Annotated in this window: 46 protein-coding genes (1 of these 46 only partly in view); 29 read left to right on the forward strand and 17 right to left on the reverse strand. The window is 61.2% G+C overall.

What is annotated here, in order from left to right:
* The 7 genes from AC3E6W_RS00295 to AC3E6W_RS00325 form a co-directional block, all read left to right on the forward strand.
* Positions 1-802, forward strand: the 3' end of a protein-coding gene (locus tag AC3E6W_RS00295; protein ID WP_490652039.1) for a sensor histidine kinase. The gene continues 860 nt to the left of window position 1, outside the view; 802 of the gene's 1,662 nt are visible here — the last part of the coding sequence; its start codon lies beyond the left edge, outside the window; it ends in the stop codon at positions 800-802.
* A 153-nt stretch (positions 803-955) separates the two neighbouring features.
* Positions 956-1,657: a TetR/AcrR family transcriptional regulator gene (locus AC3E6W_RS00300; protein ID WP_049332284.1), complete on the forward strand. Its 702-nt coding sequence runs from the start codon at positions 956-958 to the stop codon at positions 1,655-1,657.
* A 210-nt stretch (positions 1,658-1,867) separates the two neighbouring features.
* Positions 1,868-4,663: an MMPL family transporter gene (locus AC3E6W_RS00305; protein WP_490652040.1), complete on the forward strand. Its 2,796-nt coding sequence runs from the start codon at positions 1,868-1,870 to the stop codon at positions 4,661-4,663.
* Between the two features lie 94 nt (positions 4,664-4,757).
* Positions 4,758-5,234 (forward strand): fluoride efflux transporter FluC, encoded by a 477-nt coding sequence (locus tag AC3E6W_RS00310; RefSeq protein ID WP_049344539.1) that lies wholly within the window; start codon positions 4,758-4,760, stop codon positions 5,232-5,234.
* The gene (locus AC3E6W_RS00315) at positions 5,234-5,686 is read left to right on the forward strand and encodes a fluoride efflux transporter FluC (RefSeq protein ID WP_049344541.1); all 453 of its coding nucleotides are present in this window, start codon (positions 5,234-5,236) and stop codon (positions 5,684-5,686) included. Before AC3E6W_RS00310 ends, AC3E6W_RS00315 begins: the two co-directional genes overlap by 1 nt.
* A gap of 223 nt (positions 5,687-5,909) precedes the next feature.
* Entirely contained in the window at positions 5,910-6,551 is a 642-nt protein-coding gene (locus tag AC3E6W_RS00320) for a VanZ family protein (RefSeq protein ID WP_049344543.1), read from the forward strand.
* Between the two features lie 32 nt (positions 6,552-6,583).
* Positions 6,584-7,210: an ArsR family transcriptional regulator gene (locus AC3E6W_RS00325; RefSeq protein WP_141761786.1), complete on the forward strand. Its 627-nt coding sequence runs from the start codon at positions 6,584-6,586 to the stop codon at positions 7,208-7,210.
* A 221-nt stretch (positions 7,211-7,431) separates the two neighbouring features.
* Here the strand turns inward: AC3E6W_RS00325 and AC3E6W_RS00330 are convergent, their stop codons facing one another.
* The 3 genes from AC3E6W_RS00330 to AC3E6W_RS00340 all read right to left on the reverse strand — a co-directional run bounded on the left by AC3E6W_RS00330 (position 7,432) and on the right by AC3E6W_RS00340 (position 10,329).
* Positions 7,432-8,037, reverse strand: a complete 606-nt coding sequence (locus AC3E6W_RS00330; RefSeq protein WP_049332290.1) for an aquaporin — start codon at positions 8,035-8,037, stop codon at positions 7,432-7,434.
* 399 nt (positions 8,038-8,436) lie between these two features.
* Complete coding sequence (gene argE / locus AC3E6W_RS00335; protein ID WP_049344547.1) at positions 8,437-9,666, reverse strand: acetylornithine deacetylase; 1,230 nt, start codon at positions 9,664-9,666, stop codon at positions 8,437-8,439.
* Between the two features lie 120 nt (positions 9,667-9,786).
* Positions 9,787-10,329: a flavin reductase family protein gene (locus AC3E6W_RS00340; RefSeq protein ID WP_049332296.1), complete on the reverse strand. Its 543-nt coding sequence runs from the start codon at positions 10,327-10,329 to the stop codon at positions 9,787-9,789.
* Positions 10,330-10,736: 407 nt separating this feature from the next.
* Between AC3E6W_RS00340 and AC3E6W_RS00345 the strand changes: the two genes are divergently transcribed.
* The 5 genes from AC3E6W_RS00345 to AC3E6W_RS00365 all read left to right on the forward strand — a co-directional run bounded on the left by AC3E6W_RS00345 (position 10,737) and on the right by AC3E6W_RS00365 (position 16,522).
* On the forward strand, positions 10,737-12,755 hold the full coding sequence (locus AC3E6W_RS00345; RefSeq protein WP_049344549.1) for a DUF6541 family protein: 2,019 nt from the start codon (positions 10,737-10,739) through the stop codon (positions 12,753-12,755).
* 181 nt (positions 12,756-12,936) lie between these two features.
* The gene (locus AC3E6W_RS00350; RefSeq protein WP_049344553.1) at positions 12,937-13,668 is read left to right on the forward strand and encodes a glycosyltransferase family 2 protein; all 732 of its coding nucleotides are present in this window, start codon (positions 12,937-12,939) and stop codon (positions 13,666-13,668) included.
* 2 nt (positions 13,669-13,670) lie between these two features.
* A complete protein-coding gene (locus tag AC3E6W_RS00355) occupies positions 13,671-14,048 on the forward strand; it encodes a DUF2304 domain-containing protein (protein ID WP_049332306.1) in 378 nt (125 codons plus the stop codon).
* A 50-nt stretch (positions 14,049-14,098) separates the two neighbouring features.
* A complete protein-coding gene (locus AC3E6W_RS00360; protein WP_049332308.1) occupies positions 14,099-14,974 on the forward strand; it encodes a glycosyltransferase family 2 protein in 876 nt (291 codons plus the stop codon).
* A gap of 102 nt (positions 14,975-15,076) precedes the next feature.
* Positions 15,077-16,522 carry a hypothetical protein gene (locus AC3E6W_RS00365; protein WP_490652041.1) on the forward strand — a complete coding sequence of 482 codons (1,446 nt, stop codon included), beginning with the start codon at positions 15,077-15,079 and terminating at the stop codon, positions 16,520-16,522.
* Positions 16,523-16,596: 74 nt separating this feature from the next.
* Here AC3E6W_RS00365 and AC3E6W_RS00370 read toward each other — a convergent pair whose 3' ends face one another.
* From AC3E6W_RS00370 to AC3E6W_RS00380, 3 genes are read right to left on the reverse strand one after another with little or no spacing between them, the layout of a single operon-like run.
* Positions 16,597-17,724 carry an acyltransferase gene (locus tag AC3E6W_RS00370; protein WP_490652042.1) on the reverse strand — a complete coding sequence of 376 codons (1,128 nt, stop codon included), beginning with the start codon at positions 17,722-17,724 and terminating at the stop codon, positions 16,597-16,599.
* A gap of 60 nt (positions 17,725-17,784) precedes the next feature.
* On the reverse strand, positions 17,785-18,780 hold the full coding sequence (locus AC3E6W_RS00375) for a glycosyltransferase family 2 protein (protein ID WP_490652043.1): 996 nt from the start codon (positions 18,778-18,780) through the stop codon (positions 17,785-17,787).
* Between the two features lie 31 nt (positions 18,781-18,811).
* A complete protein-coding gene (locus AC3E6W_RS00380; RefSeq protein ID WP_313968265.1) occupies positions 18,812-19,807 on the reverse strand; it encodes a glycosyltransferase family 2 protein in 996 nt (331 codons plus the stop codon).
* A gap of 225 nt (positions 19,808-20,032) precedes the next feature.
* Between AC3E6W_RS00380 and AC3E6W_RS00385 the strand changes: the two genes are divergently transcribed.
* A complete protein-coding gene (locus AC3E6W_RS00385) occupies positions 20,033-21,325 on the forward strand; it encodes an MFS transporter (RefSeq protein ID WP_490652044.1) in 1,293 nt (430 codons plus the stop codon).
* 90 nt (positions 21,326-21,415) lie between these two features.
* Here AC3E6W_RS00385 and AC3E6W_RS00390 read toward each other — a convergent pair whose 3' ends face one another.
* On the reverse strand, positions 21,416-22,339 hold the full coding sequence (locus tag AC3E6W_RS00390; RefSeq protein WP_490652045.1) for a shikimate dehydrogenase: 924 nt from the start codon (positions 22,337-22,339) through the stop codon (positions 21,416-21,418).
* Between the two features lie 339 nt (positions 22,340-22,678).
* On the opposite strand from AC3E6W_RS00390, the gene AC3E6W_RS00395 reads away from it, so the two are divergent.
* The 5 genes from AC3E6W_RS00395 (at position 22,679) to AC3E6W_RS00415 (ending at position 33,211) form a co-directional block, all read left to right on the forward strand.
* Positions 22,679-27,550 (forward strand): NAD-glutamate dehydrogenase, encoded by a 4,872-nt coding sequence (locus AC3E6W_RS00395; protein ID WP_490652395.1) that lies wholly within the window; start codon positions 22,679-22,681, stop codon positions 27,548-27,550.
* Positions 27,551-28,058: 508 nt separating this feature from the next.
* Positions 28,059-29,414 carry a hypothetical protein gene (locus AC3E6W_RS00400; RefSeq protein WP_371584706.1) on the forward strand — a complete coding sequence of 452 codons (1,356 nt, stop codon included), beginning with the start codon at positions 28,059-28,061 and terminating at the stop codon, positions 29,412-29,414.
* 89 nt (positions 29,415-29,503) lie between these two features.
* Complete coding sequence (gene pelF / locus AC3E6W_RS00405; RefSeq protein ID WP_490652046.1) at positions 29,504-31,222, forward strand: GT4 family glycosyltransferase PelF; 1,719 nt, start codon at positions 29,504-29,506, stop codon at positions 31,220-31,222.
* Positions 31,209-32,402: a putative glycoside hydrolase gene (locus AC3E6W_RS00410; protein WP_490652047.1), complete on the forward strand. Its 1,194-nt coding sequence runs from the start codon at positions 31,209-31,211 to the stop codon at positions 32,400-32,402. Before pelF ends, AC3E6W_RS00410 begins: the two co-directional genes overlap by 14 nt.
* 224 nt (positions 32,403-32,626) lie before the next feature.
* Positions 32,627-33,211, forward strand: a complete 585-nt coding sequence (locus tag AC3E6W_RS00415) for an NAD(P)H-dependent oxidoreductase (protein WP_070680841.1) — start codon at positions 32,627-32,629, stop codon at positions 33,209-33,211.
* 265 nt (positions 33,212-33,476) lie between these two features.
* Here the strand turns inward: AC3E6W_RS00415 and AC3E6W_RS00420 are convergent, their stop codons facing one another.
* Complete coding sequence (locus AC3E6W_RS00420) at positions 33,477-34,913, reverse strand: glyceraldehyde-3-phosphate dehydrogenase (RefSeq protein WP_070680844.1); 1,437 nt, start codon at positions 34,911-34,913, stop codon at positions 33,477-33,479.
* Positions 34,914-35,199: 286 nt separating this feature from the next.
* Between AC3E6W_RS00420 and AC3E6W_RS00425 the strand changes: the two genes are divergently transcribed.
* The 4 genes from AC3E6W_RS00425 to AC3E6W_RS00440 all read left to right on the forward strand — a co-directional run bounded on the left by AC3E6W_RS00425 (position 35,200) and on the right by AC3E6W_RS00440 (position 39,410).
* Positions 35,200-36,135 carry a carbohydrate kinase family protein gene (locus AC3E6W_RS00425; RefSeq protein ID WP_049360133.1) on the forward strand — a complete coding sequence of 312 codons (936 nt, stop codon included), beginning with the start codon at positions 35,200-35,202 and terminating at the stop codon, positions 36,133-36,135.
* A 109-nt stretch (positions 36,136-36,244) separates the two neighbouring features.
* The gene (locus AC3E6W_RS00430) at positions 36,245-36,790 is read left to right on the forward strand and encodes a YbhB/YbcL family Raf kinase inhibitor-like protein (protein ID WP_490652048.1); all 546 of its coding nucleotides are present in this window, start codon (positions 36,245-36,247) and stop codon (positions 36,788-36,790) included.
* A gap of 93 nt (positions 36,791-36,883) precedes the next feature.
* Positions 36,884-37,696 carry an HAD family hydrolase gene (locus AC3E6W_RS00435; protein WP_070615782.1) on the forward strand — a complete coding sequence of 271 codons (813 nt, stop codon included), beginning with the start codon at positions 36,884-36,886 and terminating at the stop codon, positions 37,694-37,696.
* Positions 37,697-37,892: 196 nt separating this feature from the next.
* Positions 37,893-39,410 carry an ATP-binding protein gene (locus tag AC3E6W_RS00440; protein WP_490652050.1) on the forward strand — a complete coding sequence of 506 codons (1,518 nt, stop codon included), beginning with the start codon at positions 37,893-37,895 and terminating at the stop codon, positions 39,408-39,410.
* 112 nt (positions 39,411-39,522) lie between these two features.
* Here the strand turns inward: AC3E6W_RS00440 and AC3E6W_RS00445 are convergent, their stop codons facing one another.
* From AC3E6W_RS00445 to AC3E6W_RS00465, 5 genes are all read right to left on the reverse strand, one after another.
* Positions 39,523-40,857, reverse strand: a complete 1,335-nt coding sequence (locus AC3E6W_RS00445; RefSeq protein WP_490652051.1) for a uracil-xanthine permease family protein — start codon at positions 40,855-40,857, stop codon at positions 39,523-39,525.
* A 235-nt stretch (positions 40,858-41,092) separates the two neighbouring features.
* On the reverse strand, positions 41,093-42,178 hold the full coding sequence (locus AC3E6W_RS00450; RefSeq protein WP_490652052.1) for an acyl-CoA dehydrogenase family protein: 1,086 nt from the start codon (positions 42,176-42,178) through the stop codon (positions 41,093-41,095).
* A gap of 29 nt (positions 42,179-42,207) precedes the next feature.
* A complete protein-coding gene (locus AC3E6W_RS00455; RefSeq protein WP_296702992.1) occupies positions 42,208-42,732 on the reverse strand; it encodes a DUF4242 domain-containing protein in 525 nt (174 codons plus the stop codon).
* Between the two features lie 246 nt (positions 42,733-42,978).
* A complete protein-coding gene (locus AC3E6W_RS00460; protein WP_239665957.1) occupies positions 42,979-44,244 on the reverse strand; it encodes a Fic family protein in 1,266 nt (421 codons plus the stop codon).
* A gap of 267 nt (positions 44,245-44,511) precedes the next feature.
* Positions 44,512-45,972, reverse strand: coding sequence for a peptide MFS transporter (locus AC3E6W_RS00465; protein ID WP_490652053.1), 1,461 nt, complete (start codon positions 45,970-45,972; stop codon positions 44,512-44,514).
* 310 nt (positions 45,973-46,282) lie between these two features.
* Between AC3E6W_RS00465 and AC3E6W_RS00470 the strand changes: the two genes are divergently transcribed.
* From AC3E6W_RS00470 to AC3E6W_RS00490, 5 genes are all read left to right on the forward strand, one after another.
* Positions 46,283-46,615, forward strand: coding sequence for a rhodanese-like domain-containing protein (locus tag AC3E6W_RS00470; RefSeq protein WP_306539416.1), 333 nt, complete (start codon positions 46,283-46,285; stop codon positions 46,613-46,615).
* A gap of 27 nt (positions 46,616-46,642) precedes the next feature.
* Positions 46,643-48,226, forward strand: coding sequence for an anthranilate synthase component I family protein (locus tag AC3E6W_RS00475; RefSeq protein ID WP_490652054.1), 1,584 nt, complete (start codon positions 46,643-46,645; stop codon positions 48,224-48,226).
* A gap of 65 nt (positions 48,227-48,291) precedes the next feature.
* The gene (gene pyrE / locus AC3E6W_RS00480; RefSeq protein WP_005507935.1) at positions 48,292-48,873 is read left to right on the forward strand and encodes an orotate phosphoribosyltransferase; all 582 of its coding nucleotides are present in this window, start codon (positions 48,292-48,294) and stop codon (positions 48,871-48,873) included.
* 123 nt (positions 48,874-48,996) lie between these two features.
* Positions 48,997-49,743 (forward strand): TrmH family RNA methyltransferase, encoded by a 747-nt coding sequence (locus AC3E6W_RS00485; RefSeq protein ID WP_246826157.1) that lies wholly within the window; start codon positions 48,997-48,999, stop codon positions 49,741-49,743.
* A gap of 241 nt (positions 49,744-49,984) precedes the next feature.
* Positions 49,985-50,791 (forward strand): hypothetical protein, encoded by an 807-nt coding sequence (locus AC3E6W_RS00490; RefSeq protein WP_490652055.1) that lies wholly within the window; start codon positions 49,985-49,987, stop codon positions 50,789-50,791.
* 190 nt (positions 50,792-50,981) lie between these two features.
* Here AC3E6W_RS00490 and ocd read toward each other — a convergent pair whose 3' ends face one another.
* The 3 genes from ocd to AC3E6W_RS00505 form a co-directional block, all read right to left on the reverse strand.
* Positions 50,982-52,034, reverse strand: coding sequence for an ornithine cyclodeaminase (ocd, locus tag AC3E6W_RS00495; protein WP_049344604.1), 1,053 nt, complete (start codon positions 52,032-52,034; stop codon positions 50,982-50,984).
* A 174-nt stretch (positions 52,035-52,208) separates the two neighbouring features.
* Entirely contained in the window at positions 52,209-53,828 is a 1,620-nt protein-coding gene (locus tag AC3E6W_RS00500) for an amino acid permease (RefSeq protein WP_490652056.1), read from the reverse strand.
* 306 nt (positions 53,829-54,134) lie between these two features.
* Positions 54,135-54,521: a cobalamin ABC transporter ATPase gene (locus AC3E6W_RS00505; protein ID WP_490652057.1), complete on the reverse strand. Its 387-nt coding sequence runs from the start codon at positions 54,519-54,521 to the stop codon at positions 54,135-54,137.
* Between the two features lie 292 nt (positions 54,522-54,813).
* On the opposite strand from AC3E6W_RS00505, the gene fbaA reads away from it, so the two are divergent.
* Positions 54,814-55,842: a class II fructose-bisphosphate aldolase gene (gene fbaA, locus AC3E6W_RS00510; RefSeq protein WP_049332351.1), complete on the forward strand. Its 1,029-nt coding sequence runs from the start codon at positions 54,814-54,816 to the stop codon at positions 55,840-55,842.
* A gap of 159 nt (positions 55,843-56,001) precedes the next feature.
* On the opposite strand, the gene AC3E6W_RS00515 is transcribed toward fbaA, so the two are convergent.
* The gene (locus AC3E6W_RS00515; protein WP_070680885.1) at positions 56,002-56,583 is read right to left on the reverse strand and encodes an arsenic metallochaperone ArsD family protein; all 582 of its coding nucleotides are present in this window, start codon (positions 56,581-56,583) and stop codon (positions 56,002-56,004) included.
* 335 nt (positions 56,584-56,918) lie between these two features.
* Between AC3E6W_RS00515 and AC3E6W_RS00520 the strand changes: the two genes are divergently transcribed.
* A complete protein-coding gene (locus AC3E6W_RS00520) occupies positions 56,919-57,431 on the forward strand; it encodes a PTS sugar transporter subunit IIA (protein WP_049332355.1) in 513 nt (170 codons plus the stop codon).
* Positions 57,432-57,671: the final 240 nt, after the last annotated feature.

Below are 57,671 nucleotides of genomic sequence, written 5' to 3' on the forward strand. Positions count from 1 at the left end.
CGTGCGCGTGGAGCCCCGCGATTCTGACCCTCGCACCGAGGTTGGCGCGGTGGGCTACGCCCTCAACCAGCTGTTGGATAACGTGAACTCGGCGCTGGAGGTGCGCGAGAGAACCGAACATCAGATTCGCGCCTTCATTGCGGACGCCTCGCACGAGCTCCGCACGCCGCTGGCGGCCATTAAGGGATACTCCGACATGCTGCGCTGGACCGAACCGCTCAGTGACTCCGGGCAGTCCTCGCTCGCCCGCATCGACTCGCAGACCGAGCGCATGTCTCGCCTCGTGGAGGACTTGCTGACCCTCGCGCGCCTGGATGAGGGGCGTGAACCCAAGCTGGAAACCGTGGACCTGACTGAATTGCTCGTCGAATGTACCTCGGATATGCAGGCGGCCGCCCGTACCCACGTGTGGCACCTGGATGTGCCCCACGAGCCCGTCGAGGTGGTTGCGGACCGCTCGCAGATGCAGCGCGTCATCCTGAATCTGCTCTCGAACGCGCGCAAGCACACGGATGAGGGGACGCGTGTGATTGCGGGGCTTTCTGTGGACCACACCCGCCGTGAGGCGGTGATTTTGGTGGTTGATAACGGCCCGGGTATTGCCCCGGACTTCCTGCCGAAAATTTTTGACCGCTTTACGCGTGCGGATAAGGCGCGCTCCGGCTCGGACGGTACGACCGGCCTGGGGCTGGCTATCGTGCAGGCTATCGTGCAGGCGCATGGCGGCTCAATTCAGGTGCAGAGCCAGCCCGGACACACCGTCTTTACGGTGCGATTGCCGCTGGAATCCGCCGAATCGTAGGGTGCGGCGGGGTCGGGGCGGTAAATCCCGAATGAACATTGCCGTGTAAAGTTTCAAGCTACACCTGAGAGTTATTTCATCCAGTGCAGATATGTGGTGAATCTAACCCGCTTATTATTTGCTGGCAGTGCAAATTGCACGTATTGTGAAACTATGGCAAAACTCGTTGAATCCCCCGCAAACATTGCAGATAAGCGCTCTGCCCGCAAGGCGGAGAATCGCATCGCAATTGTCGAAGCTGCAGAATCCCTCATTCTTGAAGGCGGCTACGGCGCGCTGAACGCCGAAGCGCTCGCCGAACGCGCCGGCGTCTCCCGCCGCACCATCTTTAACCATTTCGCGTCCGTCGACGACGTGTTGGTTACCCGCCTGAACCAGTACTTCAACCGCATCTTTGAAGAGAGCGACTTCACCGTCTCCGGACAGAACCCCAGCATGGAGACCGAGATGCTCTCCATCGCCCACAACGTTTTCATGAGCAGCACCCTGGAGGAGTACATCGCTCCCTTCGCCCAGCTGCTCTACGCGCTCGAGATGGACAGCCCCGCAAAGTTCGAGGAGTACTCCCACGTCATCCTTGAGCGCACCTACGACATCTTCCTGGAGAAGTACCTCGAGGCCTACCCCGACCTGCCCTACCTGCGCGTCGCCGTGTTCGCCTCGAACCTCTCCGAAACCATCGGTGAGGGCGTGTACTACTACCTCACCCGCGCTGAAGAAGTGACGGCCAAGGTCGCGGCAGAAGCACCCGAAGGCACCCACCCTGAAACGCTCGCTATCGAAGCGATGCGCCAGTGCGTTCTCGAGGCCCTCGACTACCTGGGTCGCCTGGTCCAGGGCGAATTTGCAGCCTAAAAACGTAAAACACTAGTAGACGGATACTCCCGTTCCGGGGTCTTCCGACAGGTGGCCACACGGCGCCTAACGGGGGCATCTGGAGCGGGAGTACGCGTCTGTTTTGTCTCTACAGCTGACCTTCCTGACGATGCATTCGCAAGACCTGGAAGTCGCACGCCGCGACCCGCTTATTCACCGATCCTTCTACCCCACCTCAAGGAATTTATCATGGCTACATGGCTCTACCGCATCGGTGAAGCTGCCGCCCGCCGAGCGTGGGCCGTTATCCTCACTTGGGCGCTTGTCATCGCGGGTGTAGCCGGCGCCTACACCGCGTTCCACGGCAAGCTCAGTAACACCTTCACCATGCCCGGAACGCAGACCCAGCAGCTCTCCGACGAGCTCGCCCAGCGCTTCCCGAGTGCCAATCGCGGCTCCGGGCAGATCATCCTCACTACGGGCGACGGCACCGCCCTCACCGAGGAACAGAAGCAGGCGTTCTCCACCGCGCTGAACAAGCTCACCGGCGAGGTTTCTTCCGTGGATGCGGTCACCGACCCGTTCACTACCACCTCCAAGCTTGCCGAGGCAAAAACCCAGCTTGACGAGGCGCACGCCAAGATTGACGCCGCCCCCGCCCAAATTGAGGACGGTAAAAAGCAGCTGAGTGCCGCCGCATCCCAGATTGAAGAGGGCACCAAGCAGATTGCCGAGAACGAGAAGAAGCTCGACGACTCGCAGGCGCAGATTACCTCGGGGCAGGAGCAGCTAGCCTCCGCACAGAAGCAGCTGGACGATGCCCAGGCGCAGCTGAAGAACGGCTACGCTCAGGCTGAGGCGGCAGGCTCACCCGCCGAGATGATGGAACAGCTGAACGCTCAGCAGGCGCAGCTGACCGCGCAGCAGAACGCCCTCAACCAGCAGCGTGAAACCCTGACTGAAAGCCAGAAGCAGGTCGATGCGGGTCGCTCGGAAATAGCCTCCAAGAAGGAGGAACTGGCCGAGGGCCAGAAGAAGCTGGACGAACAGCGCACTCAGTTGCAGAAGACCGAGAGCGAGCTGCCCGCCCAGCGTGAGCAGCTGGAGCGCCAGCAGAAGCTCTACGACTTCGCCTCCGGCTACCGTATGGTTTCGGAGGATCAGTCCACGGCGATTGCGGCCGTCTCGTTTAAGAAGAAGATTTACGAGGTGCCTTCCGCTGACCTGCAGAAGGTCATGTCTGATATTGAGTCGGCGAACCTGCACGGGGCGACCGTCCACTTCGACGCGAACCTGAGCGAAACCGCTATCGGCGGCGGCTCGCACACCGGTGAGGTGGCGGGTATGGTCATCGCCTTCATCGTGCTCATGGTCATGCTCGGCACCCTCGTGGCGGCTGGCCTGCCGATTCTCATGTCTCTGGTGGGCGTGGTGGTGGGTGTGCTCGGCACGCTCTCCCTGTCATCCATCGTTCAGATGAGCTCCACCGCCTATACCCTGGGCCTGATGCTCGGCCTGGCGGTCGGCATCGACTATTCCCTGTTCATCCTGAACCGCTACCGCACGAACCTGCTGGAGGGCATGCCGAAGAACCAGGCGATTGCCCTGGCGAACGGAACGAGCGGTAATGCCGTGATTTTTGCGGCGAGCACCGTGATTATTGCGCTGGTGGCGCTGAACGTGACCGGTATTCCCTTCCTGGGCGTGATGGGTAACGCCGCCGCGTTCTGCGTGGTCGTTGCCGCCCTGATTGCGGTTACCCTTACCCCGGCGGTGCTGTCCGTGGCGGGCACCAAGATTATGCCGAAGAAGCTGTGGGCTTCCATCGATACCCCGCAGAAGATTGCGGAGCGCCGCGCGCAGGATGCCGAACGCACCGAGAAGTCCAATGGCTGGTTGCGCCTCGTGCTGGCGCGTCCGCTACTGACCCTGGTGGTCGGTACTGTGGCGCTGCTGGCGGTCGCCGCCCCCATGTCGCAGATGCGTCTGGGCCTGCCGGATGCCTCGAACTACTCCTCCGATAGCGCCGCGTACAAGTCGTACGCGCTGGTCAAGGACAAGTTCGGTGAGGGTATGAACGCCCCGCTGGTTGCGGTCGCGCACACCCCCGCGAACATGAGTGAGGAGCAGGCTCAGCAGGCGCAGATTGATATCGCCTCTGCGGTCAAGGAACGCGGCGGCGCGAACGTGCAGGCTGTGGTTCCCGGCGGTATGACCGATGACCGTACCCTCATGATTTTCCAGGTGATTCCTGCCCACAGTGCAAGCTCCGTGGAGACCGAAGAGCTCGTCCACGAGCTGCGCGCCGTGACCGTGCCGGTGCAGGGCTCCGAGGTGTCTCTCGGTGTTGCGGGCCAGACCAGCGGCAATATCGACGTCTCCGAGGTGCTCGCCCAGAAGCTACCCCTGTACCTGGGTGTGGTGATGGGCCTGTCCTTCCTGGTGCTGATCCTGGTGTTCCGCTCGATTCTGGTTCCGCTGGTTGCCTCGATGGGCTTCCTCTTCTCGGTGCTGGCAAGCTTCGGTGCCGTCGTGTCGATTTACCAGCTGGGCTTCATGAGTTCCCTCTTCGGGGTGGACCACCCGGGCCCGGTGCTGTCCTTCCTACCGACCCTGCTCATCGGTATTCTCTTCGGCCTTGCCATGGATTACCAGATGTTCCTGGTGACCGGCATGCGTGAAGCGTACGTGCACGGTAAGGACGCGGCGACCGCCATTGTGAGTGGCTATAACCACGCGGTGCGCGTGGTGGTGGCTGCCGCGATCATCATGATTTCGGTGTTTGGCGGCTTCATCTTCGCTGAATCGACCATGATTCGCCCGATGGGCTTCGGCCTGGCGTTCGGTGTGCTGGTGGATGCGTTCATTGTGCGCATGACGCTGACCCCGGCGATTATGGCTCTGCTGGGCGATAAGGCGTGGTGGATGCCGAAGTGGCTGGACCGCCTCACCCCGAATATGGACGTTGAGGGCGCCGCACTGAGTGAGAAGATTCAGCACGAGCGAGAGTCTGCCGGTGCAGGCTCGGACAACAAACTCAGGTGACAAGCTCGAGTAGCCGCTAAAGTATTAGTATGCGTTTGCGCACCACGGCGCACACTGAAGACTAATACGACTCGAAAGGGGTAGGTACACGGTGATGAGGAACCGCGCGAGTATCCGGCAGAGGATAGGGGCCGTTCTAAACCGTGTACCTGCCCCTTTTCTTGTCTTTTTGGGCGGCGGCCTGGGTGCACTGTGCCGCGTGCACACCCCAGGTGGCGTACTGGTGGCGAATCTTCTGGGCTCGTTCACCATGGGTTTGCTGACGGTTCTATGGAACGCGTACGCGGCGCGCAATGGTGAGGATCGAATTCACTCCTTCCGCCTGCTCTTTGGTGCCGGAATGATGGGTGGCTACACGACCTATTCGTCTATTGCCGCGGTCATGGCACAGACGATTTTTCTGCCGTATACGGTGCACGGCGGGTACATGGTACTGGCGATTCTGGTGCTGCTGGTGGGTGGCCTGGTGGCCGCGGCCTCCGGCATGCTCGTGGGCCGCATGCTGGCCGCGAGGCTGGTGCACGTCTTACCCAATGAGGAGCCTGGGACCGAAAACGAGGAGGGCCGCTAATGTTTTTCTCCCTGATGATTTTTCTCTGCGGCGGTCTGGGAGCGATGACCCGCTTCTTCCTGGATAAGGCGATGTCTCCTCGCCTGCGCACGGAGTCCTCGATTATTAGCCCGGTGTTCGTCATTAACCTGGTGGGTTCATTCCTGTACGGCCTGCTGATTATGCCGGTGTCGAATCCGCGTGCGCTGGGCGTGCACTACAACGCTACGGATCAGGTGGCGTTCTGGTGCACGGTGATTACGACCGGCATGCTGGGTGGTTTTACGACCTTCTCGACCGCCATGGTAGAGGCGTTGACGGCTCGCTCGGAGGGGAAGACCGTCAAGTTCCTGATGCTGTGGCTGGTGCAGGTTTTGGGTGCCGTGGTGGCCGCGATTGTGGGCGCCTGGCTGTTTAGCCTGATTTTTGGGCGCTATATCGCGCCGGTGTTCCCTCCGGATGTTCTGTACTGATGCGCTGAGTCGTTAGACGGTTTAACAGTGAACGGCTACCGCACAGCTTTTTCACAGTTTTACTAAGGGTGACCCATAGAGCCGTCTTTTACACTAGTGGTGAACGATATGCGACGGGCACGAACAGAAGCCCGCTATATACCACCTAAAATATATGAATGAACAGATATATATGCGGGTGGAGTGCATATATTTCAATCTCACGACGCTAGGAACACACGGCATGCAGGAACTACTGAATAAGCACATGATAGGCACCTTCGCCCTTGAAATTGCGGTGCTCACAATCGCTCTGACCCTCATCGGGTTTGTGGCGATGCGCCTGCGCGCCAAGAAGACCGGTCGAGCGCACAGCATCCGCCAGTACTTGCTGACTGCGTCCTTTGCGCTGTTCCTTGCTTCTATTCTTTCTCTGACGCTCACCCCGATCGGTAGCGCAAATAGCGTCACAAACCCCGAGCTGTACTACCCGCGCTTCTACGTGGGCTGGAGCTGGCAGCAGGCCTGGAACCTGACCGAAGGCATGGGTCTGCGCCGCTTCGCGACGACCGTGTACGCACAGCTCTTCTTCAACATCGCGATGTTCATTCCGCTGGGCTTCTTCACCGCGGGCTGCCTGCGCTGGGGACTACGCGCCACGGCTCTGAGCGGCTTCGCGCTGTCGACCTTCATTGAGCTGAGCCAGCTGACCGGTAACTGGGGCCTGGCAGGCTTCACCTACCGCACCTTCGACGTGGACGATATCGTGAACAACACCACCGGTGCGGTCCTTGGCGCGGTCTGCGTCTGGACGGTGCGCGCAATTCAGAAGCACCGCGCGGCTAAGCACGAGCGGGTACTGGAGATGGCATCCGCCGCGGCGTAGCAGATTCTTGGATTGCCAGATGTTTTCATAACATGATTGATATAATTCATGTTATGAAAACGTCTGCTCCTAGCCTCCTTCCCATCTTGCGTAGTGACCTGCAGGGTGAAGTGATGGCATTGCTGTTCTCTCACCCTGAGCAGCAATACACGGTGTCACAGATTGCTGATGCGACACGTGCATCATTGCCGACTGTTTCCCGAGAAGTGAATCGTCTAAATCAATCTGGTCTGGTGACTGTCCAGAATGTTGGTAGGACCCGTATGGTGCAAGCCAAGGTTGATAATCCGGTGGGCCAGGCGATGCGTCAGTTGATTCTGGTAACTTATGGTCCTGTTCCGGTGCTCCGGGATACTTTGCAGGGTGTTTCCAATATTGAGGGTGCCGCTATTTATGGCTCGTGGGCTAGCCGTCGTTCTGGGGTGGCTGGGCACGTGCCGAACGATATTGATGTGCTGGTTGTGGGCTCCCCTTCACGGCAGAAGCTGTATGAGGCTATCGATGATGCTGAGCAGAAGCTTGGGTATGAAGTAAACGTGAAGCGGCTATCTCCTGAGGCTTGGAACTCGCAGGATGGCTTCGTGCAGACTGTGCGGTCGCGTCCTATGGAGGTTCTCTTTGGGCAGCTGGAGGTGAACGATGTCGACGCTGAAGCCTAAGCTGGGACCTTTCTAGACTGTATTTCTTTTCGGCACCCCTGAATGAACCTCCTTCCGTGAGGTAGACGCAACGAACCCCTCATTTTCATAACCTGACCGATATTGTGCAGGTTATGAAAATGAGGGGTTCGCTGTTTTTAGATGAAACCTCGCCGGATATATCTATTCAGATAAACCCGGCTCGATGAAACCCTAGACAGGGAAGTTCTCGGGCGGGAAGACTACTCGTCCTCGGTCACCCGGTTCACGACGCGGGTGCTACGGTTTGCCTTCACCTCTTCGGGGAGTAGGACCGGCATGGGACCGGTCGGGGTGTAGGTTGCCGCGCGTGCCGCCGCGGTAGCGTGGGTGTCCTCAAACTCGGGGATAACCTCGGCGCTGGGTGCGCGGTACAGGTGGCTATTTGCCCACCATGCGAAGAGCAGAACCACAACCGCCAGGGCGGTGGAAACGAACAGCCACGGGCTGACCTGACCCTCGTAGTAGAGCTTGAAGAATGCGCCACCCATGAAACCGCCGGCAATCGGGCCGCAGATCGGAACCCACGCGTAGAACCAGCGTGAGGTGCCCTTATCGTGGATGGGCAGCAGGGCGTGCATGAGGCGCGGACCGAAGTCACGGGCGGGGTTCAGGTGGCCGCCGGAGTAGGCGTGGGAGGCGTAGACGCCGAAGGTGACGGCGAAGCCCCAGCCGAAGGCGATGGTGAAGAAGTTGTCGCCGTGGCCTTTGGAGCGGCGGAGTTCGACGTTGGCGATGACGCCGCAGCCGATGGTGCACATGATGAGCGTGCCAAGAAATTCAGCAAGGTAGGGGCTAATAGTGTACACAGGGTGTCCTTCAGGTAGTGAACTGCGGGTGGTATACCGGGATTCGGTCGGGTGCGCAGTGCCGAGCGTGAGGGAGGTGTGGTTTTGTGTGGGGTTATACCGCCCGGGCGGTGGGGTTAACCTTTGGCATCTATGGAACCCTGAATGCCCTTACTGGGCAATACTTTAGTGTTATTTCACCCTTATAGATAAGCTATTTTTGGGTTTTTTATTTAAAAATAAATGTGGTGGATGCGGGAAAAATCGGGCGTAGTTCACAGGGGGGACGTGTGGTGTGCAGACTCCCGTGTCGGCCTGCATAAAACACAAAACTGCCCGGGCCCCTCAATTGGGTGCCCGGGCAGTTTTCTGCGGGTTTACACGGCTGATTTAGGCCGGGAGAACAGCACCGCTACGCCGCTACTTTGCGCTCGCCCAGCCGAGGATGGCCTCGAAGAAACGCTCACATTCGCGCAGCTGCTCCAGCTCAATCCACTCGTTGGGGGAGTGAGCCTGCGCAATATCGCCGGGGCCGCAGATGATGCTCTCCACACCGGCGCGCTGGAACTGACCCGCCTCGGTGCCGTAGGTGACCTTCTGCGGCGCATCGTTGGTGCCGAGCCACTCGTGGGCGAGGCGCACGATGGGCGCATCGTCTTCGGTGCCCAGGCCCGGCACGGTGGCTAGCAGTTCGTGCTTCACGCCCACGCGGGAGGTGAGGCTACCGGGCTCCGCGCCGGTCAGCTTCTCGGCGCGTGCGGCGCGCGCCTGCAGGTCGGGCAGAATCACCTCGGAAATCTCGCGGTCGATGCGCTCGACGAAGGACTCGGTGGTCACCCGCGGCAGGGTGCGCACATCGTACTCGAGCACGGCCTGCTCGGCGACGATGTTGTACTGTAGGCCGCCGTTGACCAGGTTGACGCTGCCGGTGGAGTGGGGAATGATGAACGCCTCGTCGAAGGGGCCTTCCTCCTCCCACTCATCGGCCATGTCGGTGAAGAAAGTGATGAACTCGCCGGCGGCGGCGACCGCATTCACGCCGTGGGTGGCGAGGGAACCGTGCTTGGGCACGCCGGTGAAGGTGACGCGGCCGCGGTGGGCGCCCTTGTGCGCGTCGATAATGCGCATGCTGGAGGGCTCACCAACGATGGCATACTCGGGGGCGAGATCGCGCGCTACGAACTCCTCGATGAGGGAGGGGGCACCGACGCAGCCGATCTCCTCGTCGTAGGAGAAGGCAAAGTGCAGGGGCACGCGCAGCTTCGCCTCGGCAACGCGCGGCAGCAGCCAGAGCGCGACAGCGATGAAGCCCTTCATATCGCAGACGCCGCGGCCGTAGGCGCGAGTACCCTCCACGCGCAGGGTGAACGGGTCGCTGGCCCAGTCCTGACCGGCGACGGGCACGACGTCGGTGTGGCCAGAGAGGACGAGCCCGCCGCGGGTGGTGCCGTCCGCTGCGGGGACGGTGATGAAGAGGTTAGCGCGGGTGCGGTCCTCGTTGTAGGTGCGCACGCCGCTGTAGCCGTAGCGGCCGAATTCGGCTTCGAGAAGCTCGATGAGTTCCAGGTTGGAGCTGCCGGAGACGGTGGGGATAGCGACAAGCTTTTCGAGCCAGGGGAGGGACGCCGGCTGAGTGGTCTGTGCGGTCATGAGGAACCTTTCTGCTGTGCGTTTGTGCCCGGGGTGGCTACGTTCAGGGTACGCCGCGGGGCGGTATTCGTCGCGTGGTCGCCGCCGAATACCGCCCCGTGAATGGCCTGAGCGGCCGGACTAGATGACGTAGTTGTTGACGTTGGAGTGATCGCCGAGCGCGTGGAAGTTGCGCGAGTGGTAGACGAGCGGGGTGCCCTCGCAATCGTTGCGGATAAACTCCTCAACCTGGGCGGTGAAGACGAGCGCGGGGCCCGCCTCAACGCGGCTGAGGGGGGTTGCGCGCAGCACGCGGCGCACGCCGTGGACGAGGGGCTCACCGGTGTGGACGAATTCCCACGCGGCCGGGTCGGCGAAGCGGGGGTAGTCGTGGGTCGCGAAGTTCTTAGCGAGGGTGACATTCTCAGCGTCGAGCATGTGTACGAGGAAGGAGGAAGCCGCAGCAATCTTTGCCGCGGAGCCGCTATTGGCCTTGAGGGAGAAGGCGATGATGGGCGGTTCGGCGGCGACGGAGGTCAGGGAGGAGGCGGTGAAGCCTGCGGGTTCGCCGTTTTCGTCGGTTGCGGTGATGATGGCGACGCCGGCGGGCTGGTGGCCGAAGGCGAGCTTGAACTGCTCGGTGGTATCGGCGAGGGTCGCCTGTGCTGCAATGGTTTCGGTCATGATCGACCCTTTCTTCTGCGGCTGCGTGGGTTCGGCCCGGGTTGTGTGTGCGGGCGGTTCCCGTGAGTAGGGGAGATATGTTCAGGGTAAAGCTTTGGTGTAGCGAATACCTTATTTATTGCCCTATGTTTCTTAGGCCTACCTTTCATGACGAGAGGGGCGAAATATTACGTCATATTCGAGGGTGTGCAGGGGATGCGGAGGCACCCGGCGGGGTTTGCGCGGGAGAGCCCCCTGCTTCACCTCGAGGGTCGCCTCCGCGGGGCCTTAGACGGGTTTTGCGGGGGTCTTCTGGGGGTTTCTCGGGGGTGTAGAGGCCTCTAAGGTATCCTTGCTTGGTACACGAAAGCGCACCGGGCCCCCGCACGAGGGGTTTCAGGGCGTTCACTGTGGTGAGATGAGGGTTTATGAGCTGGTTGGCAACTATTCCGCTGCTGCTTTTCGCGGTCGTGGTGGCATTCGTTCCCGGATACGCGATGGGCTGGGCGTTACGCATCCCCACGCGTCTGCGCATCTTCCTCTCCCCGCTCCTGACTTTTGCCCTGGTGGCTGTCTCGGCGATTGTGCTGGGTAAGACCGGCATCGCGTGGAGCCTGATTTCCTTCGTCGTGGTCGCGGCCGTGCTAGTGGCTGCGGCGGCGGGCCTGATGTGGCTGGTGGGCCGCCGCTGGCCCTCGGCCGTAGCGGGTTCCGACGAATCCTCGGTGAGCTGGCCGGGTAACACGGTGCCGCTTTCCTGGCCCGTGGTGGGCGCCCTGCTGGGCGGTTTCTTGACCCTGCACACGACCCAGCATATGGTCTTCGGCCCGGAGGCCTTCTCTCAGACCCTGGACAATTCCTTCCACCTGAACGCGATTCGCTGGATCCAGGAGCACGGCGACGCCTCGAGCCTGACCATGGGCGCGGTTTCCGGAACGAACCAGGAACCGTACTTCTACCCCGCCGGTTGGCATGATTTCGTGTACCTGATCTACAACACGACCGGCACGAGCATCGCGACCGCAACCATCGTCATGGTGCTACTGGTGGCGGGCGTCATCTGGCCCTGCTCCCTGGTTGCGATGTGCCTGAGCATCCCGCATCTACGTCGCCTGCAGGCGCTCGCTATTCCGGCGTTGACCTGCGGTTTCTTTGCTTTCCCCGGTCTGCTGCTGTTCTGGGGTGTGCTCTTCCCGAACCTTTTGGGCTATGCCCTGCTCCCCGCCTTTGTGGCGCTGCTATCGCACATGATTCAGGTCATGGTGCATCGCGAGTACTCCGTCGTTCTCTCCCTGTCCCTGACGATTCTGGTGGGCCTGGGCGGCCTGGCCCTGGTGCACCCGAACGCGGTGGTTTCTGCGGCGGTATTCGCCGTGTCCATGCTCCTCGGCGGTGTGGTTCAGATGTGGCGCGTCCACGACGCCTCCGTGCGTGAGCGTCTGGTGGGTACCGGCGTTCTGGTTGCGCTGATTGCCGGATGCGTGACTGCCTGGTCCGTGCTGCGCCCGAGCGAGGACGCCAGCGACCTGTGGACCGCCGTCATGAGCGAGGGCGAGGCGGTCTACCAGTTCCTGTTCCTGGGCCTGGAGAACGCGAACCCGCTGGGCGGTAATTTCGCTCCCGCCTACCTGATGGGTTTCCTGGCCCTGTGGGGCGTGGGGTACCTGCTGTACAAGCGCCGCAACCTGTGGCTGATTGGCAGCTGGATGCTCGTTGGCTACATGTGGATTATCGCGGCTTCGGTGCCGCGCGGTGACTTCCGCCTGCTGATGGTGGGCCCCTGGTACACCGACCACTTCCGCCTGGCGGCGCTGGTGGTGTTCCCCTCCGTACTGCTTGCAGGTATTGGCCTGGGTGGCGCCCTGGAGGGTGCGCTCTCCTGGGTGGTTCGTCGCGTTCCGCGCACGGCACGCCTGAACGTGGCGACGGCCGGCATGGGTGTCACCGCGGTGCTGGTGCTGGTGGTCGCCGGCCTGTCCTCGCGAACCCCCGCGATGCACGACGCGACCCTGGTGGTCGCTCAGCGGTACCAGGTGACCCCGACCTCCGAGGTCTTGAACCAGGACGAGATGAACGTCATTAACGAGATCCCGAAGATTGTGCCCAAGGGCGACACCATCGTGAACAACCCCTGGGACGGTAGCGCCTACATTTACGCGTTGGCCGACCGCCACCTGACCAGCTACCACTTCGAGTTCAAGATTTCTCCGAAGTATGCGGCAATCATCAACGATTTGAAGGATGCCCGCACGAACCCGGAGGTCTGCCGCGAGGTGAACGAGTACAAGGCCCACTGGTACGTGCACCTGGAAAACCAGGGCAACTTCGGCCCCAGCGAGCAGAAGAACTACGACGGCTTGGTGGCCGCTATCGATACGGATGTTCTGACCCCGGTGTACTCCTCCGGCCCGATGACTCTGTACCGTATTAGCGCCTGCGACAACTAGACGCAGACAGCAACTCCACCCGGGATGTATGCGCCCGGGGAGGGGCCGCATCGCGGTCTTGATTCTGTGACGAATCCTAATGCCGCTGAAGCACTGATATGATGAAAGCCGGTATGTCCACTGGACATGCCGGCTTTCGCACGCACGGTATGACACATTCGTTAGGAGGGGTAGCAGCCCTATGGGATCTCCCACATCGCCTCATACCCCTCGCACGCTGGTGATTATGCCCGCCTGGAACGAGGAAGAAGCACTGCCCGGCACCATCGCCGAGCTACAGGAGACGGTGCCCTACGTGGACCTGGTGGTGGTCAATGACGGCTCCACCGACAACACCTCCGCTGTGGCTCGTGAGGCGGGCGCCTTTGTGATTGACCTGCCCTACAACATGGGAGTGGGCGCCGCCATGCGCACCGGCTACAAGTACGCGCAGCGCACGGGCTACGACTACGCCATGCAGGTGGACTCGGACGGCCAGCACCATCCCGAGAGCATCCCCTCGCTGATTGATGCGGTGCAGGATTACGATATTGTGATTGGGTCCCGCTTCGGTGAGGGCTCTGATGACTACGAGGTGTCCGGCCCGCGCAAGTGGGCGATGAGCCTGCTGTCTTTCCTGTTCACCCGCTCGGCGGGTACCCCGTTCACGGACGTGACGAGCGGCTTTAAGATCGCTAACCGTCGCGGTATCGACTTTTACTGCCGTAACCTGCCCGCCGAATACCTGGGCGATACGATCGATATCACCGCCATGGCCATTAGCAATGGCCTGCGGGTGCGTCAGGTGCCGGTGCACATGCGTGAACGCCAGGGAGGTACGCCCTCCTCCGGTCCGCTGAAGTCTGCCATCTATCTGGTTCGCTCGCTGTTCTCCTACGGCATTTCGGTGAGCCGCCGCCGGGAGGAGAAGTAGCCGTGAGCGCCAGTGTTTTCTTCTTGATCCTCGCCATCCTGGTCTGCACCTTCGTGGTGGTTCAGGTGCGTCATCAGCGCATGAAGGAACGGTACGCCGCCCTGTGGCTGATTATCGGTGCCATCATCATCGTGCTGGGCGCCTTCCCGAATCTCCTCAACGGTGTGGCGGACTTCGTGGGCGTGGCCCTACCGGTGAATCTGCTGTTCCTCCTGTCGATTCTGCTGCTGATGGGCGTGAGTATTCACCTGACCCTGGAGCTGTCGCGCCTGTCGGAGAAGACCCGCATCCTGGCCGAGGAAGTCGCCATCCTAAAGGCGCTTCAGGAGCAGCCGGAGGGCGCCTCCGGTGCGAGGAAGCGCGACCAGCAGGACTCTTAAAGCTTTACCGTCGAGACTTTTCACCCCTTTGTGAGTTGGAGTAATACCCCATGACCGTTGATATTTTGTTCCCGTACTACGGCGACGTTGCCATGATGAAGCAGGCCGTGCTGTCCGTGGTCGGTCAGACCAACCCGGACTGGCGCCTGATCGTGGTGGATGACGGCTACCCGGACGACTCGATTCCCGGCTGGTTCGAGTCCCTGAAGGACGAGCGCATCACCTACATGCGCAATGAAACCAACCTGGGTGCGAACGCAAACTACCGCAAGTGCCTGACCTTCGTGGAGAACGAACTGGTCACCGTCATGGGTGCCGACGACGTCATGCTCCCCAACTACGTGCAGTGGCTCGTGGATGCGGCGGCTAAGCACCCCGAGGCTTCCATCTTCCAGCCCGGCGTGGTCGTCATCGACGAGCACAACGGCCTGTCGAACACCCTGGTGGAGCAGACCAAGGCGTTCTACCGCCCCAAGGGTGAGGCCGTGCTGAAGGGCGAAGAGCTGGCCGTCTCGCTGCTGCGTGGCGCGTGGTTCTACTTCCCGTCCCTGGGTTGGCGTGCGGACGCCATCGTGGGCACCGGCTTCCGTGAGGGCCTGAACGTCATCCAGGACATGGCGCTGATTCTGGACATCACGATGCGCGGCGGCTCCCTGTACTACGACCCGCAGGTCGCGTTCATGTACCGCCGTCACGGTGGTTCCGACTCGTCCTGGCGTGCCCTGGAGGGCACCCGCTTCGAGGAGGAGCGCCGCTACTACAACACCATGGTCGAAGAGATGAGCGCCCTGGGCTGGAAGAAGGCCGCCCGCGTGGCTCGTATTCGCTTCTCCTCGCGCGCTCACGCGCTGACCCTACTGCCGAAGGCGGCCCTGGCGAAGAAGTGGCAGGGCGTGAAGAACCTTGCCGAGCACGTGGTGAAGTAAACCCTATACGTGTGCGATGCGTCGTACATCCTACGGTGGATGTGCGGCGCATCTGCGTATGGAATGATTGGTTGAGTGACAGCTAGGAGCGAGGAGGACGCGGTGAGCGAGCCGGTACAGAATCCTGATGCAGGCGAGGCACGGGAGCGGAACTCTCGAGAGATTCTGCCTCAAGAACCCGCGGATACCCGGGACACTGCGGAAACCCAGGACACTGCGGAAGCCCAGCCTTCGGGCACGGTCAACCGCTACCAGTCCCTGGCGCTGCTGGGATCGTCGGTGCTGGCGGCAGCGTCCACGCTGGTCGTGACCATGATTGCTCAGCGCGCCCTGACCGGGTCGGAGCTGACGGAGTTCCTGCTCTTCTGGTCGGCGCTTTTCACGGTGACGGGTATTATTACTGGCCTTCAGCCGGAGATTACCCGCGCGGTGGGTACGGCGCGCACTTACGCTGCAGCTGACGGGGTAGCATCCGCCCACCCCGCATCCGACGGGACGCCCGCACCGCAGGGTGCCCGCGTGGTGACGGTTGCGGCCGCGCTCGGCGCTGTCGCCGGTGCGCTGGTTCTGGTGAGTTCTCCGCTGTGGGCGGGTCAGCAGATTCCACATTCGGCGGCGGTGGGCGTGACCGTCATGGCCGTGGGCGTGTTCCTCTACGCCCTGCAGGCGACCATCAGCGGTGTGGCCGCCGGTGAGGACCGCTGGTACCTTTTCGCGACGGTCGGTGGCCTGGAATCTGCCGGGCGCCTCCTCTTCATGCTTGCGGTGGCCCTGCTTATTCCTTCCCTGGCGGGCCTTGAGGTGGCAACGGTCATTCCGATGGGTCTGTGGCTCATCCTGGCGCTCGTGACGTTCTCGGGCCGCCGCCTGTGGGTTGCCCGCGCGGATGTGCCCGCGGGCCGTTTGACGGTCAATATCCTTTGGTCGTTCCTGTCCTCTGCCGCCGCAGCGATGCTGATGATGGGCTTCCCGAACGTACTGAAGGCCAGCGGCGCCGCGGAGAGCGAACCGGTCGTGCTGGGCACCCTGATTCTGGCGATTTCCATTACCCGTTCGCCGATTATGATTCCCCTGCAGGCCTTCCAGGGCGTGGCGGTTTCTGCCTTCTTGAAGCAGCGTCACCGCCCAGTGGCGGCGTTCATTAAGCCCGCCGCCGCGGTGGTGGCGGTGGGTGCTGTGGGCGCGTTGGCGGCCTATCTGGTGGGTCCGCTGCTCTTCCGCCTGATTTACCCGCCTGCCGCAGGAACCGAGTCCGCGTACGAGGCGGCCGCCTCCGGCCTCTCCCTGGGTGCGCTGGTGTTTGCCTCCGCGCTGCTGGCGCTCATGACCCTCTCGGGCAATATGGCGCTCGCGGTGAACCAGCACCGCATCTACCTTGCCGGTTGGGTGGTTGCCGCGGTGGTAACCCTGGGCCTGGCGTTCCTGCTGCCCGCACCGCTGGTGCCGCGCGCCGTGGTGGCTTTGGCGGTCGGCCCGGTCTGCGGTTTCGTGGTGCACATGGTGGGTGTGTCCATGGCCTCCCGCGTGGAGGAAACTCGCGCCGAGTAGCTTTAAAACTTATGGGAGGGGCACGTACGTCATGTACGTGCCCCTCCCGTTTTCGTTGCGGAGTGGATAGCCGGCTAGGGCACCAGCCACTTGCGGACCGGCGGAATCCACCGCAGCAACCACACCAGAATCAGCGAGGAAGCCCACACCATCAGAGCGTAGGGAGCCTCCAGCCGGTAATCCACCAGCGGCCAGCCGTAGGCTGCGAGGCCCTGAATAATCAGCAGGTGAATCAGGTACACGCCGAAGGTCAGCGCCGACAGCTTACGCAGACCCGTCTGAGCCGCCTGCGGCAGACGATTCAGTGGTAGAGACTTGAAGAACACGAAGACCGCCGAGGCCCAGAAGATCGTCGGGATGGACAGATACGACATCGCCAGACTCTCAAGGCCGTGGTGGTTCAGGGTCAGGTAGGGGCCGTACAGGATGTGCGTCAGGGAACCGGCAACACCCAGCACGTAGATGACGAGGCGCCACGGCAGGCTAAAGCTCGTATTCGCCAGCGCATAACCCAGGAAGCAGAAGCCCACGTACCCCACGATGGGGGCGGTGAACTCAGACATAATGTGCGGGTTAATCTTATGCACCGTGGTGGTCGCGATGGGCATGAAAAGCCCCAGCACGGCCATGAGCCACGCCAGGCGCACCTTCTTCTCGCCAGCACCACGCAGGGCGTAGGAGAAGATGGGGAGCACCAGGTACACGCCGATGAGCGCCTCCAGGTACCAGAGGGTCACGCCCACGGTGCTCGGCGCCAACAGCACGGCCAGAATCTCCTCACCCTTTGGCAGGGGAGTATGGGTGAACCAGCTACGCGCGAAGAGGTAAATCTGCCCCCAAATCAGCAGGGGAACCAGGATTTTCGTGAAGCGCTTCTTGTAAAAGGTGCCGACGCTCTCCCGCTCGGTGAAGTTGAGGAGGGTGATGCCGGAGGCCATGAAAAAGAGGGGGACGGCGGCAACCGCGGTACCCGAGAGGATATTCTCGAGAACCCAGCCCGGCGAATCGTAATCCACCCGGTAGTTGAACCGGTTGTGCAGGGCGACGACGCCGATGATGGCGAGGACGTTAATGCAGTCCAGGTACACCTTTCGCCCGGGCTTGGGGCGGTGCGCGGCGGACCCGCAAGCCGGTCGGCCGCCGGGCTGGGAATCCTCGGAGGGAGAGGACGCCACCTGCGCCGATGCAGGCAGAGAGGACATAGATTTGCTCCAATCTGGGTGAGTGTGATGAGAGAGAACCCCGGAGTCGGGGCGTGAAACCTAAATGCTGTAGACCCGTTTGACGTACACGCCGTAGAGAACCCGGTACAGGGCCGTGCTGGTCTTCAGGAGCAGGCCGGCGGCACCGAAGACCGGGCGTCGGCGGAGGACGAGTAGCGCATCGCGCACCGAGAAACCGCGACGGCACCCGGCGAGGGTTGCCGGAGCATCCTCACCGCCCACGATGAGCGCCTGCTGGGCGTTATTCAGGTACGCAAGAACCCGGGCGACGGTCAGCGCCTCCTGACCTTCGGGCAGGTGGTACGTGCTCGTGCGTTGCAGGGATTTCGCGAAGTAGTCGAGCAGGCGGCGGGTCTCGGCCAGGGGAGTGATGCGGCTCCAGGTCAGGCTTCCCGCGTTCACCGCGTAGGCGTAGAGCGGCTCGTCGATGACGGTCACGCTCTGCGCTCGCAGATAGCAGTCCAGGATGACGCACTCATCCTCGGCGCGGCGAATATCCTCCGGGAAGTAGACGCCTTCCAGCAGGGAACGCTCAATGAGCTTATCCCACGGGTAGGGGGACAGCTCGTCCTTGAGTAGAGCGAAGGCCGCCTGCTGCCCGGTCAGGGTGCCGGGGGCACCCTTCAGGCGCTGCGTGGTCGTGCCGTCGGTTGCCACCATGGTGTGAGCGCAATTGACCACCTGCGCGCCCGTGCGCTCCGCGTGGTGGTGCAGCCGTTCCAGGAAGGTGGGGTAGAGCGTGTCGTCGGAGTCGAGGAACGCCACCCATGCGCCGCGCGCCGCATCCAGGCCCTGATTGCGCACCGCGGAGGGGCCCCGGTTCTCGGGGTTGTTGAACACGCGCACGCGTTCGTCCGCGTTCCGCTGTAGGTAGTCCGCGATCAGCTGCGCCGAATCGTCCGGGGAGCCGTCAACCATGACCAGCAGCTCAAAGTCGGGGTCGGTCTGCGCCAGCACCGACTCAATCGCCGCGACCACGGTGGAGGCGGTGTTGTAGACCGGCATGATGATGCTCGTGCGAGGGGTGGAAGACATATGCATAAAACCTTGAGGGAGTACGGAGGACTTACATGCCGTAGGCGCGTCGAACGTACACGCCGTACAGGGTGCGGTACAGGGCCGGGGAGAGCTTCAGCAGCAGGCTCGCCGCACCCATCACGGGGCTCGAAAGCAGGGCCTGGCCGACCCATTCCCACCTAATCTGGCGGCGACATTCACGAATCACCGCGGCGGAGTCGGCGCTATCGCTCATGAGCGCCTGCTGGGCGTTGTTGAGGTAGGTGACGGCCGAGGAGGTGTTGAGGGCGCGGCGTCCTTCCTTCGTGGAGAGCAGCTCGGCACCGGCCTGGCGCATGTAGCGGGTGTGGCGAATACTTTCCTCCACCGGGGTAACGCGACCCCAGGTCAGGCCTTCGGCACCCATGTAGTACACGTAGAGGCAATCCGGAATCACCTCGAGAGTCTTGGCCTGCATGAGGCACTGGAAGACGGCGAGGGCGTCCTCCGCGCGGTGAATGTCGGTCGCGAAACGCACCGACGAGAAGAGCGAGGCACGGAAAATCTTATCGGGCGTGAAACCCGTGAAACGGTCCTGCAGGTAGTTAATCGCAATATCGCGGCCCGTGTAGGTGCCGGGGGAGTTCTGCGGGCGGTCCAGGGTGGAGCCATCCGCCCGGTGGATGGTGTGACCGCAGGTTGCCACGTCCGCGCCGGTTCGCGCCGCCGCGGCGTGCAGGCGTTCCAGGAACTCGGGACGGTACGTGTCGTCGGAGTCGATGAAGGCAATCCACTCGCCGCGAGCCTCATCCAGGCCCTGGTTACGTGCCGCGGAAACGCCGGCGTTCCGTTCGTTGTCGAACAGGCGGATGCGGGGATCGGGGTTGCCCTCCAGGAACTCGCGAATTACCCGGGAGGAGCGATCCGGGGAGCCGTCAATCACCACCAGCAGCTCAAAGTCGGGGTCGGTCTGCGCCAGAACGGATTCAATTGCGACGACGACGCTATCAGCCGTGTTGTAGACCGGCATGATGATGCTGGTGCGCGGTGTGCGCGGTGATGACATGGTACCCCTTTGGAGCATTGATGACGGAATTACATATAGATACATCATACGGGGGCTAGGAGCATCTGACCCCTATTCCAGCTTCACACTCTCTTCATACTCTGGGAACTTAGGTAACCCTATGGAAAACGCATGGGGTGCTTCCTACACTGGAAGGGCACATTAATGACCGAGGGGTTGCCCACCCCGCACCACCCGCCAGGTGTACCACCGAAGGAGCCGCGCATGAGCCGACGCACCGACGCGCCCGCCCGATCACCACGACGAGCTGCCCTCGCCAGCTGGATAGGCTCCGCCCTCGAATACTACGACTTCGCCGTCTACGGCACCGCCGCCGCAATCGTGCTCAACCGCATCTTTTTCTCCGAGGACACCGCCGCCATCGGCATTCTCAAGTCCATGGTCGTTGTGGGTGTCGCCTACGTCGTGCGTCCCTTCGGCGCTATGATCGTCGGCCCCCTCGGTGACCGTTACGGCCGCCGATTCGTCCTGATGCTCACGCTCTTCCTGATGGGTAGCGCGACCTTTGCCATCGGTTGCCTACCGACCTATAGCCAGGCGGGTATTCTTGCACCCATCCTACTGGTGGCCTGCCGTATGCTTCAGGGCCTTTCCGCCGCCGGCGAGCAGGCAAGCTCCATCTCCATTTCTTTGGAGCACGCCCACGAGCACCAGCGCGCCTTCACCACCAGCTGGACCCTGCAGGGCACCCAGTTCGGATCTCTGCTGGCGACCGCCGTGTTCATCCCCTTCGCGGCCCTGCCGGATGAGCACCTGCTCACCTGGGGCTGGCGCGTGCCCTTCTGGCTCTCCGCCTTCGTGGTGGTGACCGCGTGGCTGATTCGCCGCACTCTCTCCGAGCCGCCCACCTACCTGCAGCGCGAGAAGCTCACCGAGTCCCCGCTCGTGCTGGTCTTTAAGCACCACAAGCGCGCCGTGCTCACCATTGCCGTGTGCGCCATGGTCAACACTGTGAACATGGTCTTCACGACTTTCGCACTGTCCTTCGCCACCAAGGGTTACGGCCTTGACCGAAGCACCATGCTGCTGGTGCCGGTCGCCTCGAATACTCTCGGCCTGGTTGCGATTCCGCTCGCCGCCATGCTGGCCGATAGGATTGGCCGCAAGCCCGTGTTCATTACCGGCGCGGTGGCCTCTTCCCTGGTGATGTTCCCGTACCTCGGCGCGATTACCGAGGGTAACTGGGTGGGCATCTTTGTCTACGGCGTGCTCATGCACGGCGCGCTCTACTCCATGGCGAACGGCGTGTGGCCCGCCTTCTACGCGGAGATGTTCCCGACCCGCGTGCGCGTGACCGGCCTGGCGCTTGGCACCCAGATTGGCTTCGCAATTTCTGGAGGCGTTGCCCCCGCCGTGGCGACGAGCCTCGCCGGCGCCGACCTGCATAACGCGGTGCTGCCCGCCGCGTTCACGGTCGCCATGTGCGTGCTCGTGGCGCTGGGTGCGCTGACCGCTCGCGAGGGTTACAAGAAGTCCCTGGCCGAGCTGGATGCATAGCTCACAGAATATATTCCGAATATAGAATAAATACGGGTGGGGTTGGATAGTTAGCTATCCAGCCCCACCCGTATTCTATGCTCTGGCGTTTCAGGCGTTAGTTACTCCCTGCTGGGCCGCAATTAGCGCCTCAAAATGCGCCGCCATACGCTCGGCGTTCGGTTCCAGTCCGGTGAAGAGGCGGAACGCATCCACCGCCTGACCCACCGCCATGTAGCCGCCCGTCAGCACCTCGCACCCGGCGGCACGCGCCGCGCACACCAGCTGCGTCTCTTGCGGCAGGTAGATGACGTCCGCGACCCACAGGCCCTCATGCAACACCCCGGCGTCCAGTGCCGACTCGCTCAGCGGCATGCCCGGATGCACGTGCATGCCCACCGGGGTTGCGTTCACCAAACCCTGAGCCTCCAGTAGAACCTCAATGAGGCGCGTATCGTCGATCAGCACCTCGATCCGAGTCTGCGGGAAGAGCCCGCCCAGCTGCTCCGCCAGCCCCTGAGCCTTCGCCGCGTCACGCTCGAAGAGGCTCAGGCGGCGCACCCCCAGGCGGCACAGAGCGTACGCCGTGGCGCTACCGGCACCGCCGGCACCCAGCTGCACCACGTGCTCCAGGCACGCCGGATCCTCCGCCACCTGCGGCAGGCCGCGCTTCAGCCCCGCAATGAATCCCGAATAGTCCGTGTTGTCCCCGTAGAACGTACCGTCCTCGCGAATCACCACGCAATTGACCGCGCCCAGGGCGCGCGCCGCATCCGAAAGTTCGTGCAGGTGCTCCATGACGGACTGCTTGCACGGGTGCGTGATGTTGAAAGCGTTAAAGCCGAGCAGTGCTGCCGCATCCAGAAGCGCCGGTGCGGATGCGCCGTCCAGGTTCAGAGCGTCCAGGTCGACGGGGCGGTACAGGTAGCGCACCTCGTGCGCGTCGGCCTCGGCCTCGTGCATGGGCGGGGTGAGGGAAGAGGTGATGCCATCGCCGATGAGGCCCACCAGGAAAGATTCAGTACGCAAACTCATGGTTTCACTCTACGAGTCGGCGCCGGGGGAGGGGAACCGGGGGCCGGACAATTTCACGGGTAACCCCGCCGAACAAATTCAACGGGTAACCCCGTCGAGCCGCCCCGTCGAGCCGTCGGGCGAGGGGGCAGAGGTGCGGAGCGAGTATTTTTCGATAAGATTTTGGGCCCGTCGAGCGAATATGGCGAATATATCTGACATCTTCACCGTAAGGGTATAAGCTGGATATAACCCATTTGGGTGGTGCCGTCCGCGCGACCCGCGTGGAGTTGCACAGACACCGTCACAGTGAAGTGATACCTACCTTCGGAGGATAGATTGTCAACGACTGACAAGGCTATGGCACGCTTCGCTGGCGCCGATGCATGGATCGAGCAGTATTTTCTGAACAGTCCTGACGATGAGCGTGAAGAATTCACCTCGGCAGAATTAGAGGATTTGGCTCGCACCCATCGTGCGCTAGCTGAAATCCGCGCCCCCAAGACGCCCGTCGTTGCCGCGCGCAATGATGACTACAACACCACGCTGTACGTCGCCACGGACGACATGCCCCATATCGTAAGCTCCCTGACCGCCTATCTTTCGGCGCATTTCGGCGGATTCCTCGCGATTTTCCACCCCATCTTCCTTGCCGAACGCAATACGGATGGCAAGCTCATCAGCCTGCGCGGCACCGGCACCCGAGCCAACCTGGCCAGCGGCGACACCGCCGCCGTTGGTATGCCCTCCCTGCAGCTTTCCGAGGGCGCTCCCGAGGGGTCCACGGTCACCATTGAATCCTGGATTGCGATTCGCCTGACCCGCTACCTGAACGAAGACGACCTGCGCCTGCTGGAGCACGATGTGCGTCGCATGCTCGCCGATGTGCGCGCCTGCTACACCGACCTGGAGGGCATGGTCACCACGGTCTTTGATATCTCCCAGGCCATGTACGAGCTGCGCGGCGCCACTCTCGGCCACGGCGAGGAATCCTACGCCGCCAACCCGCGCGGTGTGGAGCCCGCCTCCCGCGTGGAGGTGGCACAGGACTTCCTGCGCTGGCTCACCCGAGGCAACTTCGTGTTCATGGGCGTTAAGGAGCGCGTGCTTGACGGCACCTCCGGCGCTATCGCCCTGGTGGACCGCCCCGGTTCGGCGCTCGGCATCCTGCGTTCGACCGAGGGCAAGAGCCGCATCCCGCTTTCCGGCGACACCCTGGACCGAGCTCTCTTCCCCCGCCCCGTGTACATCACGAAGGCTAACTCCCGTTCCACGGTGGCCCGCAACGACTACCTGGACTACATTGGTGTGCGCCGCTTCGATATGAGCGGCCGCGTCATCGGTGAGTACGTGATTCTGGGCCTGTTTACCCGGCAGGCCTACTCGCTACCCGCCATCGAGACTCCCCTGGTGCGTGAGCGAATCGCCATGGTGCGCCGCCGCCTGGGTTACCACCCCGGTTCCTACTCGGATAAGGCCCTGCTCGGGGCGCTGGAAGATTACCCGCGCTTGGAGCTGCTGCAGGCCTCGGTCAACGAGCTGACCGAGACGTTCAGCGGCATCATGGGCCTGGAGGAGCGCCGCAAGACCCGTCTCTTCCTGCGCGCGGATCGATTTAATCGGTTCATTACCGCCGTGGTGTATCTGCCCCGCGATCACTACAACACTGACGTGCGGTACCGCATCGAGCGGGTGTTCCGACAGGAATTTGATTTGAGTGCCATCGACTACGAGGTGTACCTGTCCTCCTCGTCGCTGGCCCGCCTATTCTTCCGTATTCGGCTCACCAACCCCAACGATGTGCCGACCACGGATCATCAAGCTCTCGAAAAGCAGATGCAGCAGGTCACTCGCTCCTGGGTGGAATCCACCGCAGCTGCCATTGAGGCATGGAAACCCGGTGCGGAAGGCCGCCGACTCGCGTCAGCCTGGGCCGACGCAAGCAGCGCAGCTTACCGAGCCGATTACACAGTAGAACAAGCAATCGAGGATATCGTGATTCTTGAATCTCTCTCGGGCAAGAAGCCCGCCGCAATCAAGGTTGAAGCCGGCGAAGCCAACACTACCCGACTGAAGACCTACCTGTCCGCACCTCACACTCTCACCGAGCTCCTGCCGGTGATGCAGAACATGGGCCTGGTCGTTGTGGATCAGAAGCCCTACGAGTTCAAGCCTGAGGACGGCGAAGAGTACGGCTACCTCTACGACTTCGGGGCCGAGTTCCCCGAGGGCGTGGACCCCAACGCCGTCGCATCCCTCTACGAGGACGCCCTGAACGCCTACCTGCTCGGTGAGCGCGAGTCCGATACTCTGGACCGCCTGATTCTCTCCGAGGGCCTCACCTGGCAGGATGTACGCCTGTTCCGCGCCCTGAACCACTACCTGATTCAGCTGGGCCTGGGCTACACCCCCTCGTTCATGTCGAACACCCTGCTCGCCAACCCCGGCATCACCAAGCACCTGGTGGAGTTCTTCAACGTCAGCTTCGACCCGAACAACGGCCTGAACGACGAGCAGCGCAACGCACGCCGCGAAGAGATTGAGGTGGCCCTGGTTGAGGAACTGAACAAGATTCCCACCCTGGACGCCGACCGCTACCTGCGCTCCCTGAGCAAGGTTATTCGCGCCATCCTGCGCACCAACGCCTACCTGGGCCGCGAGGCATTCGCCATCAAGGTTGCACCGCAGCAGATTGACTTCGCACCCCTGCCGCGCCCCAAGTTCGAGATTTTCGTATACTCCCCGCGCGTCGAGGGTGTCCACCTGCGCTTCGGCGACGTCGCACGAGGCGGCCTGCGCTGGTCCGACCGCCGCGACGACTTCCGCACCGAGGTTCTGGGCCTGGTCAAGGCTCAGATGGTGAAGAACGCTGTCATCATCCCCACCGGCGCAAAGGGCGGTTTCTACCCCAAGCAGCTGCCCGACCCCGCTGTGGATCGCGACGCCTGGATCACCGAGGGCCGCGAGTCCTACAAGGTCTTCATCCGCTCCCTGCTGGATGTCACCGATAACCTTGAGGTTGGCACCGACGGCTCCGAGACTGTCGTTCGCCCCGAGGGCGTCATCGCACGCGACGAGAACGACTACTACCTGGTGGTCGCAGCGGACAAGGGTACCGCCGCATTCTCCGACACCGCGAACGCTATCAGCCTCGAGCGCGGCTTCTGGCTGGGCGACGCCTTCGCATCCGGCGGCTCCGTCGGTTACGACCACAAGGCAATGGGCATCACCGCACGCGGTGCCTGGGAGTCCGTCAAGCGTCACTTCGCCGAGCTCGGCCACGACGCTCAGACCGAAGAGTTCACCGCCGTCGGTATCGGCGACATGTCCGGTGACGTGTTCGGTAACGGTCTGCTCCGTTCCAAGGCAACCCGCCTGGTCGCAGCGTTCGACCACCGCGACATCTTCCTGGACCCGAACCCGGACGCAGCCGTCTCCTTCGAGGAGCGTCAGCGCCTGTACAACCTGCCCCGTTCCTCCTGGCAGGACTACAACCGCGAGCTGATTTCCGCCGGTGGTGGCGTGTACTCCCGCGGCCTGAAGTCCATCGAAATCACCCCCGAGGTGCGCGAGGTTCTGGACCTGGACGAGTCCGTCACCGAGCTCGCACCGACCGAGCTGATTTCCGCCATCCTCAAGGCACCGGTCGACCTGATTTACAACGGCGGTATCGGTACCTACGTGAAGGCCTCCACCGAGACCAACGCACAGGTTGGCGATAAGGCTAACGACGCCCTGCGCGTCAACGGCAAGGATCTGCGCGCCAAGATCGTGGGCGAGGGCGGTAACCTCGGCTTCACCCAGCTGGGCCGCATCGAGGCCGCACGTAACGGTGTCATCCTCAACACCGACGCTATCGACAACTCTGCGGGCGTGGAGACCAGTGACCGCGAGGTCAACATCAAGATCCTGGTGGACCGCCTCGTGGCTCGCGGTGAGCTCTCCAGCGAGGAGCGCGCCTCCTTCATCGAGTCCCTGCAGGACGAGGTTGGCGGCAAGGTCCTCGAGACCAACGTCAACCAGAACGTACTGCTGCAGGGCGAGTTCCACGGTTCCTTCCTGGGCACCAACCTGTACAAGCGCCTCATGCACGACCTGGAGGAGCACGCCGGCCTGAACCGCGCCGTCGAGTTCCTGCCCACCGACGAGGAGCTGGACGAGCGCCTGGAGACCACCGGTGACCGCCTGACCCGCCCCGAGCTGGCTGTCCTGGCTGCGTACGTGAAGATTTACCTCACCCACGCCCTGGAGCAGACCGACTTCGCGGACGACCCCTACCTGGAGGGCGTGCTGCGCAGCTACTTCCCGGCAGCACTCGTCGAGCGCTTCGGTCAGCACCTGGACTCGCACCCGCTGCGTAAGGAAATCATCTGCACCCGCGTGGCCAACGAGCTGGTCAACATTGGTGGCATCACCTTCGCGTACCGCATCATGGAGGAGTTCAACGTCGGTATCGACTCCGTCGCCCGCGCCTTCATTGTGGCCCGCGAGCTCTTCGAGCTCGGCACCGCCGCTAAGCTGCACAGCGAGCTGTCCCCGAAGACCCCGCTGGACGCATGGTTCACCGTGCTGCGCGACAACCAGCGCGTTCTGGATCGTGCGGTCCGTTGGTTCATCACCGAGCGTGGCGTGGTTGCCGGCGCAACCATCTCCGAGCTGCTCGAGAACTTCGGTTCCGTCGTCGAGATGCGTCGCAACCTGCCCGAGTACCTCTCCGGCATCTCTCGCGCTCGCGTCCGTGCAAAGCGCGACGCAGGCGAGGCATGGGGCCTGCCCGAGGAGCTCATTGTCATCTGGATCCGCGGCTTCGAGGGCTACGCCCTGCTGGACGTGATTCGTTCGGCCGCCGACCACGACTTCGAGGCAACCTCGCTGGCACCGGTCTACTTCGCCACCTACGACCGCTTCAAGGTGGACGAGCTGCTCGGCCTCATCACCGAGCTGCCCCGTAGCGACCGCTGGGAGATTCTGGCACGCCAGGCAATGCGCGGTGGCCTCTACGAGACCGCCGCAGAGCTGGCACTGTCCGTGGCTGAGGGCGCGAAGGGCGACTTCTCCACCGTGGATGGTGCACAGCAGGCTCTGGCCAGCTGGATTGAGGAGCACCCGACCCGCGTGGGTAACATCGACCGCATCCTCGACGAGATTGCTGAGGCAGCTCCGGATGCAACCGGTCACCCGCGACTGGCTGTGGTCTCCGTGGCCCTGCGCACCCTCGCTAGCGCATCCTAAACGCGAGGCGGTAGCCGCGCCGCACCGTCGCACAGCGGTGAATGCGGTACGGTAACCGTACATTGAGCATCCCGGCTTCCTCCTGCTGGAGGGGCCGGGATGCCTTGCATATGCACCTAACGGCATATGAACATGAGAGCAAAATGTGTTCCAAATCGCCTAAAATTCAAGTTAGGGTTGAATAAAAGTTCAACATTTTGCTTGACGCGTACAGTATATTGATGACGGCGGCATCGTTGCGTGCGCAAGCCTCGCGCTAAATTAGGCGTAGGGGAGGGGCTCCACACGCGATGTCTTGGATGCTTGCCCGGCCAAATAACCCCCTCGGGTGGATGAGGCTGATCCGGCATGCATTGACGGTACGAATCCGATGGCCCACCTGGCCGCCGCGAGGGGTGCCATCTCTGTACGACATAACGCACGACACCATCACTCACTCAACGTTAATCTCCGGCCCGTTTGCGGGCCGGGCCCGCATACTCTCTATTTCGACTGAAAGTCTTCAACGTTGTCCACCAACCACGGTAGCGAGGAACAGCGCGCTAGCGCGTGGCGCCTCCTCATTAACTTTCTGCTATACGTTTCCCCGGTCGCGCTGCTGACCACTGTCTTCCCCATCGTCACGCCCACCATCAACAGGTACAACTTGGGTGGCGTGCCCCTGATTCAGGTGATTCTGGCTGCATCCATCACCGTGCCCTGGCTTAGCCAGGCCGCCTGTCTGCCGCTCTATCGAGCCATTCAGATGGAGCATAAGAAGATTGCGGATGCCCGCGAAACCCTGCGCATCCAGGCTGAGACGCTCGAGAATCAGCTCAAGCGTGCCGAGGCGAAGGCTACCCGCGAGCGTCTGAACGAACCCCAGTTCCAGGACATTACCGACCTGGCCGCGTTCAGCCGCAACTGGATTTACCTCTTCTTCGTGACCATGCCGCTGGTGTTGCTTTTCGCAATTCCGGTTGCCCTCGTACTGAAGTGGAACGCGACTGCCGTCGGTGCCTTCTTCGTACTCGGCGTGCTCAACATTGCCTTCGCGCAGCTGCTGGTCATCCCCAACCTCGCGAAGAACCGCGTTATCTGGTTCATCGCCTGGCTCGGCTACACCCTGGCCCTGTACTTCTTCCCCATCATCTGGTTCCTGCCACCGCTCGTTGGCTCGCTTATCCTGCTGATTGGCCTGGGTAAGAACTTTGTGCACCTCTTCCGCTTTGCGCATATTCCGCTCAAGGACGTCGCAAAGGATGCTCTGCGTGGCTTCCTGACCGGCTCCATCATCTGGGCCGATAAGTACATGCTCTTCCTGGCCACCTCCGGTGAGATTAACGTCGTGGCCATTTACATGAGCCTGATTCCCGCCGTGATCGCTTACAACTACTTCTTCGTGGTAGAGGCCGATCGCGTCAACGACGCAATTCAGTACCTGTGGACCGTGTTCGAGCGCCTGCCCTACAACCGCGTTCGCGAAGAGGCTCATAAGGCCACCCGTGCCTCCGACCGTTCGATTCGCAACTCGCTACTCGTCTACATCGGTAGCGGCATCATTACCGGCATCCTGATGTTTATCTTCATGCCGGATTCCTTCCCGCTGGCGCTGATGGGTCTGGTCGTCGCGTTCCTCTTCGTGGCCGTCGCCCTGCTCATCTACCAGATTGAGTACATGACCATGTTCAAGACCGTGCAGGTGCTCTCCGCGGCGCACCTCATGCTGCTCATGATCTGCTTCGCAATCCTGCCGAACGAGACCGGATACCTGCCCATCATCGTGGGCGAGGCAGTCCTTGCGTACGCCTGCTACCGGGTGTACCGTCAGGCTTGGCAATCACCCGAATACTCTCTCTTCTGGCGCCGCGCACTCGCCTGGTAACGCCTGCCCGCACGCCGGGTCCGCAGACATCGTTCTGCGGGCCCGGCCAAGAACACACCACGTAGCACGGCCCGTGAAAGACACAACCAATGACTGAACAGATGTATCGAAACCACTATGCTCCCCTGCAGCTTCCGGATCCCGGAGAGCACTACACCGATCCCGAGTACCCGGATGTCGATGTCGCCATCATCATGGAGTCCACCTACCCCTACCTCAAGGGTGGCGTCTCCGCGGTGGTGCACGATATCGTCTCTGAGAACCCCGACCTCTCCTTCGGCATTATCCACATCGCGTGGGATAAGAACTCGCCGCACGAGGATCTCTACGGCATGCCCAAGAACGTCAAGTGGGTTAAGGTGATCTACCTGAGCCTCGACGTCAACCGTGCCGCCTTCGCCGCCGAGTGCGATCCCGACAGCCTGCACATGAAGATGCCGCAGCGTCGAGAGCTGGCTGATCGACTCATCCGGGGCTTCAACGCGCTCATCGCCGGCGACGTCAACCCCCTCTGGAAGCTCTACGACGAGGGCATCAACCCCGCCACCCGCACCTACAACCTCTTTGGGCTCTTCGGTACCCGCGAGTTCATGCAGGTTATCGCCAACCTCGGGTTCTTCAGCGAGGTTCCCTTCGGCGAGCTCTTCTGGAAGGTGCGCGACTTCGTTTCCATCCTCTTCGCGCTGCTGCACGAGCGGATGCCCCATGCCCGCGTGTACCACGCCCACACCACCGGCTACGCGGCTCTCATCGCCGCCGCTGCGGCCCGTGACCACGGCACCAGCTTCCTGCTGACCGAGCACAACCTGTACATTCGCGACACCATCAACACCAAGCTCGAGCGCAACATGGCGAAGCCGATTACCACCGACTACGCTTTCCTCGCTGAGGAGCGTGAGCACCCGGGCCTGGGCCCCATCACCCTTGACGAGCGAGCCTGGTCCGTCTGGTTCCTGGAGATGGGTCGCTTCTGCTACCCGAGCGCCGATATGGCCACCTACCTGTACCCCAAGGCACTGGAGGAGGCGCGCGGCATCGGTGCGCCCATCGACCAGATGAACGAGGGCGAAAAGGACCGTGCGATCATCCTGCCCAACGGCATGCTCATCGAGTCCGTGGCTGAAGCCTACTACGCCCGCCAGGCGGCCCGTGCACGCATCCTCGCCGAGGGCCGCGGCCACGTGTGGCGCTTCGTGTTCATCGCCCGCGTGGTGCCCATTAAGGGCCTGACCGACCTGATTCGATCCCTCGCGGTGCTGCGCGACCAGGGCCTCGTGAACTTCCACCTGGATGTGCTCGGCCCCAAGGACCACCTGCCCGAGTACTACGAGCTGTGCCTGCGCACCATCGAAGAGCTCAACATGGGCGAGTACATCACCTTCCACGGCACCGTGAACGTGCGTGCGATGCTCGACCGCTTCGACCTGCTGCTTATGCCCAGCTACAATGAGGGTCAGCCGATTGTGGCGCTTGAGGCGATGGCTGCGTCCATCCCGCTGGTCAGCACCGACGTGGGCGGTATGTCCCAGCTCATCGACGATGTGCTGGTCGCCCCCGACGGCCACGAAATCGGTAACTGCGGTATCTTGACCATCCCCGGCGATATTCACGGCTTCGCGGCGGCGCTGCGCACCCTCATGGAGGAGCCCAGCATCTACGAACGCTACTGCGTGAACGCCTACGACCGTATCGTCAGCTTCTTCCAGCTGCGACTGGTCATGGACCGCTACAACACGATCTACCGCGAGCTGGGTAAGATGCCTCCGCGCGACCCCGAGTTCTCCCCGGAGTACGATGGCGACGAGTAAGTTCGAACGACTCGGTGGCCCGGGAAAGTTTGGTGCCTGGGTTCGCTACGGCGGAAAACCCATCACCCAGCAGCAGCTCGACTTTGCGGTCAAGAATTACTCCGTGGCGATTCTGCAGCCCTGGGAGCTGGAGGCTGCCCGCTACCTCAAGAAGCACGCCCCGCAGATGGTGGTCCTGGCCTATAAGTGCCTGTCCTCCACCCGCTCCTACGAGCCGGGTCCCATCTACTCCTCGGGTCTGTCTTTCGCGCAGGCCGTCTCGCTGGCGAATTCCGGTAAGGATTTCTTTGCGCATCGCCTCAACGGCGACCGCATCGAGTGGAAGGGCTATTCCAAGCACTATCAGATGCAGGTGTGGAACCCCGGCTACCGCTGGTACTGGGTGGATTCGGTGGTACGCGAGATGCGTGACTCGCCCTTCGACGGCGTTATGGGCGATAACGACGTGGAGAACGACTACTACGGCCTGAATCTGCCCATTCAGGGCGTGCCGTCTATGACCACGATTCGTGAGGGCCTGGACCGCCTGGTGGCTTCTGCCGGCGCCGAACTAAATGGCATCGGCAAGATTCTGGTGCCCAATATTGCCGAGTCGCGCCTGCGCTGGGGCAAGTGGGAACGCCACAGTGCCTACGGCGGCGGTTTCGAGGAGGTGTGGCTTGGCTGGGGCCCGAACGATTACCTGGCTTCGCCCTACGCCGTGATGCAAGGCCGCGATATTGCGCGCGGTTCCGGTGGCGACGTGTCGCTCGGGGTGTACCTCACCGGCCTGAAGCGCGGTGCCTCCACGCAGAAGAAGGTGACGATTCTGCGCACCCCCCTGAGCGGCCGGAAGTCGCCCCTGACCGGCACGGACGAGAACTTCCTCTACGGCCTGGCCGGCTTCTGGGTCTTTGGCGGGGGAAACTTCACCGGCATTAGTGCGACCCACCATGACGCCTACGACGAGATTCCCCACGCCCCCGAGCTCACCTTTGATCTGGGGGACGCCGCGGGCGGCATCGTGGTTCAGGGAACGGTTCAGACCCGCACCTTTACGCGCGGCTGGGCTGCTCTGAACACCGGCTCGAAGGATGTGACCGTGAAGGTTCCCTCTAATCTGGTGGATGCGGCAAACCGCCCGGTGCCCTCGAGCTTCACGCTGCGGGCGTATCAGGGTGTGGTGTACCGCCGGCGGTAATTTGAAGGTCTCTTGTTACAGCGTATATACGGTGGTACTCTGTACCCTACCCGGGGCGGGAATACCGCCTATTCGTTTCCACATGGTGGAGAGCATACCTGAATAAAGTCCGTTTCATGTCAAGAAACGGGCTGATTCACAGCGTAGCAGCCCTGTACTGTTGAACAAGCGGCTGGAATACAGCCAACCATTCTCGTGGTGTTGAGTTTAAGGAGTGAACTACAGTGAATATTCTTTTGATCGACGGCGGTAAAGCATTCGCCCACTCGGCGGGTCGCCTGAACCACACCCTGCATCAAATAGCCCGTGATACGTTATCGGCGCTCGGTCATCAAGTGCGAGAAACTGTGATTGACGACGGGTACGATATTCAGCAGGAAGTAGAAAAATTCCAGTGGATGGATGCGGTCATCTGGCAGATGCCCGGTTGGTGGATGCACGAGCCGTGGACCGTGAAAAAATATATCGACGAGGTGTTTACCGCCGGCGCGGGTACCCTGTACACTAGTGACGGTCGCCACAGGGTTAGCCCCACTGAAGGATACGGCACCGGCGGTCTTCTTCAGGGTCGGCGGCATATGCTGTCGCTGACGTGGAACGCGCCTCGCGAAGCTTTTACCCGGGAGGGCGACTTCTTCGAGGGAGTCGGGGTAGATGCCCTCTATATGCACTTTCATAAGGCCCATGAGTTCATGGGGACTACCCAATTGCCCACCTTTGTTTGCTATGACGTGATTAAAAATCCGCAGGTCGAACAGGATCTCGCTGACTATACTGCCCACCTCAACGAGGTCTTCGGTCGGGCGTAAGGGTTTAAGCCTGCATGCCTTCATAAGCATGTCTGAGATGGATGCGGCAAACCGTCCGGTGCTCTCGAGCTTCACGCTGCGGGCGCATCAGGGTGTGGTGTACTGCCGTAAGGCGTAATTTACCGCTCACGCATCTCTTTGGAGCCTCTGTGCGGCACCGCTTATTTGCGTATATAACCTCATAAACAAACCCACCGGCAATATAGCCAATTGGCTATATATACCGGTGGGTTTGTTATATGTGTGCTAGATGAGCTGGGGTAGCTTACTTAGCGGGGTAGGAGGGGACGTCGTAGCCGCCCATACGCTCCAGAACGCGAATCACCTGGCAGGAGTAACCGAACTCGTTGTCGTACCAGACGTAGACAATCGCGGAGTCATCGGTCACCACGGTAGCCAGCGAGTCCACAACACCTGCGGTGCGGGAACCCACGAAGTCGGTGGAAACAGCCTCGGGGGAATCCGAGTAGCCCACCTGGCGGCGCAGCTCGCCGTCGATGGACTCGCGGCGGAACAGCTCGTTCAGCTCCTCAGCGGAACCTGCGGGCTTGGTCAGCTTCACGTTCAGGATTGCCATGGAGACATCCGGGGTGGGAACGCGGATGGCGTTACCGGTCAGCTTGCCTTCCAGCTGCGGCAGAGCCTTAGAAACAGCCTTCGCAGCACCGGTCTCGGTGATGACCATGTTCAGCACAGCGGAGCGACCGCGGCGGTCACCCTTGTGGAAGTTGTCAATCAGGTTCTGATCGTTGGTGAATGCGTGAACGGTCTCAACGTGGCCGCGCTCAACACCGTATGCGTCATCCAGAACCTTCAGCGCCGGAGTAATCGCGTTGGTGGTGCAGGAAGCGGCGGAGAGAATCTTGTCCTCATCGGTGATGACGTCGTCGTTCACGCCGAACACGATGTTCTTCATGTCGCCCTTGCCGGGAGCGGTCAGCAGAACACGAGAGATACCGGGGCGGTTCAGGTGCTGCTCCAGGCCCGGAACGTCGCGCCAACGGCCGGTGTTGTCCACCAGCAGAGCGTCCTTAATGCCGTACTCGGTGTAGTCGACAGTGGTCGGGTCCGAGGAGTAAATGAAGCGAACCGGAACACCGTTAGCGATGATGGTGCTGTTCTCCTCATCCACCTCAATAACGCCCTTGAAGGGGCCGTGAACCGAGTCGCGCTCCAGCAGGGAGGCACGCTTGACCAGGTCCTTATCACCGTTCTTACGCACCACCACAGCGCGCAGGTTCAGGCCAGAACCCAGCGGCGAGGAGGAACGCTCCAGCAGGATGCGGGCCAGCAGGCGGCCAATACGACCGAAGCCGTACAGCACAACGTCCTGCTCCTTCGGCTGGTCACCCTGGTGGTTCACGGAGGAACCCAGCTGCTCGGGCAGCCACATGGACAGCTCGGGGGAGCCAGCCTCACGGTGTGCCTTGTGCAGGGCAGCGATGTTAATCGAGCAAGCGCCCAGGTTCAGCTCAGTCAGAGCACGAACCAGCTCGAGGGAGTGCGCGGGGTTCAGGGGCGCACCATCAATGTGGGATACGAAATCGTGCAGCTTCAGCAGCTCAATGACGGACTTGTTGACCAGGCTGCGGCCGTGAATGCTCAGCACCACGCCGTTCTCGCGGTGCAGCTTACCGATGAGGGGGATTAGCTCCTCTGCGGTAGCCTCACGGTTAACCCAGGTAGCGGTTGCAGTCGTCACGTATGACCTTCTTCCTAACTTCGTTGTCGGAGGGTAGGCGCGACGATGCTGTCGCGTCAATACCGGGCCGGGCGTAAGACCCGGCGTCGGTTTAAGTCTAACCCGTACAAACCCTTCCAGAGCCTCAAAATCAGCGATATTGAGGCTAAAAGTCAGAAGAGACCGAAGGCAGTTTGTGAACCCACACGGCAAGCCAACAGAACCCGTCAGAAGGGAAAGCAAAACCACTTGAAATCCCCACAAAAACGCACTCTCCCGAACGGGCTGGCCGAGTAGAATTGAAACCATGTTGACTGTAATCGGTGAAGCACTCGTAGACGTCGTCCACCAGCACGACGGAGAAACCCACGCCTACCCCGGCGGGTCCCCCATGAACGTCGCCGTTGGCGCATGCCGCCTCGGCCACCCCACCAACTTTGTCGGCCACTACGGCCCGGACGCCTACGGTGAAAGCATCAACGCGCACCTGAACGCCTCCTCGGTGCAGCTGCCCTTCGAACCCACCGCGGAGCGAACCTCCGTCGCCCAGGCCACCATTGGCGCCGACGGTGCGGCGGAATACGAATTCGATATCGAGTGGGCCTTGGACGCTATCGCCGAGGAGCTGGCTGAACTGGCCCGCACCTCTGACGCGGTGCACACCGGTTCTATCGCCGCCATGCTTGAGCCCGGCGCACACGTTGTCGCGGCCGCCTTCGAGGCCGCCCGCGACAGCGCCCTGCTCAGCTACGATCCCAACTGCCGCCCCACCCTCATTCACGACGTGGAGCAGGCGCGACAGTGGGCCGAAAAGTTCGTCTCCCTCTCCAGCGTTGTCAAGGCCTCCGACGAGGATCTGCAGTGGCTCTACCCCGAGCGTTCCCTCGAAGACACCGCCCGCGCTTGGCTGGACCTCGGTGCCGAGCTGATGGTCATTACCCGTGGTGAGGACGGCCCCATCGCCTACAGCAAGAAATACCCCGAGGGTATTTCCCAGCCCGCCTACCGCGTTGAGGTTGCGGACACCGTCGGTGCCGGCGACTCCCTCATGGCGGCTCTTATTGCGGGCCTGCTGGACCGCGGTATTGCCGGCCCCGAGGCTCGCGCCAAGGTTGCCGCACTGGCCGCCGAAGACATCGCCGACCTGATGCACTTCTCCGCCACCGCGGCGGGCATCACCGTCTCCCGCGCGGGCGCCAACCCGCCCACCCGCGAGGAACTCGTCGCCGTTCTGAACGGCTAATAAATGGCGCGCGGCCGGCGGATAGCTCACCCTATCCGCCGGCATCGTCATATACACGGCCCCCTACCCCGTGGCAATACAACCACCGCGAGAAATCACGAGGAGAATCATGAGCTCCATTGGCTCCGCGCCCCTGCCCCGCGAACCCTACGCGGGTCTGCCCGAACTGCCCGAATTCACCCTAACCTCGACCGACGTGCAGGACGGCGGCACCGCCCCCGAGTGGATGCGCTCCGCCCTCTTCGGCGTGGCAGGCGGTCAGGATCGCTCCCCGCAGCTGTCCTGGAGCGGATTCCCCGAGGGCACCAAGTCCTTCGTTCTGACCTGCTTCGACCCGGATGCGCCGGTCCCCAGCGGCTTCTGGCACTGGACTGTCTCTAATATTCCCGCAGAGGTGACCAGCATTGACACCGGCGCGGATGCACCTGCCGGCGCCCTGACGCACCGCAACGACGCCGGTGTGGCGGGCTTCCTGGGGGCTGCCCCTCCGGCTGGTCACGGCCCGCACCGCTACATTTTCTGCGTCACCGCGGTGGACGTGGAGAAGCTCGACATTGACGAGAGCGCAACTCCCGCCGTCGTGAACTTTAACCTGCTCGGCCACGGTCTGGGTCGCGCGTTCCTGACCGTCACCTACGCAGAACCGGCGGCATAGCGGCACACCGGCACAGTCTCACCAGACCCGCGCCCTGACCAGTACCGTACACTGACCAGCACCGATACACCCCACCACTGAAGGCATATCTGCATGATTAAACTCATCGCCAGCGACCTGGACGGCACCCTCATCGGGCACGACTTCCGGTTCCGTCCGCGTACCCTGCGCGCCCTTGAGGCCGCCCGCGCCGCCGGGATTGACATCGTCTTCGTCACCGGCCGCCCGAGCCGCTGGCTCACTCCCCTGCGCGAGCAGACCGACTTCGACTCCTACGCCATCTGCTCCAACGGCGCCGTGGTGTACCACCTAGGCGCGAACGAGGTGGAAGAAGTCAACGGCGCTGATCCCGCGGTGATTGCCCGTACTCACGAGCTGCTGGAGCCCATGTTCCCTGACGCCACCTACACCCTGGAAACCGTGGATACCGTCTTTATCCAGGGGCCGCACGAGGGCGGCGAGGTGCTCGAGGGCGCCCGCGTAGTGGAGGCGAAAATCGCCGAGGCGCTCGAACGTATTGGTTCAACCCCGGTCATTAAGTACCTGATTCGTGTGCCCGGCATGGACCCCGATATTCTGCAGGCGCGCGTGCACCAGGCCGTGGGATCGCTCGTGGCCGTCACCCGCGGCGTGGTGGGCGAACCCTTGGTCGAGATGGGCTCTAAGACCGTGAATAAGGGGCGGATTCTGGAGAAGTTCGCGGCACGCCACGGCATTGAGGCGCACGAGGTCATGGCCTTTGGTGACATGCCGAATGACGCGGAGATGCTCTGCTGGGCGGGTGAAGGTTTTGCGATGGCGTCGGGTCAGCCGGCGCTCATTGCGAAGGTGGGGCGCACCTGCCCGCCCTTCCATGAGGACGGTGTGGCGCAGACGATTGAGGCGATGCTCGCCGAACGGTCCTAGGTGCCTAGCACTAGCTATCCAGCACGGGCCCTCCGGTGCTAGCTATCCAGCGCTAGCGGCTTGGTTAGCCTCCGCAGACATAACTTAGACATAAACTTTTATGTCTACACATAAAAAAATTTGAGTCTAGACATAAAAATTTATGTCTATACTCAAATTTTTGTGTCTGATTTGTGTCTAGACTAAAATTTTTTGTATGAACAACGTGGAATGGACCCTCGAATGGCTTACTGAAACCATCAAACTACTGCGCACCCACGGTAGCGATACGCAGTTTATTGAGGTTAAAAAAGCCCACGGAGGCTACCCGGGAAGCCTAGACGCAACCCTGAGTAGCTTCTCCAATAGTTCCACGGGTGGAATCATTATCTGCGGCCTCGACGAGAATAATGACTTTGAACCTGTAGGCGTATACGACCCTGCAGACCTAGAAAAAACCCTCGGCAACAAACTCCGTAGGGGCCTCAAGCCGCCGAACACCATGGAATCCGGCACCATCCTCTACGAAGACGCCAAAATCTTTGTTGCCGCAATCCCTCCGCTGCCTCCCTACGAACGCCCCGCCTACATTGGCGGTAAAGCGTACGTGCGTTCCGGCGACGGTGACCACGAAATGAGCCGCCACGAAACCGACCTGATGGTGGCTCAGCGGACACGCACCGGATTCGATGAGGAGCCGGTAGAATACACCTCCCTGGCTGACCTGGATGAAGGCCTCAAAACTGCTTATCTGCGAGACGTCCGTGCTAAATCACGCCGCCTCGCCGGAAGCTCCGATGAAGAGGTGCTCCGCCGTAAGGGAATTATTGCCCTCGGAACAGACAACCTTTCCCTTGCGGGCCTGTACGCCTTGGGTTCTTACCCTCAGGAGTTCAGGCCCTCGCTCAAAGTCACCGGAGTCGTCATCGACCCAAGCGGTAAAGCCCGCAACCTCGACAAATTCGAGGCGGACGGTCCCATCCCCGCCATGCTCGAAGAGACTCTGGCATGGGTCAAACGGAACCTGGCACACCCGGTTGTCGAACTGTCCAATGGGCACCTCATCAACGGGCAGGAAGTACCCGATATTGCCCTTCGCGAGATTCTGTCGAATGCCCTTGTACACCGCAGCCTCAACCCCAAAGCAGATACCGAAGAGGTGCGTGTCAGGATTTTCTCTGACCGAATCTCTGTAGAGAACCCCGGCGGTCTATACGGAATCACTCTCCAGCGTCTGCAAGAGTATGGCGAACGCTCCCGCGTGAATGACCGCCTGTATGACATCTGCACGCATGTAACCACCCCCGACGACGGATACCGAGTCATCGAAGGTGAGGGTAGTGGCATCTACACTGCCCAGGAGGCGGTGCGTCAGGCAGGGCTGAAACCCATCCAATTCGTTGATGGGGTCATTCGTTTTACCGCGATTATTAGCAGGGAGCCTCTGGCTGGTGCTCATGCCGCCGATGTTAGTTCGCCGCAGCAGAAGTCGGAAGTAGACCCGCGCCAATCATCACCTACGGTTCCTAGTAACCGTCAGGAGGCGGTGCTTCTCGCCCTGCGCTCGCTACGCCACCCCGCCGGTATCGAGGACATCATGGGTGCTCTTCCCGGGCCTTTTGCTGAGCTGCAGAAGCCGCAGGTCCGGTACGTCCTCACGAAGCTCCTTCAAGAGGGCGTGATCGTGCGTGAAGGCGGTCGAGGTAACCGCAATACGACATACCGCCTGGCCTAACCGAATATCGGGCTAACATGCAAAAGCGGCCCGGATGGAAACCAATCCATCCGGGCCGCTTTTCTACAGCCTACGCATCAGGAGAGAATCACTCCCACGGGCGGTCAGGTGCCTAGTGCACCTCAGTGCTCTTCTCAGGGTCGAAGGGCTCCAGCGGGTCGCCAGCAGCCTTCGTGTACTTCGCGATGAAGGTCATCAGGTGGAAGATAATCAGGGTTGCTGCGGTACCCAGTGCAATACCGGCGAAGGACAGCTCGCCGAAGGTCCAGGTGTAGTCCGCAATACCCACAATCAGCGCCACAGCGGCGGTGGTCAGGTTGATCTGGTTCGAGAAGTTCACGCGGTTCTCGCTCCAAATACGTGCACCGAGCATACCGATCATGCCGTACAGCACGGTTGCGGCACCGCCCAGAACACCCGCCGGGACGGTTGCAATTGCCGCACCGAATGCGGGGAACATGGACAGTGCAATCGCGAAGATAGCCGCCACCCAGTACGCCGCGGTGGAGTACACCTTGGTCGCAGCCATCACGCCAATGTTCTCGGCGTAGGTGGTGGTACCCGAACCGCCACCCATGCCCGCGATGGTGGTTGCCAGGCCGTCAGCCATGAGGGCGCGACCCGAATAGTCGTCCAGGTTCTTGCCGCTCATCAGAGCAACAGACTTCACGTGGCCGATGTTCTCAGCCACGAGCACCAGAATCACGGGGATGAACAGGCCGGCGAGCTCCCAGTGGAACTCGGGAGTCTGGAAGTGCGGCAGACCGATGATGCCCTGAGTCTGCACAGCCTTGTCAATCTTGGAGAAGTCCACCTCGCCGCGAATCACAGCGGTGATGTAGCCGATGCCCACACCCAGCAGGATGGACAGGCGACCAATGATGCCCTTGAACAGCACAGAAATCAGGATGATGGAGCACAGGGTCACCAGCGCGGTCACCGGTGCCACCATGAAGTTGTCCTTAGCGCTCTTCGCCAGGTTGAAGCCAATCAGCGCCACAATCGAACCGGTCACGACCGGGGGCATGAGCTTGGTGAGCCAGCCGGTGCCGGCGAACTGAACGATCAGGCCGACCAGGAACAGCGCCACACCCGCCATGACGATACCGCCGAGGGCGCCCGCCGGGCCGTGCGAGTTCATGGCAGCCGCCAGGGGAGCGATGAACGCGAAGGAGGAACCCAGGTAGGAGGGGACGCGGCCGCGGGTAATCAGCAGGAAGAGGACGGTGCCGATACCCGAGAAGAACAGGGTGGTTGCCGGCGGAAAGCCGGTGATAATCGGCACGAGGAAGGTTGCGCCGAACATGGCGACCACGTGCTGCGCGCCGATACCGATGGTAATCGGCCAGGCGAGGCGCTCGTTCGGGGCGACGAAGGAACCGGGCTTAATGCTGCGGCCGTCGCCGTGAATCGACCAGTCGAAGCCGAAAAGCTTAGAGATGCTCAAAGGGAGCTCCTGAAGTGAATGTGGTGTATAAAATTCCACATTATTCTACGCGCCTATGGGCGTAGGTCACAGCTAAATGCCTATAAATATGAGCAGGGATACCCCTAAACCGCTTATATTCCCAATTCGCTATCTGATTGATGGGTGCTGGGTACATAAAAATACCGTCGCCCTCTATATGCAAGATATTGCATATAGAGGGCGACGGTATTGACGAAGACAGCGTCGCTAACGTTTAGAGAGCTTCCTGAAGAGCCTCGAGGTGATCGTACTTCGACAGCTCGTAGCGCAGATGGCCCTCGGTCGGGGACTGCACCGGCAGGAAGGAAGCCTCACGCAGGCGGCGAGCGGTCGGAGACTCGGCCACGTAACCGGCGCCTCCAACAACCTGCAGCTCAAAGTGAGTAGCAATGGTCGCGAAGTGTGAAACCCCCAGGCGCAGGCTCAGCAGGTCACGGCGCTCGGCGCGCTCCGGTTCGGACGCCAGGCGAATCAGCTCCTCCCGCAGGCTCTCGTACTCGGAGAGGATTAGCGGGAACTCGGGGCGGAAGATGCTCTTCGACACGTCCAGGTGCTTAGCGGCCTCCTGCAGAGCACCTGCGGCCAGGCCCAGGCAGAAGGAAGACTGAACCAGCAGGAACGGTGCGGTGACATCGTGCAGGAACGCCTCGAGGTTATCGCTCAGGATATCCTCGCTCGGCACGAAAACGTCCTCGAACTTCAGAGTGCCCGACTCGGTGCTGTTGAGCGCCAGCAGGTCGCGGTGGTAGTAAATCTCCAGGCCCGGCACATCCTGGCGAATCGTCACGATGTAGCGGTCCGGGTGACCCTCGGGAGCGTTCTCCAAGGCCACCGGCAGAACAATTACGCCGCTCGGGTACAGGTTCGATGCCCAGGAGATAGAACCGTTGAGCTTCAGACCGCCCTCAACGAGGGTACCCTTCACCTTAATCGGCTCCAGACCCGACGCCTCCTTGTACGCCGCCGCCATCGCGGTAGTGCCGCTGACGGTCGCATTGGCCAGGCCCTCGGGCAGCTCGCGGCCCACGGCGTCGAAGAACGCGATGGTCGAACGGTGAGCCCAGAGCGAGAAGGCGGTGGTGGCGTCCTCGGTAGCCAGGTCGAATGCAACAGCGACCTGGGGAACCAGGGAACCGCCGTCGCGACCCAGGGTAATCAGGCCGTCCTTGGCAATCTCGCGGAGGGTCTCGAAAGGAGAACGCTCGCCGCGGTCAACGGCCTCCGCATTGGTGCGGGCGAGGGCGAGAACCTGCTCGCGCTGAGGGTAGTCGTACAGGGGTTCCAGGGTGAAGTCGGACATGTGGTTTCTCCTAAGCGGGGAGCGCGCGTCTATGCGTGCAGCTTGAACAGTCGGTCGATGGGGGTGCTGACGGCCTTGCGGGCGCGGACGACAGCCTCTTCGTCGGGTGCATCGTAGAAGCACAGGCACTTGGCGGTGTCTTCACGAACGTAGGTGCGCAGGAAGGAAACCTCGGGCACCTCGGCGTACTTGGGGGCGTTGGCCTTCTTACGGGTCAGGTACTGTTCCATGGTGATCTCTGCGGGGATGTCCCACTCGACCAGGTAGTCGGCGTCCTTCTTGAGCTTCTTGATGTCATCGAGCTCTGCGCCGACGAGGCGGACGGCATCGGGGCCTTCGACGGAGGCGCGCTCACCGATAGCTGCGGCGAGGTCGGGGCCGAATGCGGTGTTCTCGGCTTCGATGATGACGAAGACGATCTTGTGGTCTGCGGAGACCTGGGTTTCGATGAGCTCCGCGCCGTTGGTCAGGGAGGAGTTGACGGTCTCGATGAGGGCGGTTGCCTCTTCCTTGGACGGGTTAGCGGGGGTCAGTTCTACCAGGTACAGTGCCATGATGTTCTCCTTGGGAGGTTGCGTTGGGGTGGCCGGCCGCGTATTTTCCGGCCGTTCTGGAATCACCTTAGACCTGTAGTTGAGGGCTGTCTAATAGATGTCCGTTCGTGGCTTAATGCGTCCCTTTTTGACCCTGTGTTTCGTCATGCGCGTTCATGCGGAGACATAAATCGTCACAGTTCCGCGCGCGGGAACCCGCCTGCGGCCGCAGAATTTTCGCGCGGGTTATCGAACCCGATGGCGCATCTATCCGCGTCGTCCTGCTCGTGCCGCAAAGTCATCGAGGGCGCGGTTGAGAGCGGGGACAGTCCACACTTTTTGCCCCTGAATTTTGACGCGTTCTTCACGCAGAATATGCAGCTCCACCATGCGGTTGAGAAGGCGATACACACTAGCTCGGGACCCCTGCGTGTGCTCCTCCATCATGTGCGCAGTGAAGGCGGGCTCAGTGCAGCACAGGTCAGTGAGGGAACGCAGGAGAGGGGTTTTACGCTGGGCAATGGACAGTACCTTATCGCGCAGGGTTTCAATGTCTTGCGCCAGGATTTCTGCGTTGGTGATTGCCTTTTGCGCGGCGCCGATGAAGAGCTCGATGATGGGCTCAGCATCGCCTGCACGGTAGTTGGTGAGCGCCTGAATGTACCCGTCGGTATCGTGCAACAGCCCGGAGGAGACGGGCAGAATCACGTGGCGAGTGACGCCGCGGGCGAGCAGGAGCGCGGAGATGAGGGCTCGCCCGGTTCTGCCGTTGCCGTCAGTGAAAGGGTGGATCGTTTCAAATTGGGCGTGCGCGATAGCCGCCTGCGCGAGGGGGTCAATATCGCGGCGGTTCATGAAGGCTACAAGGTCTTCGAGGGCGGCAGGAACCCTCTCGTGATGCGGTGCCACATAGTCGGCGGTTACCGGCGAATCACCCTTAATCCACACCCACTGGGTGCGGAGTACACCGGAGTCCTGCTGCAGGCCGCGGGTCAGTTCGCGGTGCATTGCGAGGATATTGTCGACGCTAATGTTTTCTGCGGTGTTCAGGGCTGCACGCATGGCGTGAACATTGCGCGCCACCAGCTCGGCGTTAACGCCGACCTTCGACCCGCTTGCACCCAGGACAGCCAGTGAGAGCCTGCGCGCACTAACGGTGAGGTTTTCAATCTGTGAGCTGGAGGCGGATTCGCCGCGCAGAAGAACTGCCGAGAAGGGGATGCCGCCGATGTGGTGGAGCCGCTCATCGAAGCGGGTCATTGCGGTGGCGTTCTCTTGGAGGCGCGCTCGCAGTGCGGGGCTGAGTTCGACGTTGAGTGCGGCAATGGAGGCGGGTACGGCGCTGGAGAAGGCGCCGGAGTTGCGGCGCGTTGCGCGTCGGGAGGCGAGGGCGTCGCGGTGAACCCAGGGGGTTTGCGGCTCCCATGTGAGGGCGGGCCAGGTGATGGCTGAGGGCATGGTTCCTCCTCCCTCCTCTTCTTCATCGGTGTCGTCTTGCTGGTCGTGCTTGGGGGTCTTAATAAGACAATACACTTCGATTTTCTTATTAAGGCGCTTAATAAGAAAATTTGCGCGGATTGTCTCATTGAGGAAAACGCCCGGAGTGCGCCTCCAAAGCCTCTTTACCCTTCCCCTCCTGAACCTGTCCTCAACATTTCGGCGCTCCGGTTACCGGCGCATACAGCAGTGCATACACATGGGCCCCGAACCCTTGGTAATTCAAGGATTCGGGGCCCTAGCCTATACACGCTTACGCCGCCTGAAACAGCGAGTCAGCAGTGCAGGCAAGTAACTTTGTGGTTACTTCACGCCGCGCATCATCTTCTGAACCGGCTTGTGCACCAGGAACAGCAGAATACCGGTCGCGATGGTGATAATACCCATCCAGGTGAAGTAGGGAATTTCGGTTTCCATGCTGTAGAACGGAGCCAGCCAACCGGACAGCACGGTACCCATTGCCACGGAGGTGAAGTACAGTGCCATCATGTTCACGCGGTGCGCCTTCGGTGCGAGCTTGGTCGCCAGCGAAATACCCACCGGCGAAATAATCAGCTCAGCGATGGTGCAGACGAACAGAATCAGCACGATCCAGCCGACGTTCACGCTCTGGACGCCCGCCTGAGCGAGGAAGATCCAGAACGCCAGGCCGATGATAATCAGCGCTGCGGAGAACTTCAGGGTGGTGACCGGCTGGCGGTCGCCCCACTTGGTCCACAGGGCGGAGAACATCATGCCGAAGACGATGATGAAAATCGGGTTGATGGAGTTGACCAGGTTCGGGCTCAGTTCCATGCCCAGGATGTTCCAGTTGAGGCGCTCATCCGAGTACACCGCCATGACGGTGAACTGCTGCTGGTACAGTGCCCAGAACACGGCGTTTGCAATCCACAGGGGGATGAACGCGGTGACGCGGGAACGCTCGTCGGAGGTGACGTCCTTGGCGGTCAGCATCTGTGCGAACAGGGCGATAGCGCCGATGAAGATGAAGCCCATGACCCAGTTCTTGAGGTTGTCTGCGGTCATCAGACCGGTTGCCAACAGGATGCCGAGAACGACGACGATACCGACCAGTGCCAGGAAGAAGTTACGCTTCTGAGCGCTGGTGAAGGGGGTGCCCACGTGGTGTACGGAGGCGGGCAGGTTCTTGCGGGTCAGCGAGTACTGGATCAGACCGGCAGCCATACCGATTGCGGCAAGACCGAAGCCGAGGTGGAAGCCGCCAGCCTGCCAGCCCCAACCGGTCAGGATCGGGCCGATCAGTGCACCGGTGTTAACGCCGATGTAGAAGATGGTGAAGCCTGCGTCGCGGCGTGAGTCGTTGTCGCTGTAGAGCGAACCGACCAGCACGGATGCGTTACTCTTCAGGCCGCCGGAGCCGATAGCGACCAGCAGCAGACCAATTACCACGCCGGGGATGCCGGGGATGAGGGAGAGGGAGATGTGACCCGCCATGATGCCGATAGCGGAGTAGAAGAGGGTACGCTCGGGGCCGAGGATGCGGTCACCGAGGATACCGCCGAGGATTGCCATGAGGTACACGACTGCACCGTACGCGCCGATAACGCCGGTGGCGAGGTCCTTGTCGAGGCCCAGGCCGCCCTTGTCGGCGGTGTAGTACAGGTAGTAGATCATGATGCCCTGCATGCCATAGAAGGAGAAGCGCTCCCACATTTCTACGGTGAACAGGTTCGCGAGCATACGCGGGTGGCCGAAGAAGGTCTTGGTGTCCTTGGGTTCGGCACCTGTGATGGTGTGAGACATGGTGGTAATTCTTTTCTGTGCAAGCCCGGGGTTCTGTGTGACCCGGGCAATATGTGTTTAAGTCTATACCCTTGTGGGTGCATATGTATACATATTGTGTTCATGTATTTCAAAGATTGAACCATTAATCAGTGCATGAAAAACCATTTCGATTTTTTCGTATGCATCATTTCCAAATCTCACAAACCCCCAAATACCGGGCTAGATGCGCCACGCACCCCCAAAGCGCTAGAGTGGAACCACAACTATGCCCACCCGGCACCCCACCGTGCCGATCGGCCCGTCCTCATTCAATTCAAAGGAGAACCCCATGACTGCTGTACCCCAGGTTGACCCCCGCGACGTTCCCGCAGGCGCAACCATTATCGACGTGCGTGAAGACTACGAGTGGGAGGGCGGCCACGCCACCGGCGCCAAGCACATCACCCTCAGCACCCTCGCCGACCGCCTGGCCGAGCTGCCCGCACCCGGCGAAGACTTCTACGTCATCTGCCACGGCGGGGGCCGTTCGAACCGCGCGGCAACCTTCCTGCGCGGATGCGGCTACGCGGCCCACAACATTGCTGGCGGCACCAGCGCATGGTTCGCCGCCGGTCTGCCGATGACCAGCGAGAACGGCGAAGCACCCGCGGTCGTTCACTAAACCGCCGGTTCGCCTGCACGCCATACAATGGAGTCCGTGACTGAAACTTCCGCGGACCGTATGTTTTCTACCTCGAACGCTCCCGCTTCTGCGCCCGATTCCCAGGCCCTGCCGAGTATTCTGCAGAGCATCCCGTGGGATGCGCAGACGCGGGAGCTTGTCGTGCGCCCGCTTCCTTTCGTGGTGAACTGCGAGGACGCGTACCCGCTGCTGACCGGTGGCGCCGAGTATTCCTTCTGGCTGGATTCGGCGCGCGAGGAGTCGCCCATGTCGGTTGCCTCGTATGTGGGCGTGGTTCCGGCGCAGCTGTCGCCCCTGCGCGTGGATTCGGCGCGTGCGGCGGCTGAGTCTGGCGGGGAAGACCTCTTCGCCCAGCTGGAGGCGGCGCTCGCCTCCGCACCGCGCGTGCACCCGGACGCCGTGGTGGCAACCGGTCTGCCCGCGGGTTTGCGTGGCGGTTACGTGGGTTATTTCGGCTATGAGGCGCGTGCCGCCATGGGCATGGAGCATGGCCACCCGGTGCCCGGCTACCTGCCGGCGCATGAGGCGCCGACCCCGGATTCTCTGTGGTTGCCGGCGGTCCGCTACCTGGTGCATGAGCATGCCCGCCCGGGGGTTGCGGCGCGTAGCTGGCTGGTGGGCGATGAGCCGTGGTGTGAGGCGGCGGAGCGGTTGCTGAGCGCGGCGCTGAATGCGGCGGGGGAGTGCGCCTCCGAAAATACTCCCGTCAACGTCCCCGTCAATGCCCCTGAGCTCGCCGAGCTCCTGCTCTTCCCGGCACCCGCCGCGGAAGCCTACATGGACTCCGTTCGCGCTAGTCAGCACGAAATCTACGAGGGTAACAGCTACGAGGTGTGCCTGACCGCGCAGACGGTCGCGCGCATCCCCAACCCGAGCCCGGAGCTTTTCTTTGAGCTGTACCGCCGCCAGCGCGCCCACAATTCTGCACCCTATGCGGCGTATCTGCGGTGTGGTGATTTTTCGGTGCTTTCTTCTTCGCCGGAGCGTTTTTTGAGCGTGGATGAGCAGCGTAACGCCCAGACGAAGCCGATTAAGGGCACGGTGCCGCGCGGCGCCACCCCGGAGGAAGATGCCGCTGCAGCGGCATGGTTGCGTACCGATGAGAAGACCCGCGCCGAGAACCTCATGATCGTGGATCTGCTGCGTAATGACCTGTCTACGGTGTCTGACCCGGCGTCCGTGCGCGTGCCCGTGCTCATGGGTGTGGAGAGCTACTCGACCGTGCATCAGCTGGTGTCTACGGTCAGTTCGCGTTTGAGTGAGGGAATTTCCGCGGTGGCTGCCGCGCGGGCGTGCTTCCCGGGTGGTTCGATGACGGGTGCCCCGAAGCCTTCGACCATGCAGATTATTGAGGGTCTGGAGGGTCGCGCTCGCGGCGTGTATTCGGGTGCCTTGGGGTTTGTGTCGACGGATGGTTCAGCGAACCTGTCGATTGTGATTCGCACGCTCGTGGCGCACGATGATGGCATGGTGACTCTTGCCGCGGGTGGCGCTATCGTGGCTGATTCCGACCCGACCGCCGAGTATGAGGAGATGCTCACGAAGCTGCGCGCCGCGTTGCCGCCGTCGGTGGGTCGCGTGGTGGAATAACCTAGCGCTGGAATAGCCCAGGGAATAGCCTGCGCCGCCTGCACGTGAGCCGCTACACTTGAACTATGACTAAGCTTTCTGAAAACCTCCCCATTGAAGAAGCCCGTGAACGCCTGCGCCAGCTGATTTCTGAGCTGGCTGTGGTGCGCGGGCACGTGGTCCTCGCCTCCGGCAAGGAAGCCGACTACTACGTTGACCTGCGCCGCATCACCCTGCACCACGAGGCTTCTCGCCTGGTGGGTCAGGTCATGCTGGACCTGCTGGATAAGAACGGCATCGAGTTTGAGGCCGCTGGCGGCCTGACTATGGGTGCTGACCCGGTGGGTACCGCGATTATGCGTGCCGCTGGCGATCAAGACCGTGCGATTGACGCGTTTGTGGTGCGTAAGGCTCAGAAGTCTTACGGCATGGGCCGTCAGGTGGAGGGCCCGAGCGTTGAGGGTCGCCGCGTGGTTGCTGTTGAGGACACCTCCACGACCGGTGGTTCGGCGCTGACTGCTGTTGAGGCGCTGCGTAAGGCTGGCGCTGAGGTTGTGGCGGTTGCTGTGATTGTTGACCGTGCGACCGGTGCGAAGGAGCATGTGGAAGAGGTTGCGGGCGTTCCGTGCCTGTACGCGTACTCGAAGGATGAGCTGGGCCTGGACTAGTCTCTACTGGCTTGGACTAGGACCTCGTGAATTTTTAAGACGTTCCCGTTGCGGCGGGTGAACCCGTGCCGCTGGCTGCTGTGTGTGGCCGGTGGTGCGGGTTTTTGTCTGTAAGATGGCTCTGTGGGCGCCGGAGTGGCGCTGGTTGTTGGCGTGAAGGTGGTTGTGATGGTTGAGAATCGTGAGGCGGCTGAGGCTGTGCCTGCGGAGGCGGCTGTAGCTGAGGCTGTTGAGGGTACTGAGCAGGGTACTGCCCGTTTTGAGGTGGGTGTGGGCCCGTGGGAGGGCCCGTGGCCTGAGGGTGACCATTGGGATGAGGAGCTGCTGCGTGAGGGCGACCGTCGTAACGTGGTGGATAAGTACCGTTACTGGTCGATGGACGCGATTATTGCTGACCTGGATACGCGCCGCCATGATTTTCATGTGGCGATTGAGAATTGGCAGCATGATTTGAATATTGGCACGGTGGTACGTACTGCGAATGCGATGTTGGCGAAGGAGGTCCATATTATTGGGCGTCGCCGCTGGAATCGTCGTGGTGCGATGGTGACGGATCGTTATCAGCATGTGCGTCATCATCCGACGATTGAGGATTTTGTGGCGTGGGCGCAGGGTGAGGGTCTGGAGATTATTGGTATTGATATTTTTCCGGATTCGGTGCCGCTGGAGACGTATGATCTGCCGAAGAAGTGTGTGCTGGTTTTTGGTCAGGAGGGCCCGGGTTTGTCGGAGGAGTTGCATGCGGCGGCTAGGGATACTCTGTCGATTGAGCAGTTTGGGTCGACGCGTTCGATGAATGCGGCGACGGCTGCGGGTATTGCGATGCATGCGTGGGTTCGCCGCCATGTGTTTGGTCAGATTCCGTCGTAGCCTGGCGGCTGTTTATGAGGTGTTTAAAGGTTCCGATGCGTTGTGTGCGCGTCGGAACCTTTTTGTCGGGGGTCGGGGTGGCTTAAACCACGCATAGAATTACCTAGGCGTGTTAGTGTTAACGCAAATCACAGGAGATGTGAGAATCGCACTCTCAATTTCCTGACTTCGGCTCGCTAATAGTTGCGGGTTGCGGGTATGAATGACCGCGGCGTCATTCCCCTGAAAGGAGTCGGTAACAATGAAGAAATCTGCTGCCCTACTCGCCTGCTTTGCTTTAGCTTTAAGCTCCTGTTCCAGTAACGCCGAGCGGGACACCTCACGAAAAGCTGTTCTTGATTATTCAAAGAACTACGTACACCTTCCACTGGATGAGTATGCCTTCGACGAACTCACACTCCGTACGGTGAGCACGGCGTGGCACACGCTCATGTCCGAATGCTACGCACACCACGGTCAGTCCTACGCCGTGCCCTCAGTAGACACCCCGCAAGCGGGAGGCCTATACGGCAGCTGGAACGTTGAGTACGCCAAAAAGTACGGATACTCCCAGAAGGAATCCCGAGGCCCAGAAGATTCAGTATCAGACGACATCAACACCCGATGCCAAGAAGAGGTGAAAACCGCATTCTCTGAGGTTGAACTGGACGAAAAAGAATACCGGTTTGTAGGAGAGCTGAACTCACAGGCATACACCTATGCCTCCCAAACCGATGAGTGGAAAAATATTCGCTCAGAATGGTGGACCTGCCTGCGTGAACGTGGGCTAACCCCCAGAGAAGGAGAAGGTGACTGGATGTCCGAAGAAAGCGCACATCTCATGGCTTCCTCCCAAGATAACGAAGAATCTAAGCCGGAGGAAATTCGCCTCGCAACGATTGAAGCGGAATGTAACCAGAAGGTGGGTATGGCTCAGCGCCTGGGTGATATTGAGGCGTCCTACCAGGGGCCTCTCATCGAAAAGAACCAGGCGAAGCTCAACCAGTTGAAAGAAGAGAAAGAAAAGCGTGTGGCGAAGGCGCGCGAAATTATCGCCACCCGCCAGTAGCCGCACCCGCTGAATGGCAGAACGGGCGAACCAGCCGCAGATTGCCCACAAGAAAATTTCACAAAGAAGGAGCCGGGGAGTGTCACCACTCCCCGGCTCCCGCTGTATCCACTCTCAACCTCGCAGCCTACGCCGGCGCACCTACAGGCCCGCCAGCTAAAGGCCGCTCAGCGTCAGGTTGCTTAGCCCTTTAGCCCACCGGAACGTTAACGTTCACCAGCGAGTACAGATCCTTCGGATCATCCGGGCTAGCAACCAGGTCAATGAACTGCTGCAGGTCGGTGTCCTGCGTAGCCGCACGGGCATAACGCAGACCCGAGAAGTCAGAAATCGCGAAGCCCACCGAGTCAAACAGGGTAATCTGCTCATCCGAGACGCGGCCCGGCTCCTCACCGGTCAGAACCTTCCAGAACTCCACCACCGGGAAGTCCGGGTCCTTCTGCTGAATCTCGCCCTCAATGCGGGTCTGCGGCGGGAACTCAACAAAAACGGTGGAACGGTCCAGAATTTCGCTTTCCAGCTCAGTCTTGCCGGGGCAGTCGCCACCAATAGCGTTCAGGTGCACGCCGGGCTTCACCTGGCGGTCCAGCAGAACCTTCGCCTGCTGCTTATCGGCGGTGCAGGTGGTAATAATGTCGGCACCCTCAACAGCCTCGTCCACGTCCTTAGCCAGGTGGATGCGGAAGCCCAGCGGCTCCAGGTTACGGCGGAACTTCTCCATCGCGTGCGGATCAACGTCGTAGACGGACAGGTCCTCAATGCCGAGCACAGCGCGCATACCCAGCGCCTGGAATTCAGACTGCGAGCCGGTACCGATCATCGCCATCTTCTTCGAATCCTTGCGTGCCAGGTGCTTAGCAACCATGGCGGACACGCCGGCGGTACGCAGCGCGGTCAGCAGGGTCATCTCAGCCAGGAACACCGGGTAGCCGTTGTCCACGTCAGCGAGCAGACCGAACGCGGTCACGGTCTGGAAGCCGCGTGCCGGGTTCGACGGGTGACCGTTCACGTACTTGAAGGAGTAGGTGATGTTGTCGGAGGTGGGCATCAGCTCAATCACACCGAAGGGGGTGTGGGAGGCGACGCGCGGGATCTTGTCGAAGCTCTGCCACTTCTTGAAGTCTTCTTCGAGGAAGTCGACCATGCCGGCAATGATGTTGCCTACGCCGTCCTTCTGAATCCACTTTGCCATCGAGGCGACATCAACAAATTCCACCGCGTGTGCGCTAGGACGTTCAGTCATGATTTTCTCCTTTGAATAATTATGCTGCAAACAATGCGTTGGCAGTGAGTGCGTTTAGCGCGGATATTAGCAATAATTATGCCAAAAATATTCCAGAACACACTCTTACAAAATGTATTTTGTGTTTTTGGTGCGTGCACGGTGAGCTAAGCACCGTGCACGCGGGCGGGTGAGTTAGGGCTTGCCGTGGTGGCCCTTATGGGTGGTGCCGTGGTCTTCATCGTCGGCAAATTCGTCGAGCGCGATGTGGGTGTGCGGCTCCGAGACGAGCTTCTTCACCACGGGGCGGGCAGCAATCACAGGCACGGAACCGGTGTAGCCTTCACGGACGCGAGCAATCTCGTTGACGCGGTCACGAACCATGAACCAGCCGATAATCAGCAGTGGGATAACCACCAGCAGCGATGCCAGGGTGTAGGTGCCCACCGGGTAATCCAGCGCCATCAGCACAATCACAATCGCGAGGAACACCATCACGGCCCAGTCGCTGAAGCGACCGCCGGGTGCGCGGTAGTTGGGGCGCTTGTATTTGCCCTCACCGACCAGCTTCAGGTACTTCTGATGCGACATTGCGATAGCCGCCCAGCTGGCCATGGTGCCCACGGATGCGATGTTCAGCACGACCTCGAACGCCTGCTCGGGAACGAAGAAGTTCAGCACAACGCCAAAGAGGCCAATCACGCCGGTCAGCAGAATACCTGCCACCGGAACGCCGGAGCGGGACACCTTGGTGGTGAACTTCGGTGCGGAACCGGCAACACCCATCGAGTGGAGGATACGGCCGGTGGAGTACAGGCCAGCGTTCAGCGAGGAAGCAGCTGCGGTAATAACGACCAGCTGCATAATCGGTGCGGTACCGTCAATGCCGATAGCATCGAAGAAGGTCACGAACGGCGACTCTGCATCCTTGTATGCGGTGTAGGGCATGAGCAGGCAGAGCAGAACCACGGAACCAACGTAGAAGATCGCGATACGCCAGATCACGGTGTTGATAGCTCGGGGGATAACCTTCTCAACGTTCTTGGTTTCACCACTGGTGGTGCCGACCAGCTCGATACCGGCGTAGGCGAACACAACGCCCTGAACCACGATAAGAGCGGGAAGAATGCCGTTGGGGAAGAAGCCGTCATTGGCTGCAATAAGGCTCAGGCCGGGGGTGACGCCGTTGATGGGTTCACCGAAGACCAGGTACCAGATACCTACCGCCATGAAGGACAGCAGGGCAAGGATCTTAATGAGTGCGAACCAGAATTCCAGCTCACCGAAGATCTTCACGGAGATGAGGTTCAAAGCAACGGTGATGACAACGACGATGAACGCGCTGAGCCACTGGGGAATATCTGCGAAGAACTGGTTGTATCGACCGAACCAGCTGATGTAGATAGCGATAGCGGTGGCGTCTGCAACGGCGGTCATTGCCCAGTTCAGCCAGTACAGCCATCCGGATACGAATGCGGCCTTTTCGCCGTAGAATTCGCGGGTGTACGAGACAAAGGAGCCCGAGGAGGGGCGGTGAAGAATCAGCTCGCCGAGGGCTCGAAGGATCAGGTAGCCGAAGAAGCCGATGACGGCGTAGATGACGGCGAGCATGGGGCCTGCGTCCTGCAGGCGGCTACCGGTGCCCAGGAACAGGCCGGTACCAATGGCGGAACCGATGGCAATCATTTGGAGCTGACGTGCGCCAAGCCCCTTGTGGAAGCCTTCCTGCTCGTGTGCGAACGGGTCGTCTGTGGGGGGCTTAGTGTACTGATCCGCTGCAGAAGTCTGCGGGTTCTTGTTCGGTGAGGTGCTCACGCTATACCTCCTTGGATAGTTACGTCTGAAGCACGTGCTACACGAAATGTGGTTGGGAACACGTCTGCGGGTTGTTAATGACTATAGCACGGTAATTTAGGTAATATAACTCGCATCACGTAACAATTTATATACATATAATGCATATCTTATAAATATATTTGGTTCATGTTGTATTGTGTGGTTTTCGTTGTTTTGTGAAATAGATTAATTGAACCCTGAGTCCAAAAAATCAATTACCCCACCACCGCACAGCACAAGAGCACCCACAGCGGGGTGCTCTCACAACCTATTCAAAACGGGGACTTAGCCCTCCATAAGGCGCGTAATCTTCGCGCGTAGCGCGCGCTCGCGACGGTTCAACCACCACCAGCTCGGCCAACGCATCAACGACTTACGGCCCACCTGTACGACCGAGGGTAGCTTCGCCTCCGCAAGCGCCACATCAATCTCGTGGTCACTCGCGCCCTCATCACGCATTTTCTCCATCAATTCAAGGGATTTTGCCATATCGCCATGCCCCAAAACATGCCGACTCTTACGCTCTAGAACCTCATCCAACTGGGCGCGCACCGGAGCAATAGCGGCGGCGTTCGGGTGCTCACGTTCTGCGCGACGCTGCGCCTGGCGAGCCCGTTTTTCGCGGTTAAGCTCGCGCCGCTTCGCGCTATTTTTTGCCTTTGATGCGCCCATGAGAGTCCCTTTCGGTGCCGCAATATCGTGTGCGTTATCCCCGTAGCGGGTCGGGCTGGTGATTGAACCGCGGGCCGAACCCCACTCGAGGCATTAGGTCATTAATACCTCTACTTTACCGCGTAATTCCGCGGAATCTCCGGCCCAGCAAACCCCAAAAAACCCCACAAAAAGATAGAGCTTCTTAGTTATGCCTTGGTAAAATAGTGCGAGTAGGAGGCGCCTCGCGCGCCAACAAAATGGTGAACCGGTCCACTAGGTGTCCGGTCGCATCTATCCAAGGAGTCAGCATATGGCTATTGCAACCCCCGAAGTCTACGCAGAAATGCTGCAGCGTGCGAAGGAACAGGGCTTCGCATACCCCGCAGTGAACGTGACCTCCTCGCAGACCCTGAACGCCGCAATCCGCGGCTTCGCAGAGGCCGGCTCGGACGGTATCATCCAGGCATCCACCGGTGGTGCAGCATACTGGTCCGGCGCTTCCAAGAAGGATATGGTCGTTGGCTCCCTGGCCTTCGCAGCCTACGCACGTGAAGTTGCTAAGCAGTACGACGTGAACATTGCACTGCACACCGACCACTGCCCCAAGGACAAGCTGGAGGGCTTCGTTCTGCCCCTGCTGGCAGAGTCCGAGAAGGCTGTTGCTCGCGGTGAAGACCCCATCTTCAACTCCCACATGTGGGACGGTTCCGCAATCGACCTGGACGAGAACCTGAAGATCGCATCCGAGCTGATCGAGCGTACCTCCAAGGCAAAGATCGTGCTCGAGGTTGAGATTGGTGCCGTCGGTGGCGAGGAAGACGGCGTTGAGGGCGCTATCGACGACTCCCTGTACACCACCGTTGCAGACGCAATCAAGACCGTTGAGGCAATCGGCCTGGGCGAGAAGGGCACCTACATGGCTGCTCTGACCTTCGGTAACGTTCACGGCGTGTACAAGCCGGGTAACGTTCACCTGCGCCCCGAGCTGCTCAAGGAAATCCAGACCGAGGTCGGCGCCAAGTACGGCAAGGGCGACAAGCCCTTCTACCTGGTGTTCCACGGTGGCTCCGGCTCCACCGAGCAGGAGATTGCAGACGCAGTGTCCTACGGTGTTATCAAGATGAACATCGACACCGACACCCAGTACGCCTTCACCCGCCCCGTTGCCGGCCACATGTTCAGCAACTACGACGGTGTGCTGAAGGTTGACGGCGAGGTCGGCAACAAGAAGACCTACGACCCCCGCGTTTGGGGTGCCGCTGCTGAGGCAGGCATGGCCGCTCGCGTGGTCGAGGCTTGCCAGCAGCTCGGCTCCGTCGGTACCTCCCTGAACAAGTAAGGTACCGCGCGCCTAGCGCAGCCGCAGAGCAAAGAGCGGTGCCCGCCTCCTCTTCACGAGGGGCGGGCACCGCTCTTTTAAATCTCGGGTGAGGGTCGGTCGGGGCCGACGCTCGCGCCGGGGCTCAGCTGGGCGGGGTTGACCCGCCGCCGCGGTCGACTAGTGGCCGCCGCAGCCGCAACCACCGCATCCGCAGCCGCCGGACTTGACGGCCACCGAGCCGGAGGCGGGAATACCGTCGCCGGTGTCGCCGCCCATGAGGTTCACGCGGTTGCCGATGTCCGGGCCGCCCACCGGCTGGGCGGTCTTGCCGGCCAGGGTGGCCGCAAAACCGGCGGGCTCGGCCAGGGGGCTGAGGTTCGGCACCATGGAGGAGCCGGTCGGGCCGCACGCCGCGGCGGCCGCGTTCGCCTTCGGCTGCGACACCATGTGCGCGCGGGAGAAGCGCTTAATCTGCTCTGCGGTCGGGTAGGTGAAGGACACCTTCACCTCGCCGTTGACGAGCATGAGCGGCAGCACCTCGCGGCCGTTCATCTCAATCTGCTCGGCCACCGGGGCGCACTCCTCAAATGCAGAGGGGTACGAATCGGTGGAGTACACCTCAATCTCAACGCCCGAATCCAGGGCTTCCTGAGCTGCCCCCAGGAAGACGGAGCGCTCCATGTCCTGTGGGTCCTCCGGGTTCTCGCCCGGGCCGGGGATAAATACTTCAAGAACGGTCTCGGTTGCCGTTTCAGTCATCGTGTAGCCTTCTTACTCTCTCGGCGCGCACCTGTTCGCGGCGCCGGTTCTTCCCTAAGTGTACTCGCGCGCTACCCGCGCATTGAAGCGAGGCTAAAATGCCAGATTTGCGGAATATTTGCAGAAATTCGCTGAAACCGATTACGGTTCATATGTAGCGGCCCCGGGTGCGGTATTCTGAGTTCATATGCACCGGAGTGTCTAGAGCGGTTTCCCTCAACTGGCCTCCCCGGGAGCCCCGGTGCGGAATCCATCAGGCAATGACGCCGCATCCGTCGCGGACGAGCCTGCGCTACGAAAAATACGCTACCCCTAGCGCTAGAGAAGGAGCATACATGTTTGGTTTCGGCAAGAAGAAGAAGGAAGCCGCCGCACAGGAAGCCGCATCCGCAGACGTCTACGTCGCACCCGTCACCGGCGAGTACCTGCCGCTGAGCGAAGTTTCCGACCCGGTCTTCTCCCAGGGCGTCATGGGTGACGGCTACGCCGTGAACCCCACCGCAGGTACCATCGTTGCCCCCGTTGCGGGCACCATCGCCCTGATTCAGGACACCCTGCACGCCTTCATGCTCCGCACCGACAACGGCGGTGAGGTGCTCGTGCACATCGGTATCGACACCGTTGAGCTCGGCGGCGAGGGCTTCACCAAGATTGCAAACGTGGGCGACAAGGTGGAGGCAGGCGCCCCCATCATCGAGGTGGACTGGGCAGCCATCGAGGGTCGTATCCCCTCCAAGGAAACCATGGTGATGATTACCAACACCGCCAAGTTCAACATCTCGAAGGACTCCGAGGCACGCCGCCCCGTCAACGCCGGTGACCGCGTGGCCCAGGCTACCAAGAAGTAATCGAGGCCCCTACGTTGGGTGAAGGCCTCGTGCAGTGACCGCACGAAAGGCCGCGTTCTGCAGGCTCGCACGAGTCTAGAACGCGGCCTTTTTCGTTATTCGAGAAATTTTTTAACGACCCCGGGGTGTTAAACCCGAAAAGCGGCGGAAAAGGTGAAACGCCCAACCGCCCCTTGCGCCGAGAGTAAAAAGGAGGTGTGCATAGTACCCCAGAATCCCTAAATACCCGTGAAGAAACGA

The organism is Rothia sp. SCPM-O-B-18226 (M350) (assembly GCF_058213595.1).

Excerpts from the sequence above, each read along its gene's own strand:
- AC3E6W_RS00490 (WP_490652055.1), top strand. The coding sequence starts at position 49,985 with ATGAAGAAATCTGCTGCCCTACTCGCCTGCTTTGCTTTAGCTTTAAGC.
- pelF (WP_490652046.1), top strand. The coding sequence starts at position 29,504 with ATGACTGAACAGATGTATCGAAACCACTATGCTCCCCTGCAGCTTCCG.
- AC3E6W_RS00455 (WP_296702992.1), bottom strand. The coding sequence starts at position 42,732 with ATGGCACTGTACCTGGTAGAACTGACCCCCGCTAACCCGTCCAAGGAA.
- AC3E6W_RS00390 (WP_490652045.1), bottom strand. The coding sequence starts at position 22,339 with ATGAGTTTGCGTACTGAATCTTTCCTGGTGGGCCTCATCGGCGATGGC.
- AC3E6W_RS00425 (WP_049360133.1), top strand. The coding sequence starts at position 35,200 with ATGTTGACTGTAATCGGTGAAGCACTCGTAGACGTCGTCCACCAGCAC.
- pyrE (WP_005507935.1), top strand. The coding sequence starts at position 48,292 with ATGACTAAGCTTTCTGAAAACCTCCCCATTGAAGAAGCCCGTGAACGC.
- AC3E6W_RS00435 (WP_070615782.1), top strand. The coding sequence starts at position 36,884 with ATGATTAAACTCATCGCCAGCGACCTGGACGGCACCCTCATCGGGCAC.
- fbaA (WP_049332351.1), top strand. The coding sequence starts at position 54,814 with ATGGCTATTGCAACCCCCGAAGTCTACGCAGAAATGCTGCAGCGTGCG.
- AC3E6W_RS00410 (WP_490652047.1), top strand. The coding sequence starts at position 31,209 with ATGGCGACGAGTAAGTTCGAACGACTCGGTGGCCCGGGAAAGTTTGGT.
- AC3E6W_RS00315 (WP_049344541.1), top strand. The coding sequence starts at position 5,234 with ATGTTTTTCTCCCTGATGATTTTTCTCTGCGGCGGTCTGGGAGCGATG.
- AC3E6W_RS00430 (WP_490652048.1), top strand. The coding sequence starts at position 36,245 with ATGAGCTCCATTGGCTCCGCGCCCCTGCCCCGCGAACCCTACGCGGGT.
- AC3E6W_RS00465 (WP_490652053.1), bottom strand. The coding sequence starts at position 45,972 with ATGTCTCACACCATCACAGGTGCCGAACCCAAGGACACCAAGACCTTC.
- AC3E6W_RS00325 (WP_141761786.1), top strand. The coding sequence starts at position 6,584 with ATGATTGATATAATTCATGTTATGAAAACGTCTGCTCCTAGCCTCCTT.
- AC3E6W_RS00450 (WP_490652052.1), bottom strand. The coding sequence starts at position 42,178 with ATGTCCGACTTCACCCTGGAACCCCTGTACGACTACCCTCAGCGCGAG.
- AC3E6W_RS00395 (WP_490652395.1), top strand. The coding sequence starts at position 22,679 with ATGGCACGCTTCGCTGGCGCCGATGCATGGATCGAGCAGTATTTTCTG.
- AC3E6W_RS00470 (WP_306539416.1), top strand. The coding sequence starts at position 46,283 with ATGACTGCTGTACCCCAGGTTGACCCCCGCGACGTTCCCGCAGGCGCA.
- AC3E6W_RS00370 (WP_490652042.1), bottom strand. The coding sequence starts at position 17,724 with ATGTCCTCTCTGCCTGCATCGGCGCAGGTGGCGTCCTCTCCCTCCGAG.
- AC3E6W_RS00305 (WP_490652040.1), top strand. The coding sequence starts at position 1,868 with ATGGCTACATGGCTCTACCGCATCGGTGAAGCTGCCGCCCGCCGAGCG.
- AC3E6W_RS00440 (WP_490652050.1), top strand. The coding sequence starts at position 37,893 with ATGAACAACGTGGAATGGACCCTCGAATGGCTTACTGAAACCATCAAA.
- AC3E6W_RS00475 (WP_490652054.1), top strand. The coding sequence starts at position 46,643 with ATGGAGTCCGTGACTGAAACTTCCGCGGACCGTATGTTTTCTACCTCG.
- AC3E6W_RS00505 (WP_490652057.1), bottom strand. The coding sequence starts at position 54,521 with ATGGGCGCATCAAAGGCAAAAAATAGCGCGAAGCGGCGCGAGCTTAAC.
- AC3E6W_RS00385 (WP_490652044.1), top strand. The coding sequence starts at position 20,033 with ATGAGCCGACGCACCGACGCGCCCGCCCGATCACCACGACGAGCTGCC.
- AC3E6W_RS00345 (WP_049344549.1), top strand. The coding sequence starts at position 10,737 with ATGAGCTGGTTGGCAACTATTCCGCTGCTGCTTTTCGCGGTCGTGGTG.
- argE (WP_049344547.1), bottom strand. The coding sequence starts at position 9,666 with ATGACCGCACAGACCACTCAGCCGGCGTCCCTCCCCTGGCTCGAAAAG.
- AC3E6W_RS00375 (WP_490652043.1), bottom strand. The coding sequence starts at position 18,780 with ATGTCTTCCACCCCTCGCACGAGCATCATCATGCCGGTCTACAACACC.
- AC3E6W_RS00320 (WP_049344543.1), top strand. The coding sequence starts at position 5,910 with ATGCAGGAACTACTGAATAAGCACATGATAGGCACCTTCGCCCTTGAA.
- AC3E6W_RS00310 (WP_049344539.1), top strand. The coding sequence starts at position 4,758 with ATGAGGAACCGCGCGAGTATCCGGCAGAGGATAGGGGCCGTTCTAAAC.
- AC3E6W_RS00380 (WP_313968265.1), bottom strand. The coding sequence starts at position 19,807 with ATGTCATCACCGCGCACACCGCGCACCAGCATCATCATGCCGGTCTAC.
- ocd (WP_049344604.1), bottom strand. The coding sequence starts at position 52,034 with ATGACTGAACGTCCTAGCGCACACGCGGTGGAATTTGTTGATGTCGCC.
- AC3E6W_RS00350 (WP_049344553.1), top strand. The coding sequence starts at position 12,937 with ATGGGATCTCCCACATCGCCTCATACCCCTCGCACGCTGGTGATTATG.
- AC3E6W_RS00340 (WP_049332296.1), bottom strand. The coding sequence starts at position 10,329 with ATGACCGAAACCATTGCAGCACAGGCGACCCTCGCCGATACCACCGAG.
- AC3E6W_RS00520 (WP_049332355.1), top strand. The coding sequence starts at position 56,919 with ATGTTTGGTTTCGGCAAGAAGAAGAAGGAAGCCGCCGCACAGGAAGCC.
- AC3E6W_RS00300 (WP_049332284.1), top strand. The coding sequence starts at position 956 with ATGGCAAAACTCGTTGAATCCCCCGCAAACATTGCAGATAAGCGCTCT.
- AC3E6W_RS00515 (WP_070680885.1), bottom strand. The coding sequence starts at position 56,583 with ATGACTGAAACGGCAACCGAGACCGTTCTTGAAGTATTTATCCCCGGC.
- AC3E6W_RS00360 (WP_049332308.1), top strand. The coding sequence starts at position 14,099 with ATGACCGTTGATATTTTGTTCCCGTACTACGGCGACGTTGCCATGATG.